Annotated in this window: 53 protein-coding genes (2 of these 53 running past the window's edge); 39 read left to right on the top strand and 14 right to left on the bottom strand. The window is 37.9% G+C overall.

Features of this window, described 5'->3' with window-relative positions; all coding sequences use genetic code 11:
- The 9 genes from FHR28_RS02175 to FHR28_RS02215 all read left to right on the top strand — a co-directional run.
- Positions 1–1,813, top strand: partial view of a type VI secretion system Vgr family protein gene (locus FHR28_RS02175; RefSeq protein WP_166781843.1) — the 3' portion only. The gene continues 824 nt to the left of window position 1, outside the view; 1,813 of the gene's 2,637 nt are visible here — the last part of the coding sequence; its start codon lies beyond the left edge, outside the window; the stop codon is at positions 1,811–1,813.
- Position 1,814: 1 nt separating this feature from the next.
- Positions 1,815–2,363 (top strand): DUF4123 domain-containing protein, encoded by a 549-nt coding sequence (locus FHR28_RS02180; protein ID WP_171527291.1) that lies wholly within the window; start codon positions 1,815–1,817, stop codon positions 2,361–2,363.
- Entirely contained in the window at positions 2,363–2,968 is a 606-nt protein-coding gene (locus FHR28_RS02185; RefSeq protein ID WP_166781845.1) for a hypothetical protein, read from the top strand. The genes FHR28_RS02180 and FHR28_RS02185 overlap by 1 nt, the downstream gene beginning before the upstream one ends.
- Position 2,969: 1 nt before the next feature.
- On the top strand, positions 2,970–4,316 hold the full coding sequence (locus FHR28_RS02190) for a M66 family metalloprotease (protein ID WP_166781846.1): 1,347 nt from the start codon (positions 2,970–2,972) through the stop codon (positions 4,314–4,316).
- Positions 4,313–4,921 carry a transporter gene (locus FHR28_RS02195; RefSeq protein WP_166781847.1) on the top strand — a complete coding sequence of 203 codons (609 nt, stop codon included), beginning with the start codon at positions 4,313–4,315 and terminating at the stop codon, positions 4,919–4,921. The genes FHR28_RS02190 and FHR28_RS02195 overlap by 4 nt, the downstream gene beginning before the upstream one ends.
- Before the next feature lie 31 nt (positions 4,922–4,952).
- Positions 4,953–5,675: a hypothetical protein gene (locus tag FHR28_RS02200; RefSeq protein ID WP_166781848.1), complete on the top strand. Its 723-nt coding sequence runs from the start codon at positions 4,953–4,955 to the stop codon at positions 5,673–5,675.
- 60 nt (positions 5,676–5,735) lie between these two features.
- Positions 5,736–6,419: a hypothetical protein gene (locus FHR28_RS02205; RefSeq protein ID WP_166781849.1), complete on the top strand. Its 684-nt coding sequence runs from the start codon at positions 5,736–5,738 to the stop codon at positions 6,417–6,419.
- A 120-nt stretch (positions 6,420–6,539) separates the two neighbouring features.
- Positions 6,540–7,247, top strand: coding sequence for a hypothetical protein (locus FHR28_RS02210; RefSeq protein WP_166781850.1), 708 nt, complete (start codon positions 6,540–6,542; stop codon positions 7,245–7,247).
- A gap of 283 nt (positions 7,248–7,530) precedes the next feature.
- Complete coding sequence (locus FHR28_RS02215; protein ID WP_166781851.1) at positions 7,531–7,890, top strand: SseB family protein; 360 nt, start codon at positions 7,531–7,533, stop codon at positions 7,888–7,890.
- Here FHR28_RS02215 and FHR28_RS02220 read toward each other — a convergent pair.
- The 3 genes from FHR28_RS02220 to FHR28_RS02230 form a co-directional block, all read right to left on the bottom strand.
- Positions 7,887–8,822, bottom strand: a complete 936-nt coding sequence (locus tag FHR28_RS02220; RefSeq protein ID WP_178283385.1) for a tRNA dihydrouridine synthase — start codon at positions 8,820–8,822, stop codon at positions 7,887–7,889. The genes FHR28_RS02215 and FHR28_RS02220 overlap by 4 nt on opposite strands.
- Before the next feature lie 74 nt (positions 8,823–8,896).
- Positions 8,897–9,415, bottom strand: a complete 519-nt coding sequence (locus tag FHR28_RS02225) for a hypothetical protein (RefSeq protein ID WP_166781852.1) — start codon at positions 9,413–9,415, stop codon at positions 8,897–8,899.
- 21 nt (positions 9,416–9,436) lie between these two features.
- Positions 9,437–10,246 (bottom strand): cytochrome C assembly family protein, encoded by an 810-nt coding sequence (locus FHR28_RS02230; protein ID WP_004724062.1) that lies wholly within the window; start codon positions 10,244–10,246, stop codon positions 9,437–9,439.
- A 144-nt stretch (positions 10,247–10,390) separates the two neighbouring features.
- On the opposite strand from FHR28_RS02230, the gene ffh reads away from it, so the two are divergent.
- Together ffh and FHR28_RS02240 are read left to right on the top strand one after the other, a co-directional pair.
- Positions 10,391–11,797: a signal recognition particle protein gene (gene ffh, locus FHR28_RS02235; protein ID WP_004817818.1), complete on the top strand. Its 1,407-nt coding sequence runs from the start codon at positions 10,391–10,393 to the stop codon at positions 11,795–11,797.
- 136 nt (positions 11,798–11,933) lie between these two features.
- Complete coding sequence (locus tag FHR28_RS02240; protein WP_151957685.1) at positions 11,934–12,539, top strand: RBBP9/YdeN family alpha/beta hydrolase; 606 nt, start codon at positions 11,934–11,936, stop codon at positions 12,537–12,539.
- 7 nt (positions 12,540–12,546) lie between these two features.
- Here the strand turns inward: FHR28_RS02240 and FHR28_RS02245 are convergent, their stop codons facing one another.
- From FHR28_RS02245 to FHR28_RS02255, 3 genes are all read right to left on the bottom strand, one after another.
- Positions 12,547–13,218 (bottom strand): toxin-antitoxin system YwqK family antitoxin, encoded by a 672-nt coding sequence (locus FHR28_RS02245; RefSeq protein WP_151957684.1) that lies wholly within the window; start codon positions 13,216–13,218, stop codon positions 12,547–12,549.
- A gap of 86 nt (positions 13,219–13,304) precedes the next feature.
- Positions 13,305–14,036: a type III pantothenate kinase gene (locus FHR28_RS02250; RefSeq protein WP_004724053.1), complete on the bottom strand. Its 732-nt coding sequence runs from the start codon at positions 14,034–14,036 to the stop codon at positions 13,305–13,307.
- Positions 14,037–14,338: 302 nt separating this feature from the next.
- Positions 14,339–15,094 carry a biotin--[acetyl-CoA-carboxylase] ligase gene (locus FHR28_RS02255; RefSeq protein WP_166781853.1) on the bottom strand — a complete coding sequence of 252 codons (756 nt, stop codon included), beginning with the start codon at positions 15,092–15,094 and terminating at the stop codon, positions 14,339–14,341.
- A 30-nt stretch (positions 15,095–15,124) separates the two neighbouring features.
- Between FHR28_RS02255 and FHR28_RS02260 the strand changes: the two genes are divergently transcribed.
- The 6 genes from FHR28_RS02260 (at position 15,125) to FHR28_RS02285 (ending at position 25,892) form a co-directional block, all read left to right on the top strand.
- Positions 15,125–15,928 carry a sulfite exporter TauE/SafE family protein gene (locus FHR28_RS02260; protein ID WP_004724050.1) on the top strand — a complete coding sequence of 268 codons (804 nt, stop codon included), beginning with the start codon at positions 15,125–15,127 and terminating at the stop codon, positions 15,926–15,928.
- 160 nt (positions 15,929–16,088) lie between these two features.
- On the top strand, positions 16,089–16,784 hold the full coding sequence (locus tag FHR28_RS02265) for a GntR family transcriptional regulator (protein ID WP_004724049.1): 696 nt from the start codon (positions 16,089–16,091) through the stop codon (positions 16,782–16,784).
- 13 nt (positions 16,785–16,797) lie between these two features.
- Positions 16,798–20,250 (top strand): chromosome segregation protein SMC, encoded by a 3,453-nt coding sequence (gene smc / locus FHR28_RS02270; protein ID WP_166781854.1) that lies wholly within the window; start codon positions 16,798–16,800, stop codon positions 20,248–20,250.
- A 1-nt stretch (position 20,251) separates the two neighbouring features.
- Entirely contained in the window at positions 20,252–21,268 is a 1,017-nt protein-coding gene (locus FHR28_RS02275; protein WP_151957682.1) for a cell division protein ZipA C-terminal FtsZ-binding domain-containing protein, read from the top strand.
- Positions 21,269–21,346: 78 nt separating this feature from the next.
- Positions 21,347–23,377 (top strand): NAD-dependent DNA ligase LigA, encoded by a 2,031-nt coding sequence (gene ligA / locus FHR28_RS02280; RefSeq protein ID WP_151957681.1) that lies wholly within the window; start codon positions 21,347–21,349, stop codon positions 23,375–23,377.
- Positions 23,378–23,699: 322 nt separating this feature from the next.
- The gene (locus tag FHR28_RS02285) at positions 23,700–25,892 is read left to right on the top strand and encodes a TonB-dependent receptor (protein ID WP_166781855.1); all 2,193 of its coding nucleotides are present in this window, start codon (positions 23,700–23,702) and stop codon (positions 25,890–25,892) included.
- An 89-nt stretch (positions 25,893–25,981) separates the two neighbouring features.
- Here FHR28_RS02285 and FHR28_RS02290 read toward each other — a convergent pair whose 3' ends face one another.
- On the bottom strand, positions 25,982–27,046 hold the full coding sequence (locus FHR28_RS02290) for an SDR family oxidoreductase (protein WP_151957679.1): 1,065 nt from the start codon (positions 27,044–27,046) through the stop codon (positions 25,982–25,984).
- Between the two features lie 387 nt (positions 27,047–27,433).
- Here FHR28_RS02290 and ftn point away from each other — a divergent pair, with 387 nt between their 5' ends.
- On the top strand, positions 27,434–27,898 hold the full coding sequence (ftn, locus tag FHR28_RS02295; RefSeq protein WP_004724037.1) for a heteropolymeric bacterioferritin subunit Ftn: 465 nt from the start codon (positions 27,434–27,436) through the stop codon (positions 27,896–27,898).
- A gap of 92 nt (positions 27,899–27,990) precedes the next feature.
- On the opposite strand, the gene FHR28_RS02300 is transcribed toward ftn, so the two are convergent.
- On the bottom strand, positions 27,991–28,563 hold the full coding sequence (locus tag FHR28_RS02300) for a peroxiredoxin (protein ID WP_105714444.1): 573 nt from the start codon (positions 28,561–28,563) through the stop codon (positions 27,991–27,993).
- Positions 28,564–28,697: 134 nt separating this feature from the next.
- Between FHR28_RS02300 and FHR28_RS02305 the strand changes: the two genes are divergently transcribed.
- The 11 genes from FHR28_RS02305 to FHR28_RS02355 all read left to right on the top strand — a co-directional run bounded on the left by FHR28_RS02305 (position 28,698) and on the right by FHR28_RS02355 (position 37,984).
- Positions 28,698–29,021, top strand: a complete 324-nt coding sequence (locus FHR28_RS02305; RefSeq protein ID WP_034614586.1) for a DUF6176 family protein — start codon at positions 28,698–28,700, stop codon at positions 29,019–29,021.
- 73 nt (positions 29,022–29,094) lie between these two features.
- Positions 29,095–29,814: a YqiA/YcfP family alpha/beta fold hydrolase gene (locus FHR28_RS02310; RefSeq protein ID WP_166781856.1), complete on the top strand. Its 720-nt coding sequence runs from the start codon at positions 29,095–29,097 to the stop codon at positions 29,812–29,814.
- A gap of 104 nt (positions 29,815–29,918) precedes the next feature.
- Complete coding sequence (bioA, locus tag FHR28_RS02315) at positions 29,919–31,253, top strand: adenosylmethionine--8-amino-7-oxononanoate transaminase (protein WP_166781857.1); 1,335 nt, start codon at positions 29,919–29,921, stop codon at positions 31,251–31,253.
- Entirely contained in the window at positions 31,250–32,419 is a 1,170-nt protein-coding gene (locus FHR28_RS02320; protein ID WP_166781858.1) for an 8-amino-7-oxononanoate synthase, read from the top strand. The genes bioA and FHR28_RS02320 overlap by 4 nt, the downstream gene beginning before the upstream one ends.
- Before the next feature lie 7 nt (positions 32,420–32,426).
- Positions 32,427–33,203, top strand: a complete 777-nt coding sequence (bioC, locus tag FHR28_RS02325; protein WP_105714439.1) for a malonyl-ACP O-methyltransferase BioC — start codon at positions 32,427–32,429, stop codon at positions 33,201–33,203.
- Positions 33,200–33,844, top strand: a complete 645-nt coding sequence (gene bioD, locus FHR28_RS02330) for a dethiobiotin synthase (protein ID WP_004724021.1) — start codon at positions 33,200–33,202, stop codon at positions 33,842–33,844. The genes bioC and bioD overlap by 4 nt, the downstream gene beginning before the upstream one ends.
- Before the next feature lie 121 nt (positions 33,845–33,965).
- Positions 33,966–34,424, top strand: a complete 459-nt coding sequence (locus tag FHR28_RS02335) for a hypothetical protein (protein WP_154130754.1) — start codon at positions 33,966–33,968, stop codon at positions 34,422–34,424.
- A 256-nt stretch (positions 34,425–34,680) separates the two neighbouring features.
- Positions 34,681–35,022: a YegP family protein gene (locus FHR28_RS02340; protein ID WP_004724017.1), complete on the top strand. Its 342-nt coding sequence runs from the start codon at positions 34,681–34,683 to the stop codon at positions 35,020–35,022.
- Positions 35,023–35,745: 723 nt separating this feature from the next.
- Entirely contained in the window at positions 35,746–36,210 is a 465-nt protein-coding gene (locus FHR28_RS02345) for a YybH family protein (protein WP_004724016.1), read from the top strand.
- Positions 36,211–36,387: 177 nt separating this feature from the next.
- Positions 36,388–37,557: a low temperature requirement protein A gene (locus FHR28_RS02350; RefSeq protein ID WP_004724015.1), complete on the top strand. Its 1,170-nt coding sequence runs from the start codon at positions 36,388–36,390 to the stop codon at positions 37,555–37,557.
- Between the two features lie 22 nt (positions 37,558–37,579).
- Positions 37,580–37,984 carry an NUDIX hydrolase gene (locus tag FHR28_RS02355; protein WP_056513976.1) on the top strand — a complete coding sequence of 135 codons (405 nt, stop codon included), beginning with the start codon at positions 37,580–37,582 and terminating at the stop codon, positions 37,982–37,984.
- 162 nt (positions 37,985–38,146) lie between these two features.
- Here the strand turns inward: FHR28_RS02355 and FHR28_RS02360 are convergent, their stop codons facing one another.
- From FHR28_RS02360 to FHR28_RS02370, 3 genes are all read right to left on the bottom strand, one after another.
- Complete coding sequence (locus FHR28_RS02360) at positions 38,147–40,534, bottom strand: glucose/quinate/shikimate family membrane-bound PQQ-dependent dehydrogenase (protein ID WP_004724013.1); 2,388 nt, start codon at positions 40,532–40,534, stop codon at positions 38,147–38,149.
- A 153-nt stretch (positions 40,535–40,687) separates the two neighbouring features.
- Entirely contained in the window at positions 40,688–41,941 is a 1,254-nt protein-coding gene (locus FHR28_RS02365; protein WP_004724012.1) for a carbohydrate porin, read from the bottom strand.
- A gap of 378 nt (positions 41,942–42,319) precedes the next feature.
- Positions 42,320–43,438, bottom strand: coding sequence for a CaiB/BaiF CoA transferase family protein (locus tag FHR28_RS02370; protein ID WP_016539467.1), 1,119 nt, complete (start codon positions 43,436–43,438; stop codon positions 42,320–42,322).
- A 211-nt stretch (positions 43,439–43,649) separates the two neighbouring features.
- On the opposite strand from FHR28_RS02370, the gene FHR28_RS02375 reads away from it, so the two are divergent.
- The 7 genes from FHR28_RS02375 to FHR28_RS02405 all read left to right on the top strand — a co-directional run bounded on the left by FHR28_RS02375 (position 43,650) and on the right by FHR28_RS02405 (position 51,359).
- Complete coding sequence (locus tag FHR28_RS02375) at positions 43,650–44,660, top strand: AraC family transcriptional regulator (protein WP_004724010.1); 1,011 nt, start codon at positions 43,650–43,652, stop codon at positions 44,658–44,660.
- 230 nt (positions 44,661–44,890) lie between these two features.
- Positions 44,891–45,409 (top strand): GNAT family N-acetyltransferase, encoded by a 519-nt coding sequence (locus tag FHR28_RS02380; protein ID WP_166781859.1) that lies wholly within the window; start codon positions 44,891–44,893, stop codon positions 45,407–45,409.
- Between the two features lie 94 nt (positions 45,410–45,503).
- Positions 45,504–46,007 carry a hypothetical protein gene (locus FHR28_RS02385; RefSeq protein ID WP_166781860.1) on the top strand — a complete coding sequence of 168 codons (504 nt, stop codon included), beginning with the start codon at positions 45,504–45,506 and terminating at the stop codon, positions 46,005–46,007.
- A gap of 196 nt (positions 46,008–46,203) precedes the next feature.
- The gene (locus tag FHR28_RS02390; protein WP_004724005.1) at positions 46,204–47,409 is read left to right on the top strand and encodes an acetyl-CoA C-acetyltransferase; all 1,206 of its coding nucleotides are present in this window, start codon (positions 46,204–46,206) and stop codon (positions 47,407–47,409) included.
- A gap of 11 nt (positions 47,410–47,420) precedes the next feature.
- Complete coding sequence (locus tag FHR28_RS02395) at positions 47,421–49,553, top strand: 3-hydroxyacyl-CoA dehydrogenase NAD-binding domain-containing protein (protein WP_166781861.1); 2,133 nt, start codon at positions 47,421–47,423, stop codon at positions 49,551–49,553.
- 219 nt (positions 49,554–49,772) lie between these two features.
- Positions 49,773–50,150: a DUF805 domain-containing protein gene (locus tag FHR28_RS02400; protein WP_105714433.1), complete on the top strand. Its 378-nt coding sequence runs from the start codon at positions 49,773–49,775 to the stop codon at positions 50,148–50,150.
- A gap of 213 nt (positions 50,151–50,363) precedes the next feature.
- Entirely contained in the window at positions 50,364–51,359 is a 996-nt protein-coding gene (locus tag FHR28_RS02405; RefSeq protein WP_166781862.1) for a DUF2804 domain-containing protein, read from the top strand.
- A gap of 29 nt (positions 51,360–51,388) precedes the next feature.
- Here the strand turns inward: FHR28_RS02405 and FHR28_RS02410 are convergent, their stop codons facing one another.
- Entirely contained in the window at positions 51,389–52,264 is an 876-nt protein-coding gene (locus FHR28_RS02410) for a metal-dependent hydrolase (RefSeq protein WP_166781863.1), read from the bottom strand.
- Positions 52,265–52,335: 71 nt separating this feature from the next.
- A complete protein-coding gene (locus FHR28_RS02415) occupies positions 52,336–53,211 on the bottom strand; it encodes a metal-dependent hydrolase (protein ID WP_004723993.1) in 876 nt (291 codons plus the stop codon).
- A 154-nt stretch (positions 53,212–53,365) separates the two neighbouring features.
- Between FHR28_RS02415 and FHR28_RS02420 the strand changes: the two genes are divergently transcribed.
- Positions 53,366–54,400 carry an AraC family transcriptional regulator gene (locus FHR28_RS02420; RefSeq protein WP_105714431.1) on the top strand — a complete coding sequence of 345 codons (1,035 nt, stop codon included), beginning with the start codon at positions 53,366–53,368 and terminating at the stop codon, positions 54,398–54,400.
- Positions 54,401–54,559: 159 nt separating this feature from the next.
- On the opposite strand, the gene FHR28_RS02425 is transcribed toward FHR28_RS02420, so the two are convergent.
- The gene (locus tag FHR28_RS02425) at positions 54,560–55,891 is read right to left on the bottom strand and encodes a Na+/H+ antiporter NhaC family protein (RefSeq protein WP_056514005.1); all 1,332 of its coding nucleotides are present in this window, start codon (positions 55,889–55,891) and stop codon (positions 54,560–54,562) included.
- Positions 55,892–56,312: 421 nt separating this feature from the next.
- Here FHR28_RS02425 and trpA point away from each other — a divergent pair, with 421 nt between their 5' ends.
- A complete protein-coding gene (trpA, locus tag FHR28_RS02430) occupies positions 56,313–57,116 on the top strand; it encodes a tryptophan synthase subunit alpha (RefSeq protein WP_004723986.1) in 804 nt (267 codons plus the stop codon).
- A protein-coding gene (gene accD, locus FHR28_RS02435) for an acetyl-CoA carboxylase, carboxyltransferase subunit beta (protein WP_004723984.1) crosses the window boundary here: on the top strand, positions 57,113–57,671 show its 5' portion. 338 nt of this gene lie beyond the right edge of the window; 559 of the gene's 897 nt are visible here — the first part of the coding sequence; its start codon is at positions 57,113–57,115; its stop codon lies beyond the right edge, outside the window. The genes trpA and accD overlap by 4 nt, the downstream gene beginning before the upstream one ends.

Raw genomic sequence — 57,671 nt, forward strand, 5'->3', positions numbered from 1 at the left:
TGCAGGCAGTGTTCAAAGCAAACACCAACATAGTCAAAACCAGAATAATGCCAGTCTCGGTTTAGAACAAGCTTGGCATATCAGCCCAGCATGGATTCAAGACCTAAATGGTGAAGATCAAGCAACTGCCTCAAATAACAATCAAATTGAAAAGATCAACCAAAACCTCAGCCATTATTACGATGCTCAATCTAAACAATTCGTTGCCAACTCCACTGTACGTGATGCGCAAGTAGGCTACTGGTTTGAGCTAAACGAACACCCAGAAATAGACCAACACAGTGGCTCAGACAAAGAGTTTCTGATCACGTCAAAGACATTCTATAACCAGAACAACTTACCCAAAGATCTGAATGAACAAATCAATCGCTTGCTCCAACAGAGCAATTGGGTCAATTCAAATGTAGACTCAAACAACCCAGAGCGCCAAGCCAATCAATTGGTGCTACAACGCCGTAATATCACCACTGTTCCCGAGTACCATCCATTACAACATCGTCCTAGTACCCATCCACAACGTGCCAAAGTGGTTGGGCCAAGTGGAGAGGAAATCCATGTCGATGAATGGGGACGTATTAAAGTTCGCTTCCTGTTTACCCGCAATGAAGATCATAGTCATGATGGTGGTGCTGGGAGCAATGACAACGACACCGATTCCGCTTGGGTGGATGTACTGACCCCATGGGCAGGTGAAGGCTATGGTGCACGGTTCTTACCGAGGATCGGTGAGATTGTGGTGATAGATTTCTTTGATGGCAATATCGATCGACCATTTGTGGTGGGGCGTATCCATGAAGCGCAACGAAGTCCAACGAAATTTGATGACAAAGGCCAATTGCCTGATACTAAAAAACTAGCAGGGATCAAAAGTCGAGAAGTTAAAGGCAGTGGCTATGGCCAGCTTAGATTTGACGATACCACAGACCAAATCAGCAGCCAGCTACAAAGCAGTCACGGCGCGAGTCAACTTAACCTTGGTAATCTGAGTCATCCTAAAGAAACTGATACCAGTGAAGGGCGAGGCCAAGGCTTTGAACTAAGAACAGATCAATGGGGAGCGTTACGAGCTGGGCAAGGCCTACTACTCAGTACCTATGCTCAAGATTTAGCTTCAGGCAATCACCTTGATGCAACTGCGGCGAAAAGTCAGTTAGAAAGCAGCCTAAATAATTCTAAAGCCTTAAGTGAAGTTGCTAAGAATCAGCAAACGGATCCACTGGATGTATTGGAAAATCTCAAGCAATTTCTTGATCAAATCGAAAAAGATGAAAAAGACAAAGCGGATGCATTTAAACAAGCTTTGATGATTTTGGCTGCACCAAATTCAATCGCATTGGCAAGCAATGAAGACTTACATCTTTCTGCGGATAAACAAATCAGTTATACAGCTGGTGATAGTATCAACCTGAGTACGCAAAAGAATTTAGTTGCACATGCACAATCAAAGATTAGTCTTTTTGCGGCACAGGAAGGGGCAAGACTTTTTGCTGGAAAAGGTAAGGTTGAGATCCAAGCACAAGGCGATGGTGCGGATTTGATTGCACGTAAAGGTATTCAAATCATTTCGACTGAAGAGATGATTGAGCTCAAGAGTCTCAAAGAAATTATTATCACCTCTGGTGGCTCTCAATTAAAGATTAATGGTTCAGGTGTATTTGTGACCACGGCTGCTAAGTTCGAAGTGAAGGCAGGGCAACATAGTTTTATTGGTGGAGCAAAAGTCGATTATTCACTTCCATCATTCTATGAAAATATCTGTAAGCCTTGTTTATTGGATGCAGCAAAGTTTGGAATGGCATTTGTTGATAAATAAAATGAAAAGAAAAATTGTTCCATTTAAAAATATAAAAAGCTGTATCGAAGATGATCAACATGATTTGAACATGTATTTAATCTTGGATGCGGCGCAAGTTTCAGATCAAACTTTGCACTTTATCAATACATGGCGAAATGACGCAAGGCTCGAGTTTTATTCATTATTTTCAGGTACAACGGAGGGCAATGCACCTTTTGAAGTTGCCCCTGTACTTGTCTTAATCAATGATTTAGAGGTGCTCGAAGAAGAAGGGTTTAGCTTTATTCATCAAACATGGAAAGATGAACAGGCTTTAAATCTGGTATGCAGTTCATTGGATTTGACTCAGTTTGTTAAAAAGATGAAACGCTATCTCACAGTAGAATTTCCTGATGGTACACAAAAATTATTTAGATGGTTTGATCCAAGAAATGTTAAAAAAATTCATAAAATACTGACAGATCAACAAGAAGATGAGTTTTTTGAGGGTATTACAAAATGGGTCATTTCAATTCGAAATTATCAGGATGTAGATTCTAATCAATTAATGGTATTGGAGAATGCATAATGCTCATACTCAGCCAAGAAAAATTATATGAATTAGATGTTGAGCAAAATAAAGAATTTTTATATGACCTTGTCTATGAAATTATAAAAGAAAACCCAGCCCTTAAACTGAATGGGCAATTTGATCAGCTATTAGAACCTGTCCAAAGCCTGATCAATCTATATATTGAAAAAGGCATCAATCAAATTTATACACTCAAATATATGGTGAAGAGCCATGTTTATTTGGGAATAGATTATGCAAATGATCCGCAATATCTTTGGCTCCAAAATGAAATGCAGCATTACAATATTGCGGAGCAAGTATCTTATGTGGATGCTTTTTATACACTTTTGGAAAGCTATAAAAGTGTGGTTTTAGGGCATGATTTTAAATTTGTTTTTAAAGCAATTGAGCAGTTAAATCAGAGTTTTAGTCATTCCAATCTTCAAGAAAATCTTTCAATTATTTATCCAGAAAAAATAGAGTTTTTAAAACAAAAAGATTTATTGGGTTCACTTCAAGAAAATTATTCCAAAGATATCCAATCATATAAAGAGTATGTATTGGGAAAAGAATTTCATCATAACGTTTTTATAAAAAATTTGATTAATTTGGAGGTTTAAGATGGGTGTTGGTGGTGCAAGTCCTGCAGCGGGTGCTTCATGTGCAACGTGTTTAAGGAAGTTTACGGTTCATTTTAGGCATAATGAGAAAGATTTCGATGGTGGTTATGGATTTGACTGGTTAAGAAATGAGTATGTTAATAATCTCAAAAAAGTAGACGGCATAAGTTATAAAAATACATTCAGAGGAAATATTTCAGATTTGCTTGCTATTTATTCGGAGGGTCAAAAGACATTAATACGGCCATATGGCTATAATTATATACCTGCATGGTTAGCAATTTTTCCAAAGACAACAAGTAAACAAAGTGCATCTGGTTCACAGGAAATTAATAAAAATGGTGTGGATTTAGATTTAGAAATTGTTCAATTAAGTAGTGATGAAAAAGATCCTCTTACTAGTGATGGAACTTCAATAGAATTATTAGCTACAAGTGATTTTATAAAATTAACTCCATCTAAATTTGATATTAAACATTTAATTAATAATAGGAAAAGTAGAGAAATTGATAAAACAAATAATAAAAATGAATTTTTTTATGAAAATAAAAAGATAATAAATATAAAATGTGAAGGTGGAGCTTTAAATCAGCATGAAGAGATAAATGTATTTGCGATAAAGAAAGGTGTAAGAGAAAAAGTAGGGAAATTAATGTTATATAAAAATAATGATATTCCAAAATTAGAACTTAATTTTATTGATGTAATTAGTGATAATAACTCACTAGATAAACCAAGTAGTTATGAATATTATTTGAAGTTTAAGTCTTACAATCAGGCTCTAATCAGAGCTGAGAAAAGATTAGAAACAAAATTTGATTTATTAGACTTAGCAAAGACAAATGAAGATGTTGCAGATTTTTTGGCAGAAGTAGCATCAAATAAACAATTAGATATTGATTATTTAGCAAATAGATTTGTAAATTTATTCGATAAATATGGTGGAAAATATAGACCAATAGAAGATAAAAAGTATTTAAATATAAATGATGATGGGCATACGAGAACTTATATATTTTATACAAATATATCTGCTGGGAATGTAAATGGATACGCCCCATCAAGAATGGAAGGTAGGCGAATGAAATGGGGAAATGCTATAGTCGTGTTTAAACAAGCACATACTAGATTGGATGTGCTAGTACATGAGATTGGGCATAGCTTAGGTCTGCCACATGTTTTTGAAAAAAATAACAATAAATTTGTATTTTATCAGGGGCAATCGGGGAATTTAATGGACTATACTTGGTTTTATGCAAAATCTAAACAGGTTGATAGTAAAATTACTAGAAAGTATTTTAGTAAGTTTCAGTGGGATATTTTGAGAAGTGATAGGAGTTTAAAGTGAAAAAATTATTTTTAACAATTTTTTTTGTTTTTTTTGTATCTTGTTCTTCTGAAAATAGAGGTGATGCTCAATTAGGGAGTATGAACACAAGTGAAAATAATATAAATGACCCATGCGCTAATGCGGATTGCACACCAGATAAATTTAATTCACCCTACTATAAAATTCCATATGAAAAATTAAGAGATTTAGAATTTTTAAATTATGAAGATTTTGGTGTCGTGTTGTTAAATAACGGTATTTTAAATGCTGAGATTTTAAAAGATTATAATTTTAAAGATAAAGATAATTCAAATTATATAGATTTTGAAAATGAAGCTATGTTAACAATTAATCCGAATCCATCAAATGGTAAGGTGAAATCAATAGATTATGATTTTTCTATGTGTTCATCAATCAGCTCAATAGATATAGATAGAATAAGGAAAATATTAAAAATATTTCAAAATAATAATTTAGAAAATAGTTTTTTTAAATTTGATTTTACTAAAAAAAATAATGAAGATTCTTTAACCAATACATCGTATGGGGAGAATGGAATTACTTATGAAATTTCATGTAATATTAAATCTAAAAAAGGTCAATTTCATATTTATAAGAAGTAGTAAATTTTTAATTTAAATGGGAGCTTAAATAATGATATTTATAAAAAGTAATTATAAAAAATATCATTTGGCTTTAATTTTATTTTTTATCGTTGGCTGTGTTGAAAATCTAATTTATTCACGTAGTAAAAGTGATGAGGTAATAAATAAATTTTGCCTTAATCCTGAGCCCAATATTAGTTTTGATATAAATAAATATTTACCATTTGAAAGTTCAATGGAGAGTCCTATAGAAAAAAACTTAGGAATAAAGGTTAGTGATTTTTATAATAAAATTCAAAAATCTACTTCCTTGAATAATATGAATGTATATGAAAATCAAGATTATATCGATATTGTTGATGATAACTACGATGTAGTAGGCAAAATTCTAATTATTTCAGCAGGCACTTATGTTAAATATATTAATTTTGAAGTTAGATCTGATCCCCAAATTTTTAAAGGAAAACTTATAAAAAGTGCACTTATAGATGTGATTTCTGCAGTAAGTGATACCGATTCTGAATTAATCTATGACAAAGTTTTAAGTAATTTAATTAACAATATTAAGGATGGTAAATTTAATCCTCGAACTGGTATATATTCAGGTTCTTTTGATGAGAATGAAGTTATATATGAAGTATCTACAATTAATAAAAAATTTATTGCAGCTAAAGTTGCTAGCGGGGAAATTAGAGATATCGATTGCAAAACTAAAAAATACAATGAGTATAAAGATTTGGAATTATCACTTTTTTCAATATTCAAACATTAATCTTAATGATTTTAGACATCAGGTATAATTATTTATTAGGTTATTAGCGATGGTGGTGTTATGAAATCTTTCATTTTGGTGATAGCTTTAATACATCTATCAGCTTGTTCATTTGGCTCAAATAAGGATAACTGTAGTTTAAAAAATAGTGAAAATTCAGATGTTGGAAATAGTTATGATGTTAAAGTTGGAAAAAATATTTATAGTTTTGTAGATGAAAATAGAATTTTTTTAAATTATGATCAAAAAGAAATAATTAACAGATATAAAAAATTAAATAGCAATTACATGGTGTTAAAGGTTATAGATAGCCTTTCTCCTGAAATAGGTTTTAGTGATGGTACTGTTAATAATAATGTGAAGAAGAGTTTTGATTACATTTCCCGTCTTTCAGCTAATAGTAACTTAAAGGGTAATCATATATTTTTTAGTAGTGATAACTATGTTCCTTATAGTGAGCAATTAGAAGAAAAAATTGTATCTATGGTTAAAGATCAGATTTATGTGGTAAGTGGTGATAACGTGGGTGGGGAAGATTTGAATAGTAAAGTTAGTACTTTTATAAAAAAACTAAAATGTAGTAATTCAAATGAGCCTGAAGTGGAAGAATGGAATGTAAATGATATGCACATTGTTTTGGAAGCTGATGGAAAACAAATTAAAAATAGGAAATATAATAGTTTGAATTTTTTTATTTATTTTACAAAGAAAACGGATAAAAAATATGAAACATCAATATATTAGTTTTCTGTATGTTTGCTGTTTAAGCTATCTTGGAATCTGACCAGAATGGTTTGCAGAGAAGGGTCAAGTCAATAGCTGTGCTTATACTGTATACTATACCAAAAATGACAGATAAAAATTATGAAAAATCATTATATTATTAAACTTAAAAGCGTATTTCTGATATTTTTTTCTATGACATCCTATAGTTTTGGAGCGAATGTAGAAAATCGAATTTTTAATTATGAAGATAAAGAAATATCAGCGTTATCTTCTGAAATAAATTACTCAAGATTTGCACCAGTAAACCAGCTTAATTTAAAAGCAATGCCTGTAGATTTAGATGAAATAATAAAGAACCTTGCAAAAATAGGTTATATCAATAGTGGTACAGTCTCGAATAGTAAACGCTATGAAGTGTTAGCATATGGATTGACGACCAAGAAAATTTATTTTTTTAATAATAACAGTCAAACATCTGATCTCTTTTCTGAGATTTATGCAACGAACTCTAAATTTAATCAACTCAAAAGCATTCGTCTAGGGTTAAGTGTTGAATACAATGGGAAAAGATTTAAAAAAATGAATACAGATCCGATTGTTCCCACAAGTTTTATTTCTGCTTTGAATGTGATTGATGAGAGGAAAGCAAAAGAGGTATATGTTTCACTAATGAATCAACATACTTTAAATATAAAAAATAATGTGAATGAGTATTGTGAATTTTTAGTGACGACGAGAGTAAATATTAAGGATTATTGGTTAGTATTTAATACTGAACTCACAAAGAATAATACTTATTTCAATATTTACCAAAGTAAAGGAATTCCTCAAAAATGTAATTTGTGAAATTCTTTGTTTGGAGTTTTTGCTTAGTCCCTTTTCTTGTATCCTGTGGTCATTATAAAAAAACTAATAGTAATGGTGATTTCGTGTCTCCTCAGCAGTAGATGCTTTATAAATATAGTTTCCTAAACGAGATTAAAGCTTTTATAATAATTCAAATTCAATAACTTAAATCTTGATAATTTAAAATTCGAAGCTTTAGGATATCCAATTGAGCACTCAGGTCAATTCCATATCTACCGTGAATAAGCTATATTAATGGCACCAAAAATAGACAATCAACAACATGCAAAATTTACAACAACTCTTTGTCAACACCCAAGAAAACTATGAATTGATCCCTGATTTTATCGATCTGCTTTTAGCATCGGATATTTATTGTTTAGGAACACAAGATCAGCATAAAAAAATTCAATTCCGTATTTTAGAAACACCAGAAGGCGATCAAGCAATACCATTCTTCATTGAACTAGAAACCATTCAAAATGATATTGGAGTCGATGCCGAATATATCACTTTAAATACACGGCAGTTTTTTGAAATGACTCAGGGTGCAACATTGGTATTGAATCCAACTTCTGAATTATCAAAAGAATTTCAACCTGAAGAAATTAAAGCAATTTTAGAGATTGATGAAGCAATTTAAAAATGTGCAGGATTCAATTTCTCCAGCACTTCATCAATTTTTTTCAACCGTTTGATTTCATCCCATAAGGCTTTGGCTTCGGGGTAATGCTTAGACATCATCCCAATCCATTGTTTATAACGGCCGACCATGTTCAGCTCTTTTTTATATGGGCCATTTAAAAAACGAATTTGTAAATTTAATAGTTCAGACCAAGTGATAAGTGGTTCATCCGTATTTTTACGAATGCACTGGGTGAGATCAGGTGTAGTCACAGCACCACGACCAATCATCAAATCTTGGCAACCTGATTCAAGTTGGCATTGTTTCGCATCAGCATTGGTCCAGATTTCACCATTGGCAATCACATTAATCTTGAGTGCTTCACGAATAGGCTGCAGCTGATCCCAAAATGCTGGAGGGGTGTACCCATCAGCTTTGGTCCGAGCATGGACAGTGACCCAAGCTGCGCCAGCATCTTCAATGGCATGCGCATTTTCAAGGGTAAAATTTCGGTCCATATAACCTAAACGCATTTTTGCAGATACAGGGATGTGTTTGGGTACAGCATCACGTACAGCCTTGACCAACTCATGTACAACTTCAGGCTCATCGAGAAGTACTGAACCACCTCTATGACGGTTTACTGTTTTAGCAGGACAACCAAAATTCATATCGATTGCAGGAGCACCTAATTCAGCAGCGCGTACCGCATTGGCTGCGAGCATTTCAGGATTATTTCCTAAAAACTGAACGTGTACTGGTGTGCCAGCAGCTGTCTTGCCTTGATTGTTTAATTCTGGACAATAGCTATGATAAACATGGTCAGGTAAGACCGAATCCGTTACACGGATAAACTCAGTCACGCACCAGTCAAAGCTACCGACATGTGTGAGAACGTCACGCATGATAGGGTCGGTTAAGCCTTCCATTGGGGCGAGTATAAGTTTCACAATTGTTACCTGATGAGATGAAAACAGCGTTATACGCATTTTTGTAGGAGATGTCTACCGATGCAAAATATATTCTAGGTCAGTGCTGAACGGGATGTTATTGAAAAGTTGATCCATAAATTTTCATGATCGAAACTTTCTACATAAAGTCGAATTTTTTGTTGTGGATACATGTTGTTTGAACCTAAACACGATTCACAATCCTTGTAACTGGCTAAACCATAAAACCTTTCGCCATATTGAACAATCACCCCTTGAGGGTAGAAACACACAATCTCGGTTTCAATATTTTGTCCAATTTTAAATTTGTTCTTTAATTCATTCCAATCACTTAAATATTTAGAGATTGATTGATTCCAAAAATTTAAAAACTCATCTTTTTCAATGGGAATAATTTCATCTAAAACATCAGAAAAACTTCTTTCAGGTAAGAAAAAATGCGCTTGTTCTATGTTTAAATTTGTATTGATGCTGAGTGAAGCTGTCACCAGAATTGATCTGAGGCAGTAATATTCCAGATCTAATTCATATAAAACAATTTCTTCTGCTTCTGTATCAATATATTTATAGTAAGAATACAAAATACTGCCCATTTTTGCTCAGTGCTGCGTTTATCAACGATGCAAAATCATTTCCAAAACAAATTTAGAACCAATAAAGCCAACTGCCAATAAAAAGAATCCAATCATGGTAAAGCGAATGGCTTTCTGACCGCGCCAGCCAAACTTATAGTGACCAATTAACAACGCACCGTAAACAAACCAAGACACAATACTAAACACAGTCTTATGTGCTAGGTGCTGTGCAAAGAAGTCATCAATGGTAAAGAAACCAAAACATAGGGCGACAGTTAATAAAACAAAACCAGTAATGAGCATATCAAAAAGTAAGGATTCCATGGCTTGATATGACGGTAAGAAGTTGACCCAAATACGTTTTTTTTGTTTCTTTTTGAGTTCACGGTTTTGAAACCAAATCAAAACGGCTTGTATGGTTGCCATGAGTAAAACGGCATAAGCAGATAAAGACAGAATGATATGGATGTCTAAACCGATAGAATGCTGTTCAATAAATTGATCTGGTTTACTAAAGCAAAAACCGAGAATCAAACCAAAGGCGGCAACAGGAATTCCAATCAAATTTAGTGAAAGAACAGGACGATAGGTACTGTAAAGCATACTTAGAACCAACATTAACGCAGAGGTAAAAGACATCAAGTTAAAGACGTCGTAATTAATCCCTAGTGGTGTAAGTATGTCGTTATGCAGTACACTTGCATGTAATATCAGCCCTAAACCTGACATGATGCCAATAAACCAAGGGTTTGCGGAACGTTTAGCCATTAAGTGCATGAACAAATACCAAAATGAAGAGGTATAGGCAATTAATGCTAAAATCGTATAAACCAAGGGTAGGCTAATCATGTCAAACCTTTTTCAGGATGATGAATATTCATGTTATAAGATATAAATTCCATGTGAACTACAGTATCCTATAGCATCTTGAGCATAAATTTTCTATTTTAAGAAAGATTTTTTTGCTACTAGCTATTTTAAGCGGATTTTGCAATGTTTGATACCTTAACAGAACGACTCACGCAGAGTCTCAGAAATGTTACTGGCTCTGGGCAGCTAACCGAAGATAATATTAAAGATACCTTACGTGAAGTGCGTATGGCACTTCTTGAAGCCGATGTTGCTTTGCCTGTAACTCGTGAGTTTATTGCGAAAGTTAAGGAAGAAGCATTGGGTCAAGAAGTCATGACTCAGCTTTCACCAGGTCAAGCTTTCGTTAAAATTGTGTATGACGAACTCACCAAAATGATGGGTGAGGCAAACGAAAGCCTAGACTTAGCTGCAAAACCACCTGTTGTGATTCTTCTCGCAGGTTTGCAAGGTGCTGGTAAAACCACGACAGCTGCAAAACTTGGACGTTTCTTAAAAGAACGTCAAAAGAAAAAAGTGGCGATGGTTTCTGCCGATGTTTACCGTCCAGCTGCGATCAAGCAACTGCAAACAGTTGCTGCTGAAGTGGGTGTTGATTTTATTGAATCGGACGCTTCTGAAGATCCGATTAAAATTGCACAACGTGCAATTGGTCAAGCCAAAATTAACTTTAACGATGTTTTGATTGTCGATACGGCAGGTCGTTTGCATGTCGATGATGACATGATGGACGAAATTAAAGCATTACACGCCGCAATTGGCCCAACTGAAACCTTATTTGTCGTTGATGCAATGACAGGTCAGGATGCGGCAAATACCGCCAAAGCCTTTAATGATGCATTACCATTAACGGGTGTTATCCTCACCAAAACTGATGGTGATGCACGTGGTGGTGCAGCGCTTTCGGTACGTGCGATTACTGGTAAGCCAATTAAATTCTTAGGTATGGGTGAAAAACTCGATGCCTTAGAGCCATTCCATCCTGAGCGTGTTGCACAACGTATCTTGGGTATGGGTGACGTACTTTCTTTAGTCGAAGAAGTTGAACGTAAAATCGACAAAGAAAAAGCCGAAAAAATGGCAAAAAAATTGCAAAAAGGCGGGAGCTTCAACTTTGAAGACATGCTGATGCAATTTGAACAGATGAACAAAATGGGCGGTATGATGGGCTTCTTGGATAAGTTGCCTGGCATGAGCAATTCAGGCATTCAAGATGCGATTGCACAAGCAAATCCTGAAAAGCAAGTGAAAAAGATGGAAGCGATTATTCAATCGATGACCATTAAAGAACGTCGTAACCCAGACTTAATGAATCCGAGCCGTAAAAAGCGTATTGCAGCAGGCTGTGGTATGGATGTGGTTGAAGTCAATAAACTGATCAAACAACATGCACAAATGGCGAAAATGATGAAGAAATTTGCCAATCCATCGGGTATGGCAAAAATGATGCGCTCATTGGGTGGAATGCAAAAACAGTTTGGCGGTGGCGGCGGTATGGGGCCATTGTTTGGTAATAACGATAAAAAATAAGTCTCATTTTTTTTATAAAAAGCGCCTTAGGGCGCTTTTTTGTTAAATAAAAATAACATACTTTTGTTGGCTCTTTAGATATTCTGAGCCCATTATTTGAATATGATTTAAACAATAATTGATAAGAAGTTTATTTATGAAAAAAGTATTTATCGTACACGGTTATAAAGACTCCCCTGAACATCATTGGTATCCATGGCTAAAGCAACAAGTATTGTCTACAGGACATGCATGTGAAGTGATTGATCTAGAACATCCAGAGCAGCCCCAATATGAGCTGTGGAAGCATAATATTACGCAGCAAATTAAGTCACTCAATGACGATACCATCATTGTGGCACATGGCTTAGGTGGGATTGCCAGTCTGGATTTTCTTTCGAGTGAATTATTGGGGCGAAAATTAGGTGCTTTGTTTTTGGTTGCGGGATTCAGTAAAAACTTAGCCGTTTTACCTGAACTTAATTTATTTTTACAACACGCTCGAGTCGATGATGCGCTGCTCAGAATGAATATTCTGAATCGCTTTATCTTTTTCTCTAACAATGATCCTTTTGTGCCAGCGCCTGTCAGTATTCAATTGGGTTATTCGCTGAATTCACAAATGATTGAGGTGAAAGGTGCAGGGCATTTCATGGCAGCAGAGGGCCATACCAGCTTAACTGTACTTTGGGAAAAGTTAGCAGTTTTATTACAACCTGAATCCCAAGCTGGTACTCAGGCTGCATTTTCGATTTTATTTTGATGCTGTTTTATTGATTGAGCTTTTGATAAAGCTCGTCAAGAATCTCCTGAGCGCGTTGCTCATCTTGAATCAAATTGCCTTGTTGATCCCAAACCTTACTGTCCAGAATTGAATAATCTTCACTTGGGCTTAATTTTAGTTCAGCTGCAGGTTTGCCATCTTCATACCATACCTTTTGAACGATGGGCTGATCATCTGAATATTCTTCCTGTAGCCCAAGTTGACCATTTGAATAGTACGTTTCAGTTTTTCCAACTAATTTCTGGTCTTCGCTGGTCGATTTAAAGCTGATTTTTCCATTTTCAAAATAGCCCACCACTTCACCGTCGACATATTTACTATCAAAGCTATTTAAGCCTTGAGGGGCTTTAATCCAAAATGGGTCTGATTGTTTTTTACGACTATTTTGATAGAAGTCCTGAACTAAGAAACGGCCATCTTTATCACGACCTAATAATTTTCTGAAATATCCATTTTCTACAGGCGTGAGTGAATAACCCTGATCCATGACTAAGCCGCAGTCACAGGCTTCTTCACCTGCATCTGGAGCAAAGTAAGCAATAACAGGTTCAGTTGTTGCCATGGTTGTTGAAGATGAGTGCGTAGTTTGTAAACTGGTACAACCCACCATTGTGAAGCTCATTAAACAGGCACTAAGCAGTAAGGGTATCGTTTTCATAATGATTGCTCATTTATCGTGTTTATGATTGTGTTTATTTATTAAAAATGGAAGATTGCTGATCTTCTATTAAATTGTATTTAGGTTTAAGCGGTTTGTCGATCTATATAGAACTGTAAGCCTTTGAGTAATAAATCTGATTCAATTCTTGGTTGATATTTCTCTAGAAATTGTGCAAATAGATTGGCATCACCACCTGTTAAAATAAGCTTTCGTGGTTGTTGCTCAAGCACTTTTTCAATGGTGCTTAACAGCCCCAAGAAAATGCCATGATGTACTGCATCTATGGTATTCCGACCAGGACTTAGCTCTGAAAAAGCCGCATCTGGAATTTTAATACCTTTGGTTTTTTGAATTAAAGAATCACGTTGTAAATAGAGGTTAGGCAGAATATAACCGCCTAAATGTTGTAAGCCTTGGGTTAAATCAATCGTTAAAGCTGTGCCACAGCTAATCACACACAAGTCATCATCAGCTTTCGCTACTGCCAAAACTTGTAACCAACGATCGATTCCAAGTTGTTCTATATGGTCATAGCCACAACGTAATCCTGCATATTCAGCATGCACTTTGGCAAAAGTTACCGGAATATCGAGTAATTTTAAAATCTGGACAATGCGTTCGTTGTTCTTTTTATCTTGGACTGAGGAGATTCCAATTTTGTCTAAGCCTAAACCACGAAAATGTTGAATTAAACCCAGTAGCAGATCCGCAGGGGATTGGAGATGTAATTCTGCTGCCTGTTGGATAATTTGATTATTTTCAGTAATCCAATATTTTAGACGGGTATTTCCAATATCTAACCAAAGTGCTTTCATGATTTTGCCTAATTGAAACTGAACACAATCTGCATAATTATTTTATTTGAAAATATTGAACGACTTAGAGAGCATCTCAATCTGATCAATCAAATAGGGCAAATAACCTGCGGTTCATTTTGCTGAACGTTGTTCCGTACTGTTAGTAACTGTTTGCTATGATCTTTGGATCAATACGATTACTGCGCAATATATAGCGAAATGTATAGCGAAAAAAGTCCTGTTTTAAATAATTGCCGAACACTTTTTAGCAATTTATATGCTCAATCTAACTCATTTTAGACAACGGATCACATCGTTATTTATGCTTCAGCTAAGCGTAAACGCCCTTGATAGACATTGACTAAGCCTTGAGCTGTCAATAAATTCAGTGCGCCATCATCAGAAATTCCTTTGAAAATACCCTCAATTGAATTTTGAATTTGTTCAAAATAAACCTGCTGATCCATAAAGGCAGCATAGTGATTAAATCGTGCTGCAAGGTTATAGCAACCATGATCAAACCATTGTCCAGCTTGTTGAATTGCCAAATACATTTCTGCAATGATTTGGATTCGATTTGGAAATTGTAGGCCTAATTGCATTATCGAGGTGGCTTGTTGAGTCACATTTTCTTTGGGGATCGGAAATAAGTTGATCCCGATTCCAACAATGGCTTGATGTGGTGAAATGGGCTCAACCAAAATTCCCCCCCACTTTCCTTGAGGGCTATATAGATCATTGGGCCATTTAATTTGTAATGCTGGTAAATTCTTAAGTGTTGGCATTTGTAAGATATTTAAAGCAATTTCCAATGCTAAACGCCCATCTAAGGGTGTTCGAGTTTCAAGCAATGTGCTTAAATAAATGTTACCAATGGGCGAAACCCATTCCCGTTGGTGCTGACCTCGTCCTTGAGTCTGAGTTTCACTACAGACCAAAACTGTCTTGACGCCGCTGAGCGCAATTTCACGCACATCAACATTGGTCGATGCTGTCGTCTGCTTTAAAAGCAGCACTTCAGGGAGTTCATTTGCTTGTGTAAGAAGTTGTCTAAGATGACGAGTCTCTAAATCCATGTTGAATCTGAGAAGAATGAAGGAACATTTATGGAGTTAATCATATATTTAGGTATTGGTGCAATCGCAGGATTTGCTGCTGGGCTATTTGGTGTTGGTGGTGGCTTAATTATTGTACCAATTCTCTATGTGGTCTTTACTAAAATGGGCTATGATCCTTCGGTCATTATGCACATGGCATTGGGAACTTCACTTGCAACAATTATTGTAACTTCAATTAGTTCCGTAACAGCGCATCATAAAAAAGGTGCCGTACTTTGGAATGTTTTTAAAAACTTAGCCCCAGGTTTGGTGATTGGCTCATTTATTGGTGCTGGCATTGCAGATATTTTATCAGGTCAGCATTTACAGCTAATCATTGGTGCTTTTGCAATTTGGGTGGCATTTAAAATGTTTAAGGGGGCCAATGTTAAAGTCGATGAATCTAAACAATTACCAACTGCGCCTATGCAAATGCTGGCTGGTGGGGGAATTGGAGTTGCATCGGCAATTTTTGGTATTGGTGGTGGAAGTCTGACCGTTCCCTATCTCAACAAAAATGGTGTGGTGATGCAAAAAGCCGTTGCAACATCAGCAGCTTGTGGTTTACCGATCGCAATTGCGGGTGCGCTCGGTTTTATGTTCTTTGGTGCACAAGAACCAACCGAAATTAAAAATTCAATTGGTTATGTGCATATTTATGCCTTTATTGGAATCAGTGTAATGAGTTTTATCACTGCCAAATTTGGCGCAAAGGTGGCGCATGCACTTTCTCCAGCGATGTTGAAAAAATGCTTTGCATGCTTACTTACAGTGGTCGGTCTTTATTTTATTTATCAAGGTATTACTAAGTAGATTCCGATCAATGGTACTTTTTCTAAACACTGAGTTGACTTAAAATACATTAAAATTGTCGGACAATGTCATGGTTTCAATTGAATTAAATCAGGTACAACTAAAATAATGACAATTGACATTGTCCAAGTAAAGAATAATAAACCAAGATAGGAATTATATGCATTCGGAAGAAGTGGATAGCCTTTCAGAACAGATTGCCAAACATATTAGTGAACAAATTATTAGTGGCGAGTTGGTTGAAGGGGAAAGAATACAAGAACTACGTATTGCCAAAGAACTGGATGTCAGTCGTGGCTCGGTACGTGAAGCCCTTTTGCTTTTAGAAAGAACCCATCTGATTGAAATTTATCCTCGTCGTGGTGCAATTGTCTCAGAAATGTCAGCACAACAAGTCCGTGCATTGTTCGATACCAGCGCATTGTTATTAGGTCAAATCGTGCAACGTATGAGTGAAACATGGCGCAATCATGAAGCTGAAGCGATTCAGCAGATGATGAATCATTTGGTTGAGCAGGTGAAGCAAGGCAATACTGAAAAGTTTTATGATGGCATATTTCAATTTTTATCAGGGCAACAGGACATGGTTGGGAATCCCTACCTGATGAAATTTTATAAAGAGTTGTTACCATCCCTACGAAGAAGTTATTTTTTAACCTTAAATACTTCAAGACGCGAGCTTCAAGAAGCTTTAGAATTGCTTAAGTTGGTGATTGACGCAATTTTAATCCGAAAATCACAACAAGCTACTTTATTTATGGAAGATTTTTGTCGACACTTACGTAATCTAGTGTTGGAATCTCTGACACGGATGAAACAAATCGAACTCGCTTGGGCGCGGAGATCGCGTCGGTAATTACTAGGACATTATGCGTTTAAGCAGCTTAAAACTTTCAGGCTTCAAATCTTTTGCCGATAGTACAACACTACAATTCAAAGATAACCGTACAGCGGTGGTTGGTCCTAATGGTTGTGGTAAATCCAATGTGATTGACGCGATCCGTTGGGTGATGGGGGAATCCAGTGCACGCCAGCTCCGTGGTGGCAGTATGCAGGATGTTATTTTTACAGGAACGGCAAAACGTAAACCTGTAGGTATGGCAAGTGTAGAACTGCGCTTTGAAAACACCTATGGCAAATTAGGTGGGGCTTATAACGCGTATACTGAACTTGCTGTTCGCCGTCAGGTGAATCGTGATGGAAAATCTGAATACTTTCTCAATGGGACGAAGTGTCGACGTCGTGATATTACCGACATTTTCTTGGGTACAGGTTTGGGTCCTCGTTCTTACGCAATCATCGAACAGGGGATGATCAACCGCTTGGTTGATGCCAAACCTGAAGAAATGCGTATCTTTCTTGAAGAGGCTGCTGGAGTTTCTCGTTATCAGGCTCGTCGTCGTGAAACACTACAACACTTAGAACATACCACGCAGAACTTAGACCGCCTCGAAGATATTGCTTCAGAACTCAAATCACAGCTTAAAACCTTAAAACGACAGTCTGAAACTGCGGTTCAATATAAGACTTTAGAAACTGAAATTCGTACGTTAAAGATTGAAATTCTATCTTTCCAGTGTGATCGTAGTTCTCGTTTACAAGAACAATATACGGTTGAAATGAACGAATTGGGAGAGCACTTTAAACTGGTGCGCTCTGACATGAGTACTTTGGAACATGATCTGACTTCAACCAATGAGTTGTTCCAACGTTTGATTCAACAGTCCACGCCTTTGCAAAATGAGTGGCAACAAGCTGAGAAAAAACTCTCTGAGTTGAAAATGACTTTGGAACAGAAACAAAGTTTATTTCAACAGAACTCAGAAGCTTTGGGAAATTTTGAACAGCAAAAAGCTCAAACCAAAGAAAAGATTCAGTTGATGGAATTGCAATTGGAAACCTTGCACAGTCAATTGGAGCAGCAGACTGAACATTTACAACATGCTGAGTCTGAAACACAACAACGTAGCCAAGCCTTTACCGATTTAAAAGCGCAGCAATTGCAAGCACAACAACAGTATGAACAGGTCAAAGTTCAAGTTGAAAAGCAACAGCAGCAAAAAGCACAAATGCAGGCGCAAATTGAACAGCTTGCAAAAAATGTTGCGCGTATTGAACAGCAAAAAGACACCTTAAAAACCCAAGCCGTTCAGGTTCAAAGTCAATTTCAAACTGAAGATGTTCAACAACTTGAGCAAGATAAATTAGCAATCCAAGCTGCGATTGTTGAATTAGAACAAAAAATTAATCAAGCAAAGCAGCAGTTTGAACAACTACAGGAAAGCATTAGTCAGCAAAAAACTCAGATTTCAGCTTTAAAATCTGATGTACAAGTGTTGCAATCTGAACAGAAAAACCTCACCCAATTAATGGCGAAAAGTGCTGTAAATAGCAAGGCTGATACTGTGCAATTGATGCAGGTATTAACGCTGAATGCACAAGGCAAAGCACATGCACCGCTGGTTGAAAAGTTTTTAGCCAAATGGTTGTCAGCCCATATTGTTGATCAAGATGCTGATTTTGCTGAAAGTGTGGCACGCCAGCTTAAAGCAACAAGCTCGCAAGATAAAATTCAATTGAATGGATTGGCATGTTTAGCAGATTGGATTGAATCTCCACAGTATTCATTGTGGAATCAAGTCGCTGTAATTGAAAACCTCGCTCAAGCTTTAGCGGTACAAGCACAGTTAAAAGCAGGACAAAGCATATTGACGCTGGATGGTTATCATGTTGGTCAAGATTGGGTGATTGGTCTGTTCTTTGATGAGTCGAGCCAAGCCGCACAGGGTGCACTCAGTCATCGTATTCGCCTTGAAGAAATTGAAACACAACTTGCGCAGCTACAACCACAGTTGATTGAAGCTGAAACTGTATTGCCAAATTTAAATCAGCAATTGCTGGACCTGCAAAAACAGATCCAAACAGAGCAAGACACGCTAAAACATCAGCAAAAACAGCTACAACAGTTTGATCTGCAAATTGCTAAGCAGCAAAGTGCTTCACAAGCATTTGAGTTACAGAAAGTTCAGCTGAATAGTCAATTGCAACAGTTAGATGAGCAACTTGAAGAAGATGCAATGCAGAAAGATGATCTTGAAATCGATATGCACTCGGTCATCCTCAAGCTTGAACAAAATCTTCCTGAGTTTAAAACCTTGCAATTCAAGTTGGATGAGCTCAATGAGCAGGTTGAAGAACAGCAACAGCAATTACAGCTTAAGCAGCAAGATTCTGAAACTACACGTCGTCTAGCTGAACAAAATAAACAGCAAATTGAATTATTAGACAAAGACCTATCCTTCTCTAAAACGCAATATCAACAAATTATTGCGCAAATGGAGCAAGCCAAGAAGTTTGTAGATCCAATTCAATTGGAATTGCCGAGTCTAGAATCGCAATATGCTGAGCAGGCACAACAAACTGAAAAACTGCAAAAAACTTGGAGTGAGTGGCAAGTTGAATTGAATAATATTCAATCCAAACAGCAACAACTTACAGAAATGCGCCATTTGCATCAGCAAAATGATGAGCAATTGCGTACAAAACTGGAAGAGCGACGTTTGGCTTGGCAATCGGCAAAATCAGATTTACAGCATTATTCCGATCAACTTAAAGAGATGAATGCTGAAGTTAAGCAAGGCGTATTGATTGATTTACCTGTACATCAAGAAAAATTTGAGAAAGCACAGCGTCAGTTTGAAAAATTAGGCGCGGTCAATTTAGCAGCTTCAGAAGAATATGAAGAAGTTTCTAAGCGTTTTGACGATCTAACCCATCAAATGCAAGACTTGGAAAATACGGTTGGGCAATTGAAAGACGCTATGAAGACCATTGACCAAGAAACCAAAAAATTATTTATGGGGACTTTTGATCAGGTCAATGCTGAATTAAAAGTATTATTTCCAAAGGTTTTTGATGGTGGTGAAGCTAGTTTAAGTCTTGAAGATGACTGGCAGTCTGGCGTGAAGTTGATGGCACGTCCACCCGGCAAGAAAAATAGTTCATTGGCTTTGTTATCTGGTGGTGAAAAAGCATTAACGGCATTGGCTTTGGTATTTGCTATTTTCCGTTTGAATCCTGCACCTTTCTGTGTTTTGGATGAAGTTGATGCACCTTTAGACGATGCTAATGTAGGGCGTTTTTGTAATTTAGTAAAAGAGCTTTCTGATCAAGTCCAATTCATTTACATTACACATAATAAAGTTGCAATGACGATGGCAACCGATTTGCTGGGTGTGACGATGCCTGAACCAGGCACATCAAAGCTCGTCACTGTGAATTTGGAAGAGGCAAGAGAATACGGTTTAGCCGCGGAGTCGTAGTATGGAAGTCACCACAATTATTGGAATTGTTGTTGCAGTAATCATCATTCTGGTGGGTTTAAGGATGGTGCTACGAAAGCCCAATGATGCCGCACCTTCTTTAGAGTCTGAATTGCATATCAATGAAGACTGTAAACAACCGGTAATTCCTCGTCATGTACGAGATCAATTGCGAACAGACCGTGAGTCTCAAGAGCAAGTGCGTGTTGAACCGAATTTAACTGCTTTAGACTCGGTCGAAGTTGCAGATGAAAAACAGCAAAAGATTGAGGATGTAGCAGTGGAGTCGAATGCTATTCATTCAACTGAGCTTGAGCATGCCGCAATTACACAACAAACTGAAAAGACGGAAACAGTGGCAAGCACTGAATCCGCAACAGAATCTGTAAAAGCACTTGATGTGCAGACAGAACCGACGACTCAAACTCATGATTCTGCCAAAGCCGTAGTCAGTCAGGACAAAGAGGAAGCGTTTCAATTTAATGCCAATGTTGAAACAGCTGAAATCAAAGAGTTTGATGAGGAAAGTAGTATTTTAGATGTTCATTTAAATGAGCAACAAAAATATGATGATGAAAGCGTATTGTCTACGGCTGAAACCATTATTGCGCTGAATGTTTATCCGAATCCACGTAAAGCATTGTCTGGGGATAAAACCTTAAAAATGTTGCTCAAATATGGTTTACGTTTTGGTGAACTCTCTTGCTTCCATCGTTATGAGAATCCAGAGGAAGAAAGCCATTTACTGTTTTCTGTATTACGTGTCACCGACAATGGTCCAGATGGTTTTGATTTAGAAACCTTATCGACTGAACAAGTTCAAGGTTTGGCTTTTTTCTTGGCACTTCCTCATTCAGATGTGCAAAAAGGCTTTGATACCATGGTCAGTATTGCTGGCTTAATTGCCCGTGAAATAGACGGTACGGTCTATGATGAAAACAATCTTGAATTTACCCCACAACTGAAAGAGCATTGGCGCCATAAAGCGATCGATTATCGTTCAGGACATGATGCTTAGCATAACGTCATATTTACTTTATAATTGGTATTCAGAATTTTAGGCGGAGTATTCCGCCTTTTTATGGTGAAAAAATTTATGGAAAATAATCCTGTCGTGACGCAAATGCGTCAATTGATTCAACTCATTGCAAAACATAATCACGCTTATTATGTGATGGATCAGCCGAGTATTGAAGACAGTGAATATGATCAGTTATTTCACCAACTCAAAGCCTTAGAGCAACAACACCCAGAATTGGTTCAGGCAGATAGCCCAATCAATAAAGTGGGTGGAAAACCGCTGTCTAAATTTGAAACCATTACCCATACTGTACCAATGCTGTCCTTGGGCAATGTATTTAATCAGGACGAGTTATTTGCTTTTGCCCGCCGTATCGAAGAACGATTGCCCAATCAAAAGATTCAATATGATGTCGAGCTAAAATTTGACGGATTGGCAATTTCGCTCTGGTATGAAAATGGTGTATTGACACGTGGCGTAACCCGTGGCGATGGTGAAACAGGCGAAGTGATTACGCAAAATGTAAAAACTATTCGTAATTTACCGAAAGTCTTGTCTTCGGATAAAGTGACAGTACCACGCTTGTTAGAAGTTCGTGGTGAAGTATTGATGCCAAAAGCCGGCTTTGAACGACTCAATGCTGAAAATGAAGCGAAAGGTGAAAAGACCTTTGCCAATCCTCGAAATGCTGCGGCTGGTAGTCTACGTCAGCTTGATCCAAGTATTGCAGCATCTCGCCCTTTGGCTTTCTATGCTTATGGTATTGCACAATGTGAGCCGCATCATGGCATTGAGTCAATGTCAGCGAGTCTTGAATGGTTGACTAACTTTGGTTTTGCTGTGGGTGAACGTCATTTTATTTGTGAAAGTATTCAAGAAGTACAAGAAAAATATCAGCAAATCAACCAAGAGCGCCCGAATTTAGCGGTTGAAATTGATGGCATGGTGATCAAAGTTGATGATCTTCAACAGCAACAAAAGCTGGGGTTTTTAAGTCGTGAACCGCGTTGGGCAACAGCGTATAAGTTTCCCGCAGTTGCAGCCTTAACAACGGTTGAAAATATTGATTGGCAAGTCGGACGTACCGGGACTTTAACCCCTGTAGCACGCTTAAATCCTGTGGCTGTGGGCGGTGTAACGGTTTCTAATGTGACTTTGCACAATATTGGTGAAATTCACCGTCTGGACGTTCGTATTGGCGATACGGTCAGTGTCTATCGTAGTGGTGATGTGATTCCCAAAGTTGAAAAAGTATGGTTAGAGTTTCGTCCAAATGACGTGACAGAAGTACATTTACCTGAAAATTGTCCAGTATGTTCTTCTCCTGTCGTAATGCCGGAAGGGGAGGCTTTGGCACGTTGTTCGGGTGGTTTATATTGTTCTGCACAACGTATTGAGGCCATTCGTCACTTTGTTTCACGTAAAGCAATGGATATCGAGGGTCTCGGTGATCGCTGGGTAGAGTCACTATTACATCTTGATTTGTTAAAGGATGTCGCCGACATTTACCATTTACATGAGCATCGTGAACAGTTACTAACCATTGAAAAAATGGGTGAAAAATCTGTCCAAAACTTATTGGATGCGATTGAGAACAGTAAGAAAACTACACTTGCTGCATTTATTTATGCCTTGGGTATTCGTGGTGTAGGTGAAACCACGGCACGTATGCTTGCCAACACTTTCCAGACGCTGGATGCGATTCGTCATGCTGATCTTGAAGCATTAAAGAAAACTCCAGATGTTGGTGATATTACGGCTGAGTGGATTGTTGATTTTTTCCAAGCTCCACATAATCTTGAAGTGATTGATCGTTTGCTTGCAGCAGGGATCCATTGGGATGCACCAGTTGCACCCACCCGTCAGCCTTTAAATGGTGAGAGTTGGGTGATCACAGGCACATTGGCAACCATGGGGCGTGATGATGCGACTCAAATGCTACAAGCACTTGGTGCGCGTGTCAGTGGCAGTGTATCGAGCAAAACCAAATGTGTGGTTGCGGGTGAAAAAGCCGGTTCTAAGCTTGAAAAAGCAGAGAAACTGGGTGTCGCTGTACTGAATGAGCAGGAGTTTTTAGCATTAATGGCTGAGTATGGACAGGCATAGATTCGTTTAAATTAACTCTAAAATTACTGCAAAGATACAGTTGTTGTATCTTTGCAGTTTTCAAAAATTAAAATCATCAATTCGAGATTGATGCGATAGCAAATCAACAAGTCATCATTTTTCAATAGAATTTTGAGCACTGTATTTTAGCGATTGTATTTCGCAAGGCTGCTTGATCTATCATTAGCACGCTATATGATAATAATTCTTATTTATTAGAATTTTCCATTAAACTTAACTTTAGATGAGAAATTACAATTCTTAACAATAGTGAAAGTATATATAATAATCATTATCATTTGAAAAGTGTCTTATTATTTATATGAAAAATTTTTCTCGAACATTTCTGGTCAATTCTATTTCAATCGTGCTTTTTGGTGGGGGACTTACACAAACAATTTGGGCAAATGATGAAATTACTGCTTTGCCTACGATTAAGGTCGCTGCTGAAAAAGAACAAGAAAAACCAACATTTGCCAATGGTGCTTTGCAAAAAAATACAGATTTGGGGCCATTGGGAAATAAGAAAATTATAGATACGCCGTTTAGTATCACGTCTTATTCGGAACAATTGATTGAAAATCAACAAGCTAAAACTGTGGCTGAAGTGTTGAAAAATGATCCTGCGATTCGGATTACAACCAATCAAGGGCATTTAAACGAGAACTTTAAAATTCGCGGTTTTGATGTCAATCATGAAGATATGAACTATAACGGATTTTTTGGTGTTGCACCTTATGGACGTATTCCAACAGAGTTTTTAGAATCGGTAACCGTACTTAAAGGTCCTAATGCTTTGGTAACTGGTGTTGCACCTACAGGCAGTGTAGGAGCTGTGGTGATTGCCAATTCTAAACGAGCAGATCAAGAACTCACCCAAGTTTCTGCATCGTTTCAAGATGTGGGATATTATCAATCAGGCTTTGATGTATCTCGTCGTTTTGGTGAGAACAAAGAGTTTGGTGTGCGTGTGAATGGTGTGTATGGTCAAGGCGAGCATATTGTTGATGGAATGGATGATCGTCATATTTCAGGAGCGATTGCTGCTGATTACACCACAGATAAACTAAAGATTAATTTTGATTCTTATGCAATTCGTGACAATCGCAAAGGTGGTTCTCCTGCCATGATTGCAATGGGAGTAAAAGACTCAAAAGGGAATGGAATTAGCCAAGTGCTCGCAGCACCTAAAGGGGATTTAAATTATTTTCCGCATTTAGAAGGAAATACTAAAAGCAATTTTGTTGGATTATCGGGAGAATATAAATTTACTCCTGATATCAAAGCATTTGCTGGAATAGGTTATGTTGAGAAAGAGTACGCGGGACATTTATTTGGTACTCGTATGATTGTGACGAATTTAAATGGAAATGCAACCTCACAATATTACCGAGTGGGTTCACAGGAGCATAACATTGCTGCCAATGCAGGCTTTGAAGCAAAATTTGATACAGGTATGATCAAGCATACTTTAGGTTTACGTGCAGATTATCTGAAACGTAAATACAATCAGCATACTGGACAAGGTGCGACGCCTGTACCTTTCGAGACCAATATTTACAATCCATCCGATAATGGAAATATGCCTTTAGCGAATCCTACGATTCTACCTTTGGGTGATAATAAATATGTCAGTTATACCTTAACAGATCAGCTTTCAATGTTAGATGATAAATTACAGTTAATCGTTGGTGCACGTTACCAAGATATAGACACTAAAAATCTTCAGAAAAAGACAGCTTATAGTGATGATAAAGTTTCACCAAGTTTAGGTGTTGTATTGAAACCGTTTGGTGAAAATCTTTCTCTTTATGCAAGTTATGTGGAAGGTTTAGTTGAAGGTTCAACTGTAGATTCAACGTTAAAAGATGTGAATGCAGGAAAGACCTTTGCACCCTTTCAAACCAAACAATATGAAGTTGGAGCGAAGTATCAGGCAGGATCTTGGTTAAATACATTTGCACTTTATCAAATTGAAAAACCAAGCACCATGGTGACTACTTTTAATCAAGCTGATGCAAATAAAAATACGCAGATTACCACAGATGATGCAGAAACGCGTTCTCGCGGTGTGGAATGGTCATTTTCAGGTGAAATCATGGATGGCTTAAATCTGCTTGGAAATATTGCCTATACAGATGCAGAGTTAACTAAAGCTGCAGTAACCAAAGGTGTATCAAATGAAGGAAATACGGTTTTTGGTGTACCTGAGTGGACAGCATCATTAGGGCTAGATTATGCAATTCCGATGCTTGAAGGGTTCAATGTCAATGCTCGTGCAAATTATGTTGGTAATCAATATATGAATGATGCCAATACACTTGAATTACCTGATTATACTATTGTTGATCTAGGCGCTCGTTATAAAACAAAATTAGGTGGGGTAAATACTACATTCTTATTCAATGTGGATAATGTCGCCAATAAAAAATATTGGGAAGGGATGTTTAACCAAAACTATGCAGTGGTGGGGGGAGCCCGTACTTATAAAGCTGGCGTAACTTTTGATTTTTAAGCCTTAGCTGATATTGAACGCTATAAGCCAAAAAGCCTTTTTCATGATTGAAAAAGGCTTTTTTGATTTAAAAATCAGTTGAGCTGTTATTAAATATATTTCTTCACCACACCGTCATCAAGGAGCTGCTGGAAATGCTCGACTAAACTGGTTTCAATATTACGATAACTCATCCCCAGTTCCTGTTTGCTTTTATCAGCATTAAAAAAGATAGGGTAGCCCATATTCTTTTCAATAAAATCACGCGAATAGCCAAATGCAGGTCCAATAAATTTAAATGCTTTTTTCGGAACTTGGTTGCGTGGAAAAGGAAATTTTTGTCCAAAATTTTGACGTAAAATTTTACCCATTTCCAAAAGGCTGAGTGAGCCACCACTAATAATGTAACGCCCAGCTGCATTTTCCTTGAATGCTGCCAAAATATGCGCATCAGCAACATCACGAACATCCACAATACCATTCCACATCGGTGGGACACCGAGTAAGGTCATGCCGTTGGCAAATTGCTCTAAGACTTCTACACTCCCTGACTGTGTATTTGCGGTCAGTGATGGGCCAAGTACCAATGCAGGGTTAACACAGATCAGCGTCCAACGATTTTGTGCTTCTGCCATTTCCCATGCTTTACGCTCTGCCATAACTTTTGAATAAGGGTACGGTTGGTGCGTGGTTGAACTGGTGGTATTCCAATGAGATTCATCAAACTGATTATGCTGCGTTTTTAAAATATCAATTGCATCGCCATAAGTAGACGCGATACTTGAAGTCACAATGACTCGTTTGACAGAATCTGTTTTATTGACACTATTTAAGACATTTTCCGTGCCTAAAATTGCAGGTTCAATAATATCTTTAACGGCATCTTTATAATTGGTCACAACAAATGGTGAAGCCATATGCAACACAACTTCACAGCCTTGCATGGCTTCATCAAAAGAACCATTTTCTAAAAGGTTGGCTTTAAATAGTTTTAGTGTGCCAGAGCTAGCTTGTGCGATTTTCTCTAAATGTGCAAAGCTTTGTTTCTTATTAAGATCACGTACAGTGGCATGAACGGTATAACCTTGCTCAAGTAATTTTTGAATAACCCAACTGGCAATATAGCCTGTTGCACCTGTAACTAGAATAGGTGCTGATGTGTTTCCCTGAGACATTATTTTTTTCCTGCTAATTGTTAATATTCAATATCATAAATATTAAAGTTAAAATTGTCTTGAAATATTAGCATTAAAAAAAGCCAATAAGATAAAGTGATGGTTCTGTCATTGAAAATGAACAGAAAATGGAATAATGAGGGTGAATAAGAAGCATTTTTAATGGTTACAAAATAAATCATTTTGAAATTTGATGAAAAATCACCAATAAACCATCAATGAAATATTGTAAGCGGTTATTTTTTATATGAAAAAATACTTATTCAAATTGCAAATGCGTATGTTTATCATTTTAATTTTATAAAAATCATAAACTTACACATTTTGTCTTTTGCAAAACTTGCAAAATTTGTCCATACTATTGCAAAAGAATGTGGAGTAATTGAAATGCGTGGCAATCCAGAAGTCATAGACTATCTAAATATGTTGATCGGTGGCGAACTGGCTGCTCGTGATCAGTATCTTATTCATTCACGTATGTATGAAGATTGGGGCTTAAGCAAAATTTATGAACGTATTGATCATGAAATGCAAGAAGAAGCTTCACATGCAGACGCTTTAATTCGCCGTGTACTTTTCCTTGAAGGTACGCCGAACATGAAGCGTGACGATATTGTCACAGGTGAAGATGTTGTAACCTGTTTAAAAGCCGATTTGGCATTGGAATATCATGTACGTGAAAAATTGGCGCAAGGCGTAAAGCTATGTGAAGAAAAAGGCGATTACGTGACCCGTGATATGCTGCGTCAACAAATGAACGATACTGAAGAAGATCATACTTACTGGCTTGAAAAACAATTAGGTTTGATTGAGTTAATTGGTTTACAGAATTATATTCAATCTCAAATGTAAGACACACTAAGCGTCTTGCTTAAGGTGATACGTTTTAGATTAAAAAAAGCCTTTAGATATTTATCTAAAGGCTTTTTTTAATACTTCAGTGGTTATTTCTTTGAAAACTTCTGAATATCTGCTAAAACTTGATCGGCATGTGTTTGGGTATTTACACTGCTATAGTGATAGACAATTGTTCCTTGTGGATCAATCAAAAAAGTTTCTCGTTTTGCTATTTTGGCAATGCCCAAGTTTCGGATGATTCCAAATTGGTCTGCGAGTTGATGATTGCTATCGGCAAGAATTGGAAAATTTAGTCCCAGCTTTTCGGAGAACTTTTGATGAGATTTCACATCATCCAAACTTACACCGAGCACCACCGCATTATTTTTTATAAATTGTGGGTAGAGTGATTTAAATTGATTGGCCTCTTGTGTACAGCCTGGTGAATCATCTTTTGGGTAAAAGTAGAGAACAACCCATTTACCTTTATATTGACTCAGTTCGTGCCATTTTGAATTTTGATCTTGTAGTTTAAAACTTGGTGCAGGCTTACCTACCCATTGCTTTTGGTTGGAATCCAGTTTGGAGAGAATAGAGCTTTCCGCATGGCTGGCCGTGTTCAATATGCATAAAGCTGAAACGGAAAGTAAGCTAATACTGAACAGTCGTGATAGTTTCATGACAAACACTTTCCTAAATTGATCCTGATTTGATCTTAGCAAATTTTAAGGTTTAGGCGGAATGTAAAATGTTTGCAATTGTTCACATGCCATTTATGATGAAAGACCGTTTAAAATAAATAGAACCTAACATTATGGATGTCGGTGCAGTATTGATTCAACTAAAAGTAGCCATGATGGACGATGTTGTTGCATGGCAAAATCAATTGAATAGGCGTAAGCATGAGGCAATTGAAACACTTCAGGCTGAAGGTGTGCATGTTGAATCATGGTTCCATGTGGAACTGGATGGACTAGATTATTTGATTGCTTATACACGGGCAGATGATATTGCAAAAGCACATGAAATTTCGAGAAAAAGTCAGTTTGCAATTGATCAAGTACATCAGCAATTTAAACGCACTTGGCAAAAAGTGATTCCAGCCAGCTTATTGGTCGATTTACACCATCAGAAATAGTTAGAAGTCCGATTGTCGTTCAATTTTAAGCATGATCTAATAAAACATCGTTATTGTTTTATAGTGGCTTAAATTGAATCAACGTATTTTGCTGATCACAGGTTGGGGCGGTGGAACCAAACTACTCAATGCTTTACAACAGGCTTTACAACAACAAGGCCATGAAGTTGTATTGATCAATATCTTTAATGCGCTGGATCAAAGTGTTTTACAACAGCAGGTGGAGCAAGCCAAAGATTTTGATGTGATTTGTGGTTGGTCTTTAGGTGGGCAATTGGCAAGCTTGCTGGTCGAGCAAATTAAACAGCAATACCAACAACAAAAAGTCTTGATTACACTGGCTTCAAACCCTTGTTTTGTGGCAAATGCTGAGTGGCAAACGGCAATGAGCCAAACAACCTTTCATAACTTTAAACAGTCCTTTGAACATGATGCGATTGCGACATTAAAGAAATTTGGTTTTATGGTTTGTCAGGGCACCGCAACCACGCGAGAAGATTTTGTACATTTGCAAAGTTTGATTCAGCCACAAAATTTAGCGTTATTAAAACAGGGATTGGCGTGTCTTGAGCAATTAAATAATGTCACGATCTTAAATAACTATGCTGGCAAACAGTATCATATATTTGCTCAACAGGATTTCTTAGTTAGTAACAAAGTCTATGAGAATTTCAAAAAATTCACAGCAAAGTTTTTAGATGTCGAGCTGGTAAATGGTTCACATGGCGTTCCAGTTTTTGATTTTTTAAGTCTAAGTGACAAAATCTGCCAATATTTACAAAAAATAGAATAAATCTATGGATCAGTGGTGAATCTCGCAATTTATTTTTATTGCGCGCAGGTTTAACATCGCTAAACTGTTTTTTGCTGTAATTGTAATGCACATGGAGTAAACGGATGACCGATTTAAATAATGGGTTTGATGATGTCGATCTTGAACAATCAAAGTTAGATGATCTGGACTTTGATCGGCAACATATTTGGCATCCATATACTTCTATGACCAATCCCTTACCGACCTTTAAGGTTAAAAAAGCCTATGGTGCAACCATTGAACTTGAAGATGGGCGCCAATTGATAGATGGGATGTCTTCGTGGTGGTGTGCGATTCATGGTTATAATCATCCTGAGTTGAATCAAGCGGTGACAGATCAGTTAAAGGATATGTCACATATCATGTTTGGTGGATTTACCCATGATCCAGCGATCCAGCTTGGAAAATTACTGGTTCAACTGACCCCGCCTAATTTAGATAAAGTGTTCTTTGCAGATTCTGGTTCTGTCGCTGTAGAAGTGGCGTTGAAGATGGCTGTACAGTTTTGGTCTTCACAGGGCTATACAGAGAAAACTAATTTTGTTACCCCACGATCTGGCTATCATGGCGATACTTGGAATGCGATGTCTGTTTGTGACCCTGTAACGGGCATGCATCAAATTTTTGGTTCAAGTTTGCCTAATCGCTTATTTGTTCCAGCCCCTCAAGTCGGATTTTATGAGCAATGGGATCAAAATGACATTGCTGAACTTGAGAAAACTTTGGCTGAACAGCATGCAACGATTGCAGGTTTAATTCTTGAGCCAATTGTACAAGGTGCGGGAGGGATGCGTTTTTACCATCCTGAATATTTGCGTCAAGCCAAATTGCTTTGCGAAAAATACAATGTTTTGCTGATTTTTGATGAAATTGCTACGGGTTTTGGGCGTACAGGAAAACTATTTGCATGGGAGCATGCACAAGTTGAACCTGACATTATGTGTCTCGGTAAAGGCCTAACGGGTGGCTATATGACGCTTTCTGCGACATTAACCACCAAGCATATTGCTGAAACGATAAGTCAGGGCGAAGCGGGTGTATTTATGCACGGCCCAACTTTTATGGCAAATCCCTTGGCATGTGCAGTTGCTGTCAAAAGTACACAATTATTAATTTCTCAAGATTGGCAGAGCAATATTCAAAGAATTGAAGCTCAGCTTAGAGATGCCTTACAGCCCTTACAGTCCCTTAATCATGTCCATGATGTGCGAGTTCTTGGTGCGATTGGTGTGGTTGAATTGACTGTGAATGTCGATATGAAGACTTTACAACAGGAATTTGTACGTCGTGGTATCTGGATACGACCATTTGGTAAATTGGTCTATGTCATGCCTCCATATATCATCACAGCACAAGAATTAAAAACTTTGCTGGAACAATTGGTCGAGGTGGTCAAAGGTATGGAGCAAAGCACATGAGCTTGATCAATACGCACCTTGAACATTTTTCACAGCAGCTTGATGTGCTTAAACAGCAAGGCAATTTACGCCAATTTCGTTCGAATGTTCAGCAAGGACGTTATATCTGCCTTGATCAGCATCAAATGCTCAATTTGGCTTCAAATGATTATCTAGGATTGGCATCTGATCTCACATTACGTGAACAGTTTTTTGATGAAACACCTAATGATCAACGACGAATGAGTTCATCATCTTCACGCTTGTTGACTGGACATTTTCCAGAATATGAACTGCTTGAAAATAGTTTAACTCAGGCTTTTCATGGTCGGGCGGCATTGTTATTTAACAGTGGCTATCATATGAATATTGGTATTTTACCTGCACTTGCAGACAGTAAAACGCTGATTCTGGCAGATAAATTGATTCATGCCAGTATGATTGATGGGATTCGCTTATCCTCAGCCAAATATGTGCGTTATCGTCATAATGATTTAAATCACCTGACTCAGCTTTTACAAAAATATCATGCAGATGAGGCTTTTGAGCGCATTATTGTCGTGACTGAGTCGATTTTTAGTATGGATGGTGATGAGACAGACTTGGCTGCATTGGTGAGTATTAAGCAACAATTTTCAAAAGTCATGCTCTATGTAGACGAAGCACATGCAATTGGAGTACGTGGTCAGCAGGGCTTAGGTTGTGCTGAACAATATGAGGTGATTGATGATATTGATCTACTCGTGGGAACTTTTGGTAAGGCAATCGCTTCAGTTGGTGGTTATTTAATTTGTCATGCGGTGATTCGCGATTATTTGATTAATGCGATGCGCCCTTTGATTTTCAGTACTGCACAACCGCCAATATGTATGGCATGGACAAACTTTATTTTTCAGAAAGTTTTAGGCTTAGATCAGCGCCGTCAATATTTGCAGTCTACAAGTCAGTATCTACAACAGGCTGTTCAAAGCAAAGGTTTTGAGTGCCCATCAACATCACATATTGTTCCGGTCATTGTAGGTGACTCGATTAAAACGGTTGAAAAGGCCAAAGCATTACAAGATGTGGGATTTTATATTATGCCTGTACGTCCCCCGACTGTGCCGCAACACAGCTCACGGTTACGTATCTGTTTAACTGCTCAAATCACCCATGCTGATCTAGATCAGCTAACTCCGTTGTTGTGAGTTGAATGTGAAACATCCAGAAATTGATAAATCACAGGTTGCCTTGCGTTTTGCTCAGGCAGGGCAGAGCTATACTGAACATGCGGTCGTACAAAAAAATATTGCACAACAACTGTTTAATTTAATAAGTGAATATTGCCCAGCACACTATGAAAATGTGTTTGAAATCGGTTGTGGTTCTGGAAACTTAACTGAGCTTTTACTGCAAAATTTGCAAATTAAACATTTGATTTTAAATGATCTATACCCCGAAGTTCAGCAGCATTTTCCTGCGGATAAACCGATTGAATATCGGATTGGCGATATAGAACAGCTTGAATTTCCAAAACATTTAGACTTAATTAGCTCAAGTTCCGTTTTACAATGGATGAGTGATTTAAATGGTGTTTTTCAACAGGCCTTTCATCATTTAAATCCTAATGCGTATTTTTGTTTTTCAACTTTTGGACAGCATAATTTACAGGAAATTAAAAGCTTAACAGGGCAAGGTCTGAATTACCTATCCCTTGACGATCTGCAACAACAATTAAAGCGAAATGGTTTTGAAATTCTACATATTTCAGAGCAAATTGAGCATCTCAATTTTTCTCATCCCAAATATATTTTGCAGCATTTAAAAGCCACAGGAGTGACTGCGACAGCATCTGGCTTTAGATGGACAAAGCAGAGTCTCGCCGATTTTTATCATCACTATCAACAGTTTTCACAGGCTGATCAGTCAGGAAATATACGCTACTCACTGACTTATCATCCTATTTATTGTATTTTGCGGAGAATGTCATGACTGGATCAGTTTACTTTATCAGTGGAATAGATACTGGAATTGGCAAAACCTATACCACCGGATATTTAGCCAAATTATGGAATGAGCAAGGTCAAAAAACCATTACGCAGAAATTAATCCAAACGGGTAATACCGATATTTCAGAAGATATCGAACAACATCGTGAGATTATGGGAATGGGCTGGTTTCCAGAGGATGAAACCAAGCTCACCATGCCTGAAATCTTTAGCTATCCTGCATCGCCTCATTTAGCCAGCAAAATTGATGGGCGTGAGATTGATTTTGAAAAAATTGCAGATGCTACTCAACGACTTTCTGAAACGTATGATGTTGTTTTGTTAGAGGGTGCAGGTGGATTGATGGTACCCCTAACCACCAGCTTACTTTCAATTGATTATGTGGCCCAGAAAAAGCTTCCTGTGATTTTAGTCAGCTCAGGCCGATTGGGCAGTATTAATCATACGATTTTAAGTTTAGAGGCTTTAAAAAGTCGTGGGCTTGAGCTTTATGCACTTGCTTATAATTTAAATGATGAATCTCAGGATGAACTGATTTCAAAAGATACCGCAGAATTTTTAAAGCATTATTTGGTGAAACATTTTCCGAACAGTGCATGGATTGATATTCCAGTAATCTGTTAGTTTGTTCATCGAATTGAGTGCTGAAACAGCTGATTCATAGTGTTCCGAGCCTGCTGTTTTCTTGTCGCTTTTCAAAAATCTGAATGCTTTAAATAAGCGACGTGTATAAAAGGTAATCCTGATGAGTTTTAAAATTCGAATTGAGTTATTTAAAGAGCTTGAAATAACTTCTCTTGATTTTGAAAGTAATGCAGCAACGCAAATTTTAAGTCGTTTTGATCAGATTGATTGGATGCAACAAGTCGTCTGGGGATACATGGAGGAGCACCACGGTGATTTTCCTTTTTTTCAAATTGAGCATATCCAAACTGGGCGTAAGTTCGGCGGACTATTTGTGGTTTATAGTCGCAATCAATATAACTTTAATGCACATGCTGAACTCTATCAAAAACAACAAAAATCGCATTTTTTTGGTTTGTTTAAATCTGAAGAGATGCCCAGTTTTGATAACGATGACCTTCCTTTTGCGGTATTTCGGGATTGTTTGGAAAATTTTTTACGTGGCAATGATTCGGAAATCGAGCGTTTAATGAAAACAGTCTATCCAGGTTATACCAGCACAGGTTTTTTTGATCATTGATCGTTAGTGGCTAAATGCAGAATCTAAATTTAAAGTCATTTTTTTTAAATGGCTTTAAATTTTATTGTGACTTAATAATAAAAGCATTCTTCTGATTTGAACTATGTAACTCTGCATCGTTACATAAACAATAAAGTTATAACAAATTAATCTTTTTTTAACATGAAAAGTCATTTATATTTCATATCAGTAGCTTAATTTATGTCCAATAAGCGCTGTGAAATAAAATAAACCGAAAATAATGAAGAGGTGAACCATGTCAGGATGGTATGAAATTAGTCAAGCTAAAGATGGTCAATATCGCTTTGTATTAAAAGCAGGAAATGGGGAAATTATTCTCACCAGTGAGCTCTATAAAGCAAAAGCTTCTGCACAAAATGGTATTGCATCTGTGCAAAAAAATAGCCCAGATGATGCACGTTATGATCGCCTAGAAGCGAAAAATGGTAAACCTTATTTCAACTTAAAAGCAGCAAATCATCAAATTATCGGAACAAGTCAATTCTATTCAGGCGATGCTGCTCGAGATAATGGAATTGAGTCGGTGAAGAAAAATGGCCCTTCAGAGAAAATAAAAGATTTAACAGAACCAACCTAAATCCGCAATAAATGATCCACATCAATCAGTAAAAGCATGTCATTGCAATGACATGCTTTTTTTGAATCTAAAAAACAAATGATAAAAAATAAGTGTCTATTTATGGTAATAAAATTCTAATATTTGAATGGTTGCAATGGGTTTTAAAACATAGAAATTAAACCATAAAAATATATATTATTAAGTTGTATAGAATAATCATTCCAAGCGTAATATATAAACTTGAGTTGGATATCAGTTTAGATCATCTATTTATATTTTTAGTTTTGAGTTTCTTCTTATATTGGAGGGGTAGTATGATTTTTTCTCATAGTCATTTATGATTTTTTTAAAGATTTTTTAAAGTTTAAATATGTTAGGCTAACTTCAATATTAAATAAAAGGAGAATGATTATTTAATAACAGCTTCAACATTAATTAAAAAGATTATTAAATTTAGTTAATAAATTATTGAAGAATTATTAACTAAATTAGAAATAAGCTTTTTATGATGAAGTGCGAATTTTTTATATCTATTTGTATTATTGAGTGATTTATTTTTGTGAAAGGTTTTGGTTAATATCTAAGCATAATACGGTTGGTTTTATAAACTGCTTAAATCAGATTAATGAACAGTGATTATTTTGATTTAAATTGATTAGATATGAAAAAATAAACAAAACACTTCACATAATACTTATTAAGTGTTAAATTCATCACAAATAAGAATAATGAGGTTTTATGATGAAAATAGCAATCGATGGTAATGTGAAAATTGCCGACGAGATAATATCTCAAATTGAATTATGGGATGCTGCTGTTCTTGGTAATAAAATTGATCATCTATTAGATCAATGTGCGGATGATATCAATATGTTTGATGTGAGTATACAATTAGACGGTATCGATGCGTACAAAAAAGAATGGGAGAAATTCAGTCCATATTTTAGTGAAAATGTGCAAATTGTACGTCGCAATATGAAGATCTATGCGTCAAATGATTTGGCTGTATTGCATTGCCATTCAAAAGTGGAAAATTCTGTGCTTAAAGATAAGTTGCAGATGCCATGGTGTCGAACTACATTGTGTCTGAAAAAGAAAGGTGATCAATGGTTAGTCGTACATCAACATATTTCGATGCCGATTGATATGAGCACTGGTAAAGCGATCGTGATCAAAGACATTGCTAAATTGAAATTAGTGGTTTAGCAAGCTAGATTTGTTTGTTATTAAGCCCTTTGATTGGGCTTTTTATTTATGAATTTTTAAATTTAAGAGATAGATGTTAGATCATTAACAAAATTGTCAAAAGAACTCAGTTTTTTACTTGAATGAAAGCTAGAGTTTTGGAAAAATCATGATAATAATCTCAATAATGTGAAAATAATGCCAAATTCATTATTTGTAAAATATGGGTGGTTAAAGCCACTTGCACCACGAAATCCACACGAACCACATCGCGCTGCAACCTCATTAGAATTGTTATTTGACTTAATTTTTGTGGTCGCCATTGCTACAGCAGGGCAACAATTACACCATAGCATTATCGAAAATCATTTATCACATGGCTTAACACTTTATTTTATGGTGTTCTTTGCGTTGTGGTGGGCATGGATGAACTTTAGCTGGTTTGCATCTGCCTACGACAATGATGATGTATTTTATCGAATCATGACCTTTGTGCAGATTATTGGTTCACTTGTGATTGCAGCAGGGATACCTAGCGCATTTCAGCAACAAGATTTTGATGTGATCATTATTGGTTATGTCATCATGCGTTTGGGCCTCGTTACACAATGGTTTCGTGTTGCCAAAAATGATCCTGAGCGTAAACAAACAGCGTTGAGATATGCGGCTGGTATTATCATCGTACAGATTGGCTGGCTACTTTTTCATTTTACACCGATAAATTTTACCATTTATTTGTTTCTACTTTTGGTCATTGCTGAACTGAGTGTGCCCATCTTTGCTGAAGTAAATAACATGACACCGTGGCATCCACATCATATTTCTGAGCGTTATGCCTTACTCACCATCATTGTCCTTGGTGAATCGATCATTGGAAGTTTCGCAGCAATTTCTGATGCATTAAATAATCAGTTGTTAAGCCAAGAATTAATCTTTTTGACCATTGGTGGCTTATTGATTATGTTTACCATGTGGTGGGCATATTTCGATCATGATGTGGCTGAACGACTCAATAGTCGTAAACGTGCATTTTCATGGGGCTATGGTCACTTTTTTATTTTCGTGAGTATTGCAGCCCTTGGTGCGGGTTTAGCTGCTGCGGTGGATGTGGTGACGCATAAGGCTGAGATCTCGGCTGACATCGTCAGTTATTTTGTTGCTATCTCTTTGATTGTCTATACTGCGAGCCTTTGGTTGTTACAGGAAATTCACCATCTTTCAGGAATCAAGAAATGGTTTTATCCAATTACAGCCGCCATCGTACTCTGTATTCCGATGATCTTTACCCAAGTGGGTTATGCTGTTTTTGCTATGGCAATTGTTTATGCGCTACGTTTAATTTTTTCAAAATGTTATTTGGCAAGATAATCAATTAAGTGGGTTTTGAGCAATGGGATTTCATGATTTTTATCGTTTGAGTTCGCACGCTGTGATTTTTAATGAAAATCGACAAGTCTTGTTATTGAAAGCAACCTATGCAGATTGTGCATGGGGCTTACCTGGTGGCGGGCTGGATCAGGGAGAAACAGTGCATGATGCGCTGATTCGTGAGTGCCAAGAAGAATTAGGCTGTGATGTTTCGATCGAATATTTATCAGGGGTTTATTATCATGCTGCAGTAAACTCCCATGCATTTATGTTTAGGTGTACATTGCAGAACGATCAGTCAATCAATTTAAGCGATGAGCATTCTGAGTATCGATGGTTTGACTTTGACCAACTTTCACCTGTGCAAAAAATTCGTATTGAAGATTGTTTTCATTTTGATGGTCAGGTAAAGAGTAGGGCATTTTAAAGATTGGCTATCGCATGGTGGTATGGATATCGCGATCAAACGGGGGATAGAATATCTATCTTATCCCAAAAGCAGATTCACTTTTATACAAGTGTATGGATTTAGATAAAGCAATAAAAAACAGGCCATCAAGACCTGTTTTTTATTTACCTCAATTTAAGATTATTTATCTGGTAATGCATAAGCAACGATAGAGTCACCCATTTTGGTACCAAATGAACCATGACCACCCGCCATGATCACAACGTACTGTTTACCATTGCTTTCATAGGTCATCGGTGTTGCTTGCCCACCTGCTGGTAGACGACCTTTCCATAGCTCATCACCATTGCTGACATTGATTGCTCGGATGTAATCATCTTGTGTTGCTCCAATGAACATCACATTACCCGCTGTTGAGATCGAACCACCTAACATTGGCACACCCATTTTAAATGGTGGCAATGGAATACCTGGCATACTGTCACGAATTGTACCAATACGACGTTTCCAAGCAACATCATGTGTTTTCAAATCTACACCAGCAACATAACCCCATGCAGGTTGTTTACATGGTAGGCCAAATGGTGAAAGGAATGCACTGATTTCAACGCCGTAAGGGACGCCATACATGGGTTGAACACCCGCTTCTGTACCTGCGCCTTTGGCTGTTTGTTTACGGTTAGGATCAGCAGGAATCAATCGACTGACAAAAGGTAGGCCAATTGGATTCATGACTGCGATTTGACGGTCAGGGTTAAGTGATAAGCCACCCCATTCAAATACACCCAAGTTACCAGGGAAAACTAAAGTTCCGTTTTCTGAAGGTGGAGTATAAATACCGTCATAATTTAACTTGTGGAATGACACACGACAAATTAACTGGTCAAACATGGTTGCGCCCCACATTTGTTTATCCGTTAATTTTTCTTGAGGTGCTAAGTTAAAGTCTGAGAACGGTTGCGTTGGAGAATAGAATTCACCCTTAGTTTGCGGACCACGTTTTACACTTTGTGGTACTGGACGTTCGTTAATCGGTACAATTGCTTTACCGTTACGGCGGTCTAAAACAAAGGCATTGCCTGTTTTAGTCAATACATAGATTGCTGGAACAGTTTGTCCAGTTTTGTCTTTGATATCAGCTAAGGTTGGCTGTGATGGTACATCCATATCCCACAAATCATGGTGAGTTGTTTGGAAGTTCCAGATCAATTTACCCGTTGTTGCATTGATTGCTAACATTGAGTTTGCATAGCGTTCATGCAGTTTTGTACGGTTACCACCCCAAATATCTGGCGTACCTACACCTGTTGGTACATAAACGATATCGAGTTTTGCATCATATGCAAGCGGAGCCCATGCATTCGGTGAGTTTTGGACATATTTCTGACCAGGACCCGGAATCTGATTCGGATTTTCAGCACCTGTATCAAATACCCAAAGTAATGCACCAGTATTTACATCATAACCACGGATAACACCAGAAGGCTCTTGAGTAGAATAGTTATCTGTCGTTGAACCACCAATGATAATTGTGGTACCTGTGACAACAGGTGGTGATGTTGGAATATAACCACCCGGATAAGGGAATGGCATATCCTTTTGTAAATCAACTTCACCGTTATGACCAAAGTCAGAACATGCTTTACCTGTTTCAGCATTTACCGCAACGATACGACCATCATTGACTGGTAAAATAACTTTACGCGGACATTCGGTAGATGAGGATTTTTTTGCTTGTAAACTTGCAGCGAAACCAACGGTATTGTCTGCATCGTAATAAGAAACACCACGACAAGTTAAATGTTGGAAGGTATTATCCGCTTTGAGTTTTGGATCAAATACCCATTTCTCTTTACCTGTAGAAGGATCAAGAGAAACCAATTTTTGATGGGTTGTACACAGGTACATGTTATTACCGATTTTAATCGGTGTGACCTGATTGGTTGTTTCGCCTGAATCATTTTCAGTCTTGAATTCACCTGTACGATAGGTCCAAGCAACTTTAAGATCTTTAACGTTCTCTGAGTTGATTTGGTTCAACGGAGAATAGCGTAAACCAGATTGAGTCCGACCATAAGCTGGCCAGTCTGCATCTGCAATACCATCAATCGCTGCTGGCGTTGGTTGTTTACTGGTTAAAGTCCCACGAATTTCTTGTGGATCATTAAAGATAGAATAAGCCATAACCGCAATGGTGATCGCCAATGTACCTGAAAGTGCAATTTTAGCACCTTTGGCATCGAAACCACGTGTTACTGCTGGAATGAGTAGCCATAAGCCAAACACACCTAAAATATCTAAACGCGGTGCAAGCGCGAAGAAGTCTGAACCGACTTCCCATAGTCCCCAGACAACTGTGCCGAGTACTAATGCTGCATAAACGTATAAAGCAGAACTATTTAATTTGCGTAATAAGATTGCTGTTGCAATGAAAAGTATCCCGGCAATGATGTAGTACCAAGACCCACCAAGTGCTGCCAGCCATACTCCGCCGCCTAATAGAACTACACCGAAAACAATTGCAATCACAACTGTTAGGGTTCTGAGTCCTGAAGATGGAGTTTGCATATTGACCACCTATCTATTTGATTAATTTTTTATGCTTTACCATTCCATTGAGGATTGATGAAGCACATTGTTTAAATTTTTAGATTTTAAATATTTCGATGCGAGGGGAGAGAAAGAGTTAAAATTGCATCGAAATATTTATGATCTATAACACTAGAATGCAGTTTGGAATTTAATACCGCCAACCCATGCATTTTCGCCATCTTTATATGCCCCAACATGACGAATATATTGCACATTTGGACGGATCGTCAGCCAATTTGTTGCATGTACACCGTAGTAAATTTCAGTGTTGTACTCTTCATCTTGTTGACGAATTTGAGTATCGTTCACATCATTGTTGATGCTGATACGAGAAAAACCGATTGCGACATCATCTTGAGGGCGCGCATCGAAAGGACCTTTATAGACCAGTCCAATATTTTGCATATTGTCGACAGTGTTTGTATCTGAGTCATGAATGGTTAAATTAATGAAACCAGTTAAGCCACGACGTGCATCACCGTGGTGTGCTGTAAATTGTTGCTTGGCAACCAGCCATCCACCTTGTTTATGATCTGTTTCATTTGGATTTTTAATGCGTTGTGCATCGACAGTACTATAGTAATAGCCCAAACGATATTCGCCTGGCAATTTTGCAGCACTGAGTTTTGGTTGCCAAACCACTTCCGCAGGAATAATTGCACCATGTGAACCGTCTGTACTTAAGTTAAACCCCTTGCCACGTTCTAAGTTTTCAGGATTGTATTCATAAGCACCGACTTGAGCATATAAGTCAGGTTGGATGTTATATTTAACTCGCGCAGCCCATTGGCTAACAGGCCAGTTATACCATTGGTCGCCTACCCAGTTACCCACTTGAGAGCCACAAAGTGCAAGGTTTTGAAAATCACAGTCAAAGCTGTTAAAATCCTCGCCTTCGCCAAAACGACCCACTTTAATATCTAATTTTTGCTCAAAGAATTTTTTCTTGATCCAAAAATCAGTTAAGCGCCAAGTTTGACCGCGACCCCAAACTTCTTGGGTTGAGCTGAGTTGTCCTGCAAGGGCATCAGAGGTTTGCGACAATGAACGACCATTACGTTCAGTGATGGTGATTTGGGCTTCAGTGTCTTTCCATCCAAGCACTTTTTCCAAGTCTACATGACTACCAATCGCAAACTGATCTGCATACTCAGTACCATGGCTTGAATGGTTTTTTGAATCTAATAAGGTGGCTAATTCGCCAGTATAGCCGAAGCTAAAGTCATAACCTTTTTGTTGGAGCTCGGTTCTTTTTCCGTTCCAATCACCAAACATCCATGGGCTTTCTGCATTAAATGCTTCAGCTGCATGAGCACTTTGAAAAGAACTACATAAAGATAATAAGCTGATAGCCCAATAAAAGTGACCTTTAGATTTATTCATATTTGGTGACCTTGATAACACTTTGTAACTAATTATTTATAATACTCTCATATTTGTATAAAAATCTATTATTTTTGACTTTTAATTGTAATTAATGTGAGTATTTTATCTCATGGTGATAATTTTTTAATAAATGAACATTGGGTTTTTGGGTGTTTTTGGTCAATTTAATCTATTGTTTTTAAACTACTAAATTTTATTTAAAAATTAATTGAAAAACCATGGATTAAAATTGATCTGAAAAGATCAGCTTACCTGTGTAACGTATTTAGAATTAAGATTACACAGGATGCTGAGGTTACAAATTATACAAATTGTAAGTAAAATGACAGAATTGTAATTTTATTTAACTTGAATTATGTTGTATTAAATGGGCAATTACCATTTCCCTTCACCCAGTTGTTGGCCAATATAGTGATATTGCATTTGTGATCTTGAAAACTTAATTGGACAGGCTAACTGTGGTTCAGTTTGATCAGAATTAGGCTTCAATGGCACATTGACCACCCAATTGCGTTGTTGAGAAATTTGGGACTGTAGTGCTTCATCTAAACTCAGTACGGGTTCTACGCAAACGTCCAGTTGTTCAAACAGTTGATTCCATTCAGCCAGATTTTTACTTTTAATTTTATCTCGAATCGCTTGCTTGACCATTTGACGATCTTCAGTATCGAAAGAAGCACCTTTTTGTAGAAGGATTGGCAATTCTAACGCGCTTGCCAGTCCAGTCATAAATTGTGGCTCTAAGCTACCAATAGATAAGTAACGAGCATCGGCCGTTTCATAATAATCATAAAAGGTGCCGCCATTAAGTTGTTCAGATTCACGTTGCTGCTGTTGACCACCCGCCAAACTGGCTGCGGCTGCCATATTATTGAGTCCAACCACACAATCGGTCATGGAAATATCAATATATTGTCCCAGACCACTATTTTGGCGTTCAACTACAGCAGCAAGAATACCGATGACAGCATGTAAGGAACCACCTGCTACATCTGCGATTTGAATCCCCATCGGCGGTGGTCCACTGTCTTGGCGACCACAGTGTCCTGCGATACCAGACAGGGCAATATAGTTAATATCATGTCCAGCTTTATCTTTATATGAGCCAGTTTGGCCATAACCCGTAATTGAACAGTAAATTAAACGTGGGTTAATTTCAGCCAAAGTTTGATAATCCAAACCCAAACGTTGCATCACTCCCGGACGAAATTGTTCAACGACAATATCAAACTCAGAAATCTTCTGTTTAACTTGCTCAATGCTGGCAGGATCTTTTAAATCTAAAGTGACGGATTGTTTATTTCGGTTGAGATAACTGTGTGAAGTCGCTTGTCCATTGGCATAAGGCGGGAACAAGCGCACCAGATCTGGACGCGTTGGCGATTCAATATGGATCACTTCTGCACCTAGGTCTGCAAGGTATAAAGTTGCAAATGGACCGGGTAATAAAGTGGAAAAATCGAGTACTTTCAATCCCTTTAAAGCTGTTGTCATAATTGTTTTTACCAATACTGTCTTGATTTTACACCCATAATAGAAATATAAAATTAACAAAACAATGTCATGTTCAGCCATTTACCTTGATCATTTCGGCAATTTATGATGTAAAAAGGTGATCTGCACTGTTGTAAATCGCCAATAAAACATTTTTTAGCGTCATTTAGGTCAATTGTTAGTGAACATCAAAGAGAGTGAAGGATTTACCATGAGTCGTGATACGATCAGTATCCATTTTGTGAATGCCGCCTTAACAGGTGTGAAGCGTCTAGGAATGGACGTTGACACCTTACTTTCACATGTTGGCATAGAAGCAGAATTACTTCGCCAACCTAAAGCACGTATTTCACCAGAGCAATATACACGTTTTGTGAAAATGCTGTGGATGGTGACCCAAGATGAACATGTTGGCTTTGATATCCAACCTCGTCGTTTGGGATCTTTTGCCATCATGTGCCAATTGATTATCCACGCTAAAACTTTGGGTGATGCTTTAGAGTTATCATCACAATTTTATAAATTATTTGGGGATGAATGGTCGGTCGCGGTTGAACGTGATAAACATGAAGCGCGTTTAGTGCCATTGATTCCAAAAACCATGGACCCTGATCATTTTATTACTGAAAGTATGTTGATGATTTGGCATGGTTTAGCTTCATGGTTAATTGAACGTCGTATCCCTTTAGAACGGGTACATTTTGGTTACCCGCGTCCAAATCATGCAGATGAGTATGATGCGCTGTTCTTTGCACCTGTGATGCAATTTGATATGCCACGTACTGAAATTACTTTTGCCGCAGACTATTTGGATTTACCGATTCGTCAGGATGAAGCAAGTTTAGAAGAGTTTTTAAAAGCTGCGCCTGCTCAGCTTTTGGTGAAGTTCAAAAATACCAATTCTTTAACTTCGCGTATTCGTGAAGTCTTAAAGAGTCAAATTGGTGAAGAAATGCCAACCTTAAATGATGTGGCTTCAATGTTGTATTTATCACCACAAACCTTGCGCCGTCGCTTGGCAGCAGAAGGTAAGAGTTACCAAGGTGTTAAAGATGCCTTACGTCGAGATGCTGCGATTCATTTGTTGTTAAATCCGGATTTAACATTGGAAGATGTAGCACAACAAGTGGGCTTTAGTGAAACCAGTACCTTCCATCGCGCATTTAAAAAATGGACAGGGGTTACCCCAGGGCTTTATCGTCAATTGCATGGTTATCATTAATTCGACATAGATGAATTCAAAAGTAATTTTGCTGATCCTAAGCCCAAGTGATACTTGGGCTTTTTTATGCATGATCATTTCATCTAACATTTCTTGTAAGATATAAGCGATAAAGCGCAAGTGAGTTATTTGATAGTGTGCCTGCTTAATTCTGATCTGATTTAAACAGTTAGATTTGATTTAAATAAATAGACAGATGCTATTTAAAATATTTTTGGCTGGATATATAGATGACATGTTTAATTAGAAAAATTGACCCTTCGGATATAGCGCAACTGATCGAAATAGAAAAATCTGCTACTCAAGCATTTTCAAGTATTCCCGAGTTAGCTTGGCTTGTCGAAAGCCCAGTGTTGTCAGCACAAGATCATTTGCAATTGATTTCTTCTGCTTATGCATTTGTCGCGATTAATCAAAAGAATCAAGCAACAGGCTTTTTATATGCAGAAAGACAAGCACTTGATTTATATATCATCGAGTTAGATGTGAGTACAGCATTTCAAAAACAAGGGATTGGTCGGCAATTGATTGAATATGTGATTGCTACTGCTCAGGGAGAGGGATGTGATGCTGTGACATTAACCACCTTTCATGATGTGATTTGGAATCGGCCATTTTATGAAAAATTAGGCTTTCAAAAGATCAATACGATCGAGATGCCTATCTATCTTCAGCATAAACTTGAGCATGAAGTTGCATGTGGTTTTTCTCGAAACAGTAGATGTGCAATGAGATTGGCGCTTAAATGATTGGTAGTGATTTTGCAGTTTGATCTGGAAGTATTACTCTCTTAAAATTTATTATGTAAAAAATCATTACGGATACAATATAAAAGAGAACAATATGTGGATGTTAATGAGAACAATTTCAGCCTATCGCTTTATCGATATTATTCTAGGAATTTTTACCACTTTAGAAGATGTTGAAAAAGCGAAAATGACCTATATACAACACCGTAAAGCAAATGATCCATGGCAAGATCAAGCCTATCAGGAAACATCTTTAGAAAGTGATATAAAGATAATTCAAGTGGATGGTGAATTTCAAAATGGTCAGGTCATTTTTGAAATTAGTGAGTATTTGGAGGGTTTCGGACAGATTGTAAGGGAATTAAAAACCATTAAATGTTTCGAAAGTGAAGCATCTAGATACATTGAGCAATTGGATGCTGTGGAACATGAGTTCCCTCAGTTTGCAGCAATAGATTATTTAATGGTTGGAGTATTACATTCTGATTTAAGCGAAGATCAGCCGATAAACTTTTCTGAATATGAAGCCCATTTAGTACACACAGGAAAAAGAAAGTTTACAGATATTCTGAATATGGATTTTTTGCAGAGACCATGATCATCATTTTTTTACATTATTCTGAATGTAAAACTGAGGATTCAATACCTGAATTAAGCCATTAAAAAATGACAACGCATTTGCTTCAATTGACAAAAAATATCAACTGACTATTTCGTTCTCGTCATTGAACTCTCAACTTTATAACGTACACTCAAGGCAGATAACAACCTAGAAGTCATAAGAAGGAACAGCTATGAGCGAGGCTTACATCATTGATGCCATTCGCACACCACGCGGAAAAGGAAAAAAAGATGGTTCACTGTATGAAGTGAAACCAATTACATTATTAACCACATTGCTCAATGAATTGAAAGATCGTCATCAGCTTGATACTTCAAAAGTGGACGATATCGTACTGGGTTGTGTAACACCAATTGCCGATCAAGGCGGTGATATTGCTAAAACTGCTGCAATTGCGGCAGGCTGGGACAATGATGTTGCCGGTGTGCAAATCAATCGTTTCTGTGCTTCAGGTCTTGAAGCTGTCAATATGGCTGCACAAAAAGTACGTTCAGGCTGGGAAGATATTGTTGTTGCTGGCGGCGTAGAGTCTATGTCACGTATTCCAATGGGTTCCGATGGTGGACCTTGGGCACTGGATCCTGAAACAAATTTAAAATCACATTTTGTTCCTCAAGGGATTGGCGCGGATTTAATCGCCACACTTGATGGCTATAGCCGTACAGATGTGGATGAGTTTGCTGCCAACTCACAACGTAAAGCTGCTGCTGCACAGGCAGCGGGACGCTTTGATCAGTCTGTGGTTGCGGTTAAAGATAAAGCTGGTGTTACGATTCTTGACAAAGATGAATTCATTAAACCGACCACAACTGCTGAAGGCTTGGCTAAACTCAATCCAAGTTTTGAAATGATGGGTGGAATGGGTTTTGATGCGATTGCATTACAACAATATCCAGAAGCGCAAAAAATTAACCATGTACATCATGCTGGAAACTCATCGGGCATCGTAGATGGCGCAGCTGTGGTGCTGATTGCTTCTGAAAAAGCAGTCAAAGAACAAGGTTTAAAACCTCGTGCAAAAGTGTTGGCAACGGCATTGGTTGGAACAGATCCAACCATCATGCTAACAGGCCCTGCACCTGCTGCGCGTAAGGCGCTGGCTAAAGCAGGTCTCAGCATAGATGATATTGACCTCTTTGAAGTGAATGAAGCCTTTGCATCTGTGGTGATGCGTTTTATGACTGAACTTAAAGTTCCTGCTGAAAAAGTCAATGTAAATGGGGGCGCGATTGCAATGGGGCATCCATTGGGCGCAACAGGGGCAATGATTCTTGGTACGCTGCTTGATGAATTAGAACGTCAGGGTAAAAAACGTGGTCTAGCAACATTGTGTGTAGGTGGTGGCATGGGTATTGCGACCATTATTGAGTTGGTATAAGGAGAATAATAATGAGTGCAATTCAATATGAAAAAAATGCGGATGGCATTGTTATTTTAACGATGGATTCTCCAAACCAGTCTGCAAATACCATGAACGCTGATTTTCGTGTGGCTTTAGAAAATGTTGTGTCTAAACTTAAATCTGAAACAGATTTAAAAGGTGTGATTTATCGTTCTGCGAAAAAAACTTTTTTTGCTGGCGGTGATCTGGATGAGCTGATTGAGGCAACGCCAGAACATGCCACTGAATTCTTTAATATGACTGCCAAGCTAAAAGGTGATCTTCGTGCGATTGATACATTAGGTGTTCCTGTGGTTGCGGCGATTAATGGTACAGCGCTAGGTGGTGGTTGGGAAATTGCTTTAAGTTGCCATTACCGTATTGCTTTAAATAATCCAAAAACCAAATTAGGTTTGCCAGAAGTAACACTGGGCTTACTTCCCGGTGGCGGTGGTGTGGTGCGTATGGTGCGCCTGCTGGGTTTACAGAATGCATTCCCATTCCTTATGGAAGGTAAGCAATTCGGGGTAGATAATGCCAAGTCTTTAGGTTTGGTCAATGAGCTTGCGGATAGCGAGCAAGACATGCTGGACAAAGCGATTGCTTGGATCAAAGCCAATCCAAAATCTCAACAGCCTTATGATGTGAAAGGTTATAAAATTCCGGGTGGCGATCCTAAAACACCTGCGGTTGCTCAGATTCTGGCAATTGCACCGGCAATGCTACGTGATAAAACCAAGGGCTGTTATCCAGCGCCTGAAGCGATTATGGCTGCCGCAGTGGAAGGCGCCCAAGTTGATGTAGATACCGCTTTCCGTATAGAAGGGCGTTACTTTACTTATCTTGCAACAGGGCAAGTTGCCAAGAATATGATTGGCACGTTCTGGCATGGTTTGAATGCAATTAAAGCAGGTGCAAGTCGTCCTAAAAACATTGCTAAGTGGCAAGCGACCAAAGTGGGTGTACTTGGTGCAGGCATGATGGGGGCGGGTATTGCATATTCGACAGCAATCAAAGGCATTCAAGTTGTGCTAAAAGATGTCTCTGTGGAAAATGCTGAAAAGGGTAAAGCTTATAGTCAAAAACTATTGGATAAACGTGTTTCGCAAGGTCGTATGAGCGCGGAAAAGCGTGATCAAGTTTTAAGTTTGATTACCGCAACAGCATCTGCAGAAGACTTAAAAGACTGTGATTTGATTATCGAAGCTGTATTTGAAAATCAAGAATTAAAAGCCAAAGTGACTCAAGAAGCGGAACAATTTCTTGCCAATAATGGTGTCATGGCCTCAAATACATCAACATTACCGATCACAGGTTTAGCCAAAGCCTCTAAAGATGATACGCATTTTATTGGTCTACATTTCTTTAGTCCTGTCGATAAAATGCAATTGGTTGAAATCATCAAAGGTAAAAACACCTCTGCCGAAACCTTAGCAAAAGCCTATGACTATGTGCAACAAATTGGCAAAACGCCAATTGTGGTCAATGATAGCCGTGGTTTCTTCACCAGCCGTGTGTTTGGAACGTTTGTGCAAGAAGGTCTACGTTTACTGCATGAAGGCGTACATCCTGCACGTATTGAGATGGCAGCACTGAAAGCAGGTATGCCTGTTGGCCCATTGGCGATTCAAGATGAAGTGGCATTAACACTTTCTGAGCATGTGGCCAAAGAAACCCGTAAAGCACTTCAGGCTGAAGGTAAGGATTTACCGCTTTCAGGTGCTGATGATGTTATTGAAACTATGATTCACACCTTTGAACGTAAAGGCAAGGCTGCAGGTGCTGGTTTTTATGAGTATCCAGAAGGTGGTAAAAAGCATCTTTGGGATGGCTTAAGCCATTGGACGAAAAATGTTGATATTTCTGAGCAGGAAATGATCGACCGTTTCCTATTTGTTCAAGCTTTAGATACCTTACGTTGCTATGAAGAGCATGTGTTGGAATCTGTGATTGATGCCAATATTGGTTCGATTTTTGGTATTGGCTTTGCGCCGTGGACGGGTGGTGCGATTCAATTCTTAAATCAGTATGGTTTAGAAAAAGCTCTAGTTCGAGCGAACTCGCTTGAAGCAAAATATGGCGAACGTTTTAAAGCACCGCAAAAGTTAATTGATCAAATTCCACATGGAAAGATTATCTGATTTTTATATATTGCTTTAAAAATTGTAGATGAATGTCTCAAGCATAGATTAGACAATGATTTGCACAGAAAGAGGTCAAGTACCTCTTTCTTTTTTCGAATAGATTTTACTTTTTATAGAATAAAAGTGTATGAAAAACATGCAAAACCAGTTAGTATCTGGCTACAGCTTTAGTACAAAAAATGTCAGTAACACTTATAAAATAAAGAGAGAAAAGCAATGTCACAAAATAAAACCGAAGATCAATATAATGCGATTGATTGGTTTAAAAAATGTCTAAGTAATTATGCCAACTTTTCTGGGCGTGCTCGCCGTAAAGAATATTGGTACTTTGTATTGATACAGTTTGTTGTACTGATCATTGCAGTGATTTTAGACTCAATCATTTTTAAAAAACCGTTTGTGTTGTATTTGATCACTGTATTAGCACTGATCGTGCCTTCAATTTCAGTTGCAGCTCGCCGTTTACATGATATAGGAAAGACAGGTTGGTGGTATCTGCTTATCTTTGTTCCTTTTGGTGCCTTTGTTTTAATTTACTGGTTTGCTTCAGATACCAAGCCTGAAACAAATCAATGGGGTGGTCCTGCAAAGTAATTTTTGCAGATTAAAAAATAGGGCATTTGCCCTATTTTTTATGAATTAAATCAAAGCTAAATTTTATCTATCAAGCGAATATTTTATAGGTTAAATCGTGATAAAAGTGGATTGATTTGGTGTGTGATGGTGTTGCTAAATTTGAAAAAATAGCAATAATCGAAGGACCGACTAAAGTCTGATACTTCCCTTATAAAAGGATTGGGAATTCACATGGATTTAATACAAAGCAATGGTCAACCCCGTTATGGGCGTTTTAAAGATGTGCCGAGTAAGATTAATGTTAATCAATATATCTACAAAACCCCGTATGGCAAAGTATTAACAGGTTGGCGTAAACATTTAAAATATAAAAAGTTTAAATTTTGTGGTATCCAGCATGAACACTATTCTATCGGTATTGCAATTGCAGATATTGGTTGGGCAGGGCATGGCTTTATTTATGTCTATGACCATTCAACGAATGAAGTTTTAGAATGGAATGCCAATACGATTTTAGGGCGAGGGACAAGCTTAGATGAGCAACCTTTGTATAGCCAAAGTCACTTTAGTAAATCACCTTTTGAATTTGAAATGCAACATGCCAATGGTGTGCGTTATATACGGGCAACTCGAAATGGTGAAGAGCAGTTAAAAGCCCGCATTTTTTGTGCAGGAACAGAGCCTTTAAGCTTATGCAGTCCCAATGGTATTAATGGTTGGACCTATACGCAAAAGAAAACCACCTTGGCTGTAGAAGGCTTTTTTATCAATAAAGATAAAGCGCGTATAGATTTTAATGAAAAAACATTGGCATCTCTCGATGACACCTGTGGATTTCTAAGACCAGAAACAGCATGGTTTTGGTTATCGTGTAACTTTTGGGATACGCAAGGAAACCGTATAGGCTTAAACCTCGCTTCGGGTGTAAATGAGAGTTTTGGCAATGAAAATTGTCTGTGGGTCAATGGTGTTCTATATGCAGTTGCCGATGTACTGTTTGAAAAGTTAGATGCGAACCTGTGGTCAATTCGCTCTTTAGACCAGAAATTAAATCTGACAGTAGCAACCGGCTGGCGGAGATTTGAAAACTTAAATTTACGTTTGGTGGGGAGTCAGTTTAGCCAATGGCAATCACGCATTAGTGGTACGGTCGAATCTGAAGTTGGTGAGTGTATTCAGTTAGATCAAGCCTATGGCTTGTTGGAACAGCATTACGCGAAATGGTAAGGCTGTTCTTATTTAAAGCTTTTTTAACCTTATAACGCGGCTTTCCAAAACGCTTCACCTGCTTGAATCGGATCATTGGTTTCGGCCAAAACATCGACCCAAACTTGATATTGTCGAATCACAGGGTGTTGGCTCGGATGAAAATCAGGCTTGAACCAATCTAGGTATTGTTCACGCATTGCTGATAATTTACCGTGTTTGCCAAAAAACCATGGAATACCTTTGAGTGCAAATTTAGCACGTTGCAAACGACTAAATCCATCGTATTTAAGCATGACATTGGCACGGTAAAAGGTAAATCCAAACATTTGTAAAGTGACAAAGGCAAGCGCAAATTTACGTAAGTTTTCAGGAACTTCCCCAACCTCTTTCATGACATCAAAAGCGACATCTCGATGTTCCATTTCTTCGATTGAATGCCAAGCAAATAGAGCACGAACAAAAGGATGGACCTCCGCTAAAGTCTCTTGTTTACTATAAAAAGTTTCTGCCATTAATGCGGTAAGATGTTCTGCTGCGGCAGTCATGGCAATGTTGTACTGTTTGGAACGATGTTTCAGTATATGCTCGAAATGTGCACCCATAAATTTTACAAACTGATCAACAGGCATGCCTTGGTGCAGCATTTCTTCATTCATTTTGTCATGTGCAATACCGTGCTGTGCTTCCTGTCGAATAAAATCCGTGACACGTTGCTGTAAATCTGGATCGGTGATTTTGTCACGCAGTGCCCGAACACTTTGAATGAAATATCTTTCCCCTACAGGAAAGGTCAAACTCAGTGCATCAAACATACGGGTACGAAAAGGGTCATTATCAAACCAAAAACGTGGAACTTCATTCAATCTAAAATCTAAATTGCTGCGAACCACAGGGTCAACTTGGTGTTTTACATATGCATTCATTGTTTTATTTCTCGCATTATTCAGTTCAAAGCCTTATACAAGACAGAACTGATCAATTTATATCAAGACAGCTATAGTCCAGCCTGCCAGAATGCTTCACCTGCTTGAATAGGATCATTGGTTTCAGCCATCGTATCGACCCAAACTTGATATTGTCGAATTACAGGGTGTTGGCTCGGATGAAAATCTTTTTTAAACCAGTCTAAATATTCATTTTTCATTGCAGATAAAATCCCTTTTTTACCGAAGAACCAAGGCAGTCCTTGCGTTGCCATTTTTAAACGTTCTATACGGCTGAATCCATCATGTTTAAGCATGATATTGGCACGGTAGAGGGTAAAGTTGAACATCATTATGGTGGTAAAGGCTAAAGCAAATCGACGTAAGTTGTCGGGGACCTCACCGACTTGTTGCATCACATCAAAGGCCACATCTCGATGTTCCATTTCTTCAATAGAATGCCACGCCAGTAAGGCTCGGACATAAGGATGTGCTTCAGATAAGGTTGCTTTATGGCGATAAAATGTTTCTGCCATCAAAGCGGTGAGATGTTCAGCGGCAGCTGTCATCGCAATATTGTATTGAGGCGAGCGTTGGCTCAATTCAAATTTAAAAATCTTACTTAAAAGTTGGATAAATTGATCGACAGGCATGCCTTGATCTTTCATGACCTGATTCATTTTGTCATGTGCAATACCATGTTGCGCTTCTTGACGAATAAAATCAGCAACACGTTGTTGTAAATCTGGATCAGTGATTTTGTCACGGAAGAGTCGGACACTTTCTATGAAATAGCGCTCACCATCAGGGAAGGTCAGACTAAGTGCGTCAAATAGTCGCGTGCGAAATGGATCTCCACCAAACCAGAAGCGAGGGACTTCCTCAAGTTTAAAGTTGAGCTTGGTTCGAACCACTGGATCGACCTGATATGTAACTAATGCATTCATTTTATTTTACTTGCATCACTGTTGATGATTTCAGTATGTCGGGATTTTGCAAGTTTGTTTTGACAGATATTGCCATTTTTTATACATTTTACGACAAAATGAAAATTTGTAATGTCAATTTTCTAAGTTAAAGGATTAAAAAGAGTGCAAGACGATGCAGGAATTACAGATCCCAAATGGTTATTTTCATCTCTGGCAGATGTATCTGTCTGAACGAGGGATTGATCTTGCGACGCTTGATTTCTTACAAGCGGATGAAAAAAAACATTTAATTGGAATTTTGTCACAGCCGATTGATACACAATCTTCCTATTTCTTCTTTCATCAACTGATTGAAAAAACCAAACAAGCGCTAGATTGCCCTCAGATCGTTTTTGAAATGGCAGAATATGTGCGACCTGAGCATTTTGGTGTTTTGGGCTATATGGCATCACGAAGTACAACCGTGGCAGAAGCTTTACAAAATATTATGCGCTTTAGTCGTTTGGTGATTGATGGTGACGAAGTTATTCCAATGCAAATGCAGCTCAAGGGAGAATATGTACATTTAATTTGGCCCTTTCATCATGAAAAATACATTCTTATTAATGAATTTACCAATGCGTTAATGATGCATCTCGCGCGTAAAATTGTACCGCCAAACCAATTTCCATTACATGCGGTGCATTTTGCTCATGCACCACAAATGGCGATGTATCATTATCTAAAGTTCTACGGCTGTGAAGTCTCTTTCCATCAACCGCAATACAGTTTTGTCTTAGCCTCAGCAGGTTTAAATTTAAAAATCCAGCAGGCAGATCCGTCCTTAATGCAGCTTTTGGTCAAGCAGGCAGAGGAAGCTATTGCATCTAAACCTCGCTATGAAACCATTGCTCAGCGTTTACATTTGATTGTGGCAGAATATTTAAAGTTAAAACAACAAGCCCCAAAAATTGAAGAACTTACTCAAGAACTTCATATATCCACCCGGACTTTACAACGACAGTTAAGTGACTTACAGACGTCGTTTAAAAAAATTGTAGAGATTGAACGGATGAAGCGTTGTGATTTTTTATTGGAAAGCCACATGCCGTTCAGTGAAATTGCGATGCAGTTAGGTTATTCAGATCAGTCAGCTTTAACCAGAGCATATAAGGCTTTTAGTGGGCAGACCCTGCTCGAGAAAAAACAACAGTTGAAGTCATTGTGAAAAAACAGTTCAAATAAATTATGCTTTAAAAAAAAAGCATTTAGATAATATTGCTACTATCTAAGTGCTTAGTACGATTGTAATTTTTTAATTTATGCACAAAACACAGGTTGATCTGATTGTTGAATTGGTTTTTTAAAACCATGATTCAGCATGATTTCAAGTTATCTTTAATTTAGGAAATCTAAATACGATTGCCAAGATTGCAAATATCGCCAATACCCAACAATAATAAATCGAACCAATCAGCTCAACAGGGGACAGTTTGGCAATTGAGCATGCAAGTAATAGTTGTGCACCGTATGGAATCAAGCCCTGAACCACACAAGAGAAAATATCCATAAATGCGGCTGCACGTTTGGGATCAACAGCATATTCTTTGGCAACTTCTCGTGCCATGTCTCCAGATAAGATGATGGCAACAGTATTATTTGCGACAAACACATTCGAGAAAACCACAAGGAAGCTAATTCCAATTTCTCCCGCACGTTGCTGACCGATTTTAAATCGGCGAGTTAAGGCATAAATACGTTGAATTAACCATTCTAAACCGCCTTCTTTTTGCATAATCGCAGATAAACCACCTAAGAACATAGAAAGTAAGGCAACCTCAAACATACCCACAAAGCCATCATAAATAGCGGTATTGTATTTAAGTAGGGTAAATTCAGGATTTTCAATGATGCCAAGACAACCCGAAAGTACTATTCCGATGGTCAGTACTGCAAGTACATGTAAACGTGTAAATGCTAAAAAGAACACGATTACATAAGGCAAAATAAGCCATAAGTTATAGTTTTTATATTCAATGGTTTGTGCATGATGACTGGTCAAAATATAAATCAATATAGTGATGATCGCAGCAGGCAGTGCAATCCAGATATTCACTCGAAATTTATCACGCAGTTCTACATTTAGGCTTCGAGTCGCTGCAATGGTGGTATCTGAAATCATGGATAAGTTATCACCAAACATTGCCCCGCTGACCACAGCACCAATTGCATAAATGGGCTGAATATCCGTTGCTTGAGAAAAACCAAAAGCAATCGGCGCACATGCAGCAATGGTTCCCATCGATGTTCCCATTGCTGTGGCAATAAAGGCCGAAATGATGAAAAGCATCGGAAGGACAAATTCAGATGGAATAATCGATAAACCAAATTGAACAGTGGAGTCCACACTACCGATTGCACTGGTTACGCTGGCAAAGGCACCTGCAAGCATAAAGACCATAAACATCAAAATTAAATTGGGATGGCTTGCACCATGCAAAAATGTTTCTATAGCGGCATTGATTTTCCCTCTATACAGCAGGATGGCCAAAATAATTGCAGGAAGAGCAGCAATAGGGGCTTTCACTTGATAAAAAGCAAACTCAGTACCAATGATCGTGTGATAAATACCACTGCCTAAAAAAATGGCTAAAAAAACAATAAGCGGCAAGAGCGCAAGCACGCTGGCTTGCACTTTAGCCTGAGAATGTGTGGTCATAAGAGGAGATAAAAAATCAGAATCCTGACTAGTATAAACAGCTTTTGCAATTTCTGAAAAATAATTAAGTGATGTGGGTGATAGGGTGTTTGGCTGTAGGGTAATGATTTAACTTTATTTTTTACTCATAATGATATTTTTTTGTAAGCTTGAAAATAGGTAGCTTTGATCATTGTCCTCAACTTGAAAATAGCGCTAAATGTATCCATGGGTTGTTTTATTATTGGTGATATAAAACAAGATACGCGAGAGCGACTATGTGACTCTATCCTTTGAGTAAAAAATAGCGTTACAATGCAGTGTCTTGTATTTATACATTTGGATGATTAAACCGTAAATAAATCCATTTTGAATTTATTTACTGGTGTTTAATGATCTAAAAACTCCTCAAGTTTGAACAATTCAAGGAATGTACAATCCTATGTCACGTTTAGCCACTCGTTTTGCACAGCTTAAATCTCAACAGCGTAAGGCTTTGGTTTCTTATGTTATGGCGGGTGATCCTCAACCACATGTAACCGTACCATTGTTACATCAAATGGTTGCAGCAGGCGTAGACGTAGTTGAACTTGGATTGCCATTTTCCGATCCTATGGCAGATGGTCCAGTGATTGCACTTGCAGCAGAGCGCGCTTTAGCTGCGGGTACCAATACCTTTGATGCCTTGAATATGGTTAAAGAATTTCGCCAAAAAGATACAACAACGCCAGTTGTTTTAATGGGGTATTTAAACCCTGTAGAAGTGATTGGTTATGAAAAGTTTGTAGCTTATGCGAATGACTGTGGTGTTGATGGTGTACTTCTTGTGGATTTACCACCTGAAGAAGCACAAGATTTAGATGAAGTATTGCAAAAGTACAATATGGATCAAATCTTCTTGCTTGCACCAACCTCTACCGATGAACGTATTCAGCATGTAGTGAAACAAGCAAGTGGCTTTATTTACTATGTGTCTCTAAAAGGCGTAACGGGTGCAGCAACATTGGATACAACGGAAGTTGCAGCACGTATTGAAAAAATCAAAACCTTTACCGATATTCCAGTTGGGGTAGGTTTTGGGATTAGTGATGCCGCTTCTGCAAAAGCCGTAGGTCAAGTTGCTGATGCAGTGATTGTTGGAAGTGCTTTTGTCAAACCATTTGCAAATCTTGCACCAGAACAAGCTGTTGAAGCAGCAGTGAATAAAGTCAAGGAGCTTCGAGCCGCGCTCGATGAGTTAGTATGAATCAAGAAGTGAAATCAGGGAAAATCCTCAGCGCAACAACGCCGTGGACAGATCGTACAGTTCCAGGCATTCATATGCCTGACCAACAACAAACACTCAAAGCGACGTTTACAGAACCAACCATTGAGTGCCCTGAATGTCATGCACTCGTGACTCGTACTGCAATGTCTTTCAATGCCTATGTTTGTCCATCATGCGATGAACATTTGAAAATGAAAGCACGTGATCGTTTAAATTGGTTTTTTGATAATGTGACCACTGAACTTGGTCAAGAATTTGCAGCAAAAGATCCTTTACATTTTGTAGACAGCAAGCCTTATCCAGAGCGTATTAAAGAAGCGCAGGAAAAAACAGGTGAAACTGAAGCCCTTGTGGTGATGCAAGGTCAAGTTAAAAATATTGCAATGGTTGCATGCGCATTTGAATTCGACTTTATGGCTGGATCAATGGGTACTGTGGTCGGTGACCGTTTTGTACAAGCTGCTGAAAAAGCGATTAAAGATAAGCAACCACTGATTTGTTTTGCTGCTTCAGGCGGTGCTCGTATGCAGGAAG

It is taken from the genome of Acinetobacter sp. BIGb0196, assembly GCF_011759595.1.
GTDB lineage: Bacteria > Pseudomonadota > Gammaproteobacteria > Pseudomonadales > Moraxellaceae > Acinetobacter > Acinetobacter guillouiae.

What these genes read in the sequence shown, in the direction of transcription:
- trpA (WP_004723986.1), top strand. Translation starts at nt 56,313, where the DNA reads ATGTCACGTTTAGCCACTCGTTTTGCACAGCTTAAATCTCAACAGCGT.
- FHR28_RS02285 (WP_166781855.1), top strand. Translation starts at nt 23,700, where the DNA reads ATGAAAAATTTTTCTCGAACATTTCTGGTCAATTCTATTTCAATCGTG.
- FHR28_RS02300 (WP_105714444.1), bottom strand. Translation starts at nt 28,563, where the DNA reads ATGAAACTATCACGACTGTTCAGTATTAGCTTACTTTCCGTTTCAGCT.
- FHR28_RS02350 (WP_004724015.1), top strand. Translation starts at nt 36,388, where the DNA reads ATGCCAAATTCATTATTTGTAAAATATGGGTGGTTAAAGCCACTTGCA.
- FHR28_RS02190 (WP_166781846.1), top strand. Translation starts at nt 2,970, where the DNA reads ATGGGTGTTGGTGGTGCAAGTCCTGCAGCGGGTGCTTCATGTGCAACG.
- FHR28_RS02425 (WP_056514005.1), bottom strand. Translation starts at nt 55,891, where the DNA reads ATGACCACACATTCTCAGGCTAAAGTGCAAGCCAGCGTGCTTGCGCTC.
- FHR28_RS02360 (WP_004724013.1), bottom strand. Translation starts at nt 40,534, where the DNA reads ATGCAAACTCCATCTTCAGGACTCAGAACCCTAACAGTTGTGATTGCA.
- FHR28_RS02340 (WP_004724017.1), top strand. Translation starts at nt 34,681, where the DNA reads ATGTCAGGATGGTATGAAATTAGTCAAGCTAAAGATGGTCAATATCGC.
- FHR28_RS02290 (WP_151957679.1), bottom strand. Translation starts at nt 27,046, where the DNA reads ATGTCTCAGGGAAACACATCAGCACCTATTCTAGTTACAGGTGCAACA.
- FHR28_RS02275 (WP_151957682.1), top strand. Translation starts at nt 20,252, where the DNA reads ATGGAAGTCACCACAATTATTGGAATTGTTGTTGCAGTAATCATCATT.
- FHR28_RS02205 (WP_166781849.1), top strand. Translation starts at nt 5,736, where the DNA reads ATGAAATCTTTCATTTTGGTGATAGCTTTAATACATCTATCAGCTTGT.
- FHR28_RS02215 (WP_166781851.1), top strand. Translation starts at nt 7,531, where the DNA reads ATGCAAAATTTACAACAACTCTTTGTCAACACCCAAGAAAACTATGAA.
- ffh (WP_004817818.1), top strand. Translation starts at nt 10,391, where the DNA reads ATGTTTGATACCTTAACAGAACGACTCACGCAGAGTCTCAGAAATGTT.
- FHR28_RS02320 (WP_166781858.1), top strand. Translation starts at nt 31,250, where the DNA reads ATGAGCTTGATCAATACGCACCTTGAACATTTTTCACAGCAGCTTGAT.
- FHR28_RS02185 (WP_166781845.1), top strand. Translation starts at nt 2,363, where the DNA reads ATGCTCATACTCAGCCAAGAAAAATTATATGAATTAGATGTTGAGCAA.
- FHR28_RS02390 (WP_004724005.1), top strand. Translation starts at nt 46,204, where the DNA reads ATGAGCGAGGCTTACATCATTGATGCCATTCGCACACCACGCGGAAAA.
- FHR28_RS02265 (WP_004724049.1), top strand. Translation starts at nt 16,089, where the DNA reads ATGCATTCGGAAGAAGTGGATAGCCTTTCAGAACAGATTGCCAAACAT.
- FHR28_RS02405 (WP_166781862.1), top strand. Translation starts at nt 50,364, where the DNA reads ATGGATTTAATACAAAGCAATGGTCAACCCCGTTATGGGCGTTTTAAA.
- FHR28_RS02345 (WP_004724016.1), top strand. Translation starts at nt 35,746, where the DNA reads ATGAAAATAGCAATCGATGGTAATGTGAAAATTGCCGACGAGATAATA.
- FHR28_RS02245 (WP_151957684.1), bottom strand. Translation starts at nt 13,218, where the DNA reads ATGAAAACGATACCCTTACTGCTTAGTGCCTGTTTAATGAGCTTCACA.
- FHR28_RS02375 (WP_004724010.1), top strand. Translation starts at nt 43,650, where the DNA reads ATGAGTCGTGATACGATCAGTATCCATTTTGTGAATGCCGCCTTAACA.
- FHR28_RS02370 (WP_016539467.1), bottom strand. Translation starts at nt 43,438, where the DNA reads ATGACAACAGCTTTAAAGGGATTGAAAGTACTCGATTTTTCCACTTTA.
- FHR28_RS02250 (WP_004724053.1), bottom strand. Translation starts at nt 14,036, where the DNA reads ATGAAAGCACTTTGGTTAGATATTGGAAATACCCGTCTAAAATATTGG.
- bioA (WP_166781857.1), top strand. Translation starts at nt 29,919, where the DNA reads ATGACCGATTTAAATAATGGGTTTGATGATGTCGATCTTGAACAATCA.
- FHR28_RS02400 (WP_105714433.1), top strand. Translation starts at nt 49,773, where the DNA reads ATGTCACAAAATAAAACCGAAGATCAATATAATGCGATTGATTGGTTT.
- FHR28_RS02415 (WP_004723993.1), bottom strand. Translation starts at nt 53,211, where the DNA reads ATGAATGCATTAGTTACATATCAGGTCGATCCAGTGGTTCGAACCAAG.
- ftn (WP_004724037.1), top strand. Translation starts at nt 27,434, where the DNA reads ATGCGTGGCAATCCAGAAGTCATAGACTATCTAAATATGTTGATCGGT.
- ligA (WP_151957681.1), top strand. Translation starts at nt 21,347, where the DNA reads ATGGAAAATAATCCTGTCGTGACGCAAATGCGTCAATTGATTCAACTC.
- FHR28_RS02355 (WP_056513976.1), top strand. Translation starts at nt 37,580, where the DNA reads ATGGGATTTCATGATTTTTATCGTTTGAGTTCGCACGCTGTGATTTTT.
- FHR28_RS02260 (WP_004724050.1), top strand. Translation starts at nt 15,125, where the DNA reads ATGGAGTTAATCATATATTTAGGTATTGGTGCAATCGCAGGATTTGCT.
- FHR28_RS02255 (WP_166781853.1), bottom strand. Translation starts at nt 15,094, where the DNA reads ATGGATTTAGAGACTCGTCATCTTAGACAACTTCTTACACAAGCAAAT.
- FHR28_RS02225 (WP_166781852.1), bottom strand. Translation starts at nt 9,415, where the DNA reads ATGGGCAGTATTTTGTATTCTTACTATAAATATATTGATACAGAAGCA.
- FHR28_RS02200 (WP_166781848.1), top strand. Translation starts at nt 4,953, where the DNA reads ATGATATTTATAAAAAGTAATTATAAAAAATATCATTTGGCTTTAATT.
- FHR28_RS02420 (WP_105714431.1), top strand. Translation starts at nt 53,366, where the DNA reads ATGCAGGAATTACAGATCCCAAATGGTTATTTTCATCTCTGGCAGATG.
- FHR28_RS02395 (WP_166781861.1), top strand. Translation starts at nt 47,421, where the DNA reads ATGAGTGCAATTCAATATGAAAAAAATGCGGATGGCATTGTTATTTTA.
- FHR28_RS02365 (WP_004724012.1), bottom strand. Translation starts at nt 41,941, where the DNA reads ATGAATAAATCTAAAGGTCACTTTTATTGGGCTATCAGCTTATTATCT.
- FHR28_RS02210 (WP_166781850.1), top strand. Translation starts at nt 6,540, where the DNA reads ATGAAAAATCATTATATTATTAAACTTAAAAGCGTATTTCTGATATTT.
- FHR28_RS02240 (WP_151957685.1), top strand. Translation starts at nt 11,934, where the DNA reads ATGAAAAAAGTATTTATCGTACACGGTTATAAAGACTCCCCTGAACAT.
- FHR28_RS02305 (WP_034614586.1), top strand. Translation starts at nt 28,698, where the DNA reads ATGGATGTCGGTGCAGTATTGATTCAACTAAAAGTAGCCATGATGGAC.
- smc (WP_166781854.1), top strand. Translation starts at nt 16,798, where the DNA reads ATGCGTTTAAGCAGCTTAAAACTTTCAGGCTTCAAATCTTTTGCCGAT.
- FHR28_RS02335 (WP_154130754.1), top strand. Translation starts at nt 33,966, where the DNA reads ATGAGTTTTAAAATTCGAATTGAGTTATTTAAAGAGCTTGAAATAACT.
- FHR28_RS02385 (WP_166781860.1), top strand. Translation starts at nt 45,504, where the DNA reads ATGTGGATGTTAATGAGAACAATTTCAGCCTATCGCTTTATCGATATT.
- FHR28_RS02230 (WP_004724062.1), bottom strand. Translation starts at nt 10,246, where the DNA reads ATGATTAGCCTACCCTTGGTTTATACGATTTTAGCATTAATTGCCTAT.
- FHR28_RS02180 (WP_171527291.1), top strand. Translation starts at nt 1,815, where the DNA reads ATGAAAAGAAAAATTGTTCCATTTAAAAATATAAAAAGCTGTATCGAA.
- FHR28_RS02410 (WP_166781863.1), bottom strand. Translation starts at nt 52,264, where the DNA reads ATGAATGCATATGTAAAACACCAAGTTGACCCTGTGGTTCGCAGCAAT.
- bioD (WP_004724021.1), top strand. Translation starts at nt 33,200, where the DNA reads ATGACTGGATCAGTTTACTTTATCAGTGGAATAGATACTGGAATTGGC.
- FHR28_RS02380 (WP_166781859.1), top strand. Translation starts at nt 44,891, where the DNA reads ATGACATGTTTAATTAGAAAAATTGACCCTTCGGATATAGCGCAACTG.